Source organism: Armatimonadota bacterium (genome assembly GCA_016869025.1).
Taxonomy (GTDB): Bacteria; Sysuimicrobiota; Sysuimicrobiia; order Sysuimicrobiales; family Humicultoraceae; genus VGFA01.
In genome coordinates this window covers 56,336-96,843 of record VGFA01000006.1, presented here as the reverse complement: position 1 = coordinate 96,843, position 40,508 = coordinate 56,336, and the positions used below count along the sequence as shown (strand labels likewise).

Genomic DNA, 40,508 nt, shown 5'->3' with positions numbered 1-40,508 from the left:
GCGTGGCGATCCTCGTGGCGTTCATCGTTCCTCCTTTTGAGCTCGCGGGCACCGGAACGATCTTGATGATCGCCTACTTCATCCGGCGCCTGCCGTACACGTTCCGGTCCGCCTACGCCTCGCTCACCCAGACCGACATCGCGCTCGAAGAGGCGTCGCTTGTCTGCGGCGCCAACCAGGGGGTGACCTTCCGCCGGATCACGCTCCCGTTGATCACGCCCGCCATCGCCGCCGGGGCCACGATCACCTTCGCCACGCTGCTCGGGGAGCTGACCACCACGCTCCTGCTGTACTCGGCCCGGTGGAAGACGATCTCGGTCAAGATATTCGAGTTCATAAGCTACGACCAGACAGGGCCGGCCTCGGCGCTGGGCGCCCTGCTGGTCGCCGCAGTCCTCGTGACCGTCTACGCCGCCAACCGTCTCTCTGGAAGAAGTCTCACCTCGGCGTTGGGATAGCCCTCGTGCCCATGCGGGTCGAGTTCTACCTTTCCTCATCCGCGTTCCGGCAGGGGCCGGGTGAGGTCGCGGCGTATGCCCGCGCGCACAACTACGGCGGCGTCGAGTGGTACCTCGACCTGCTGCGCCTGCCGGTCGCCCCGTCGGCCCGGGCGAAGTTGTTCGACCGCATGCGGGGTGACGGCCTGGGCGCCCGCTTCCACGCGCCGGCCGCCGACGTGGAGCTGGGGCACCGTGACCCGGCCATCGCTGATACATCGCTGCGCTACCTCCTTATGTACATTGAGTTCGTGGCCGAGATGGCGCCGACGATCCTGACAGTCCACGTGGGCTCGCGCGCGATCCCCATGGAGATGCTGCACTGGGAGCGCGCGCTGGATCACCTGCGCCGGGCTGCGGAGGCCGGCCGGGAGCGCGGCGTGACGGTCTGTCTGGAGAACCTCAAGGGTGGATGGACCAGCGACCCCAACCGGCTGCTGGCCATGGCCGAAGCCGCCGGTTGCGCGATCACATTTGACCTGGGGCACGCCGCCGCCAGCCCGTACATCCAGGAGGGCGGCACACTTGAAGCCTTCCACGCCGTGATCCGGCCGCGGATCACAAACGCGCACATCTACAAGATCGAGACGCCCGACGGCCAGCACCTTCCCCTGGAGGACGCTGGCTGTCACGGCCCGACGCTCGACGCGCTGCTGGCGGGCGGGCATCACATCTGGGTGCTCGAACTCTCGGCCCGCGAGGATCTGGAGCAGACGCGACGGGCCCTGCGCGCCTACGAGCAGGGATAGGACCCCCGCTCCCCCGCCTCCCTGCCGGCAGGACCTCGCCGACCCGCAGAGAACCTAACCTTTCACACCGGAGCCATCGTAGCAGACCTTGTAGCGCAACCTCCTGGAGTGCCTTATGCGGGCGACCTGGCTCAGTTCGTTCATAACCGACACCGTCTACCTGGCAGTGGGAGCGTGGTCCTCGCGGCTGGTGGGCTCGCCGCTTCAACGGGCGATAGCCCGCAGCAGGTACGGCGCGCTGGCGGCCAGCTACGACGAAGATGTGATCCCACAGGACGGCTATCTCGCGCCGCTCGAGGCCGCCCTGGACCGGCTACCGGCGACCCCCGCGGACGTACTGGATGTCAGCACGGGCACCGGCGCGGTGGTGGGCGTCCTCATGCGCAGGTTTCCTGGGTGCTGCGGCGCAGCGGTAGATCTCTCGCCCGTGATGCTGGCCCACGCCGCCCGGCACGCGCGCGAGCACGGGTGGCCTGTGCATCTTGCCGCGGCCGACGCCGGGTGTCTTCCATTCCGGGAGGGGACGTTCGACCTGGTTACGGTGCAGAACGCGTTCCCGGTTCCCGGCGAACTGGTCCGGGTGGTGCGTCCGGGCGGCTGGGTGGTGATGAGTTACTCAGCCGGCGGATCGGTCCTGCCTTGGATCGTCCGCTCGCTGATCGGGCAGTTGCACGCGTTGGGCTGCCAGGAGGTAGAAACCCACCGAGTGGGCTCGGGACGGTGCTTCCTCGCGCGGCGCCCGGGCGGGATGGTTCATGCATGACCACGTCATGCGTCATCGCGGCCTACAACGAGGAACGCACGGTGGCCTGGGTGGTCGAGGCCGTTCGGCGCACGGGCGAGGTGGCCGAGATCATCGTGGTCTCGGATGGATCCACCGACGCGACCGCGGAGGAAGCGGCCGCGTCCGGTGCCGACGTCGTCATCCAACTTCCCAGGAACCTGGGCAAGGGTGGAGCGATCCTGGCAGGAGCGCGGCGGGCATCAGGGGAGATCCTTCTCCTGCTCGACGCAGATCTGGAGAACCTCAAGCCCGAGGAGATCCGCGCGCTGGTCCAGCCGGTGCAGCAGGGCCGCGCGGACATGGCGGTAGGTGTCCTGGCCGCGGACCTCGTCCAGACGGTGCTGCCGCATCTCTCCGGCATTCGCGCCGTCCGGAGGAACGCGCTGCTCGACCGACCCCATCTGGCCGGGACACGGTTCGGGTTCGAGCGCGCGCTGACGGAGCTGGCATGGCGGGAACGGTGGAAGGTCGAGAGGTTGCCGTTCACCGGCGTGACCCATCTTCGAAAGGAAGAGAAGTACGGCCTGATCCAGGGATGGCACGGGAAGGTGCGCATGACGGTCGAGGTGCTGGGTCTGCGGCGGCGGCGCAACGGCACACCACGGCAGAAGGCGCCCCTGCTGGCCCTGACCTGCCTGACCGTGGTGGCCGCGTACATTAGCATGGGGCTCTTCTCTGCTCCACGCGCGGTTGGCAGCGCGCTCGACGTGCTCCCCGAGCCCGAGCAGTCCGACCGGGTGCTTATCGTTGCCGCTCACGCCGACGACGAGCTGCTCGCAACGGGAGGGTTGATCCAGCGCGCGCTGGCCGCGCACGCCGGGGTGTGGCTGGTCTTCGCCACGAACGGCGACGCCAACCGCCTGGCGGCGTCGCTGGGTGGCAGGCGGCTGCTGGCGCGGCCGGCCGATTTCATTGCCGAGGGCGAGACGCGACAGAGGGAGGCCCGCCGCGTGATGGCTCGGCTCGGGGTCCCGCACGGCAATGTTATCTTCCTCGGATACCCCGACCGCGGATTGATGGCGTTGGCCACGCACCGTCGCGGGACCGCAAGGCCCTACGTCTCACCTTTTACCAAGGCATCGGCCTCCCCGTACAGGGATACGTTCCGTCCGCGCGCCAGGTACACGGGAACAGATCTGCTGAGCGATCTCGGGTCGGTCATCCAGCAGGTGCGGCCCACGGTGGTCCTAACACATCACGAGGCGGACAAACACGGCGACCACCGCGCGGTCAACGGGTTCGTGCGAGAAGCGCTCAGGTCGCTTGAGAAGAAGGGTGCGCTGCAGCACCCGCGCTTCTACACCTTCCTGGTACATGCCTGGGACTACCCGCGGCCGCTGCGGTACGCGCCCGACGCGGCCCTGCTGCCCCCGAAGTCACTCAGAGACGAATACCGCTGGTTGCGGCTCGACCTCCAGCCCGAGGAGCTGGCCCTCAAGCACGCCGCGCTTAGCGACTACCGCAGCCAGCTCGACAGCCCGTACCTGCGGCTGCTGCTGAGCAGTTTCCTGCGCCAGAACGAGCTCTTCGCCGAAACAGAGCCCTAGCCCGGCGCTCCGGTGCTCCCGTCCATCCACGGATACCTCAATGTGGCCGCCGCGGCCGTGCTTTGGGGAACGCTGGGCGTGGCGGTCCGCAGCCTGCTCGCCTCTGGCCTGAGCCCGCTTCAGGCCGCTGCCTGGCGGGCCGGCGGCGCGTTCGCCGTCCTGCTGCTCTACTGCCTGCTCGCAAACCGCGCGGCGCTGCGGGTGCGGCGCGGCGACCTGCCCCTCCTGGTCGCATACGGCGCTGTCAGCGTTGCCGGGTTCTTCACCGTCTACTTCACGGCAATCGGTCTCACCACAGTGGCGACCGCTGCGGTGTTGCTGTACACCGCGCCGGTGTGGGTCGTGATCCTGGCGCGCGCACTCTACGGCGAGGCGATGACGCCGATGAAGACCGCGGCGGTGGCGCTCACCTTCGCGGGCTGCGCGCTGGTCGTTGGCGCGCTCGGGCCTGGTGCCGTGCGGCTCACGCCATCCGGGCTGATGGCCGGCCTGGGGGCAGGGTTGACCTACGCGCTCTACAGCATCTTCGGCAAGGCGGCCCTGTGCCGGCACTCGCCGCTGACGACCGTGGTATACACACTGGGATTCGGGGCGATCCTCCTGGTGGCCGCATCCGGCGGGCTGCCCCCTGTGCGCACCGCTGCCCTCCCTGCGATCGCCTACTTGATCGCTGCCCCGACCTGCGCTGCCTATCTCCTCTACATCGCGGGACTGCGCCGGATAGAAGCCGGCCGCGCCAGCGTGGTAGCCACGCTGGAGCCGGTGGTGGCAGCGCTGGTAGGCACGCTGCTGCTGCACGAGCCCATGGCAGCCGCGCAGTGGGCAGGCGCGGCGCTGGTCGTGGGAGGCGTCGTCCTGGTGCAGGGCGAGCACATACTAAGGAAGCCGGCTGGGCGCTAGCGTCTCCGCGGTCTCATCGCCTTCCAGGCCTCAACGGCACCCGGGCTCATCGCCGCCGGATCCTCAAGGCCGCCACGGCGATGCCGGTCCCGGCGGTCATCACGATCGCGCTGGCCACGAACGGCGCCCGCGGACCCACCGCGTCCCACAGGATGCCTCCCAGCAGCGGACCCAGGACCAGGCCCAGGCCCTGCGCGGTCTCGGAGACGCCCACGGCCAGCCCGAGCCGGCCCGGTGGGGCCATTTCGCTTACCAGGGCCAGCCATGCCGGCGCCGAGAGCGCGTAGCTGGAGCCGAGCAGGATACCTGCCGCCACCATCTCGGCGAGGCGGCCGCTGAAGGACATCAGCCACATCCCCAGCGCCCCCAGGAGCATGCCCACGGCGACCAGGCGGCGCTTGCCGATGCGGTCGGCCAGCCGGCCGGCCGGGACCGTGGAAATCGCCACCGCGAGCACTATCGCCATGAACAGCCCGCCGATGGCGTGCTCGCTGAGCCCAACCACCTGTTTGGCGAAGATTGCGGCGATGGGCACCATCAGGCCTACCCCGAACATCTGCACGAACGCCACCAGGTAGAGTGCGAACAGAACCGGAGAGATTCGGTAGCTTCCGAACAGGGTTATCAGGCGTGCCGGGGATACCGTGGTGTGGTATCCGATGAAGGCATCGGCATGTTCTGAGCCATCGTTCCGGCCTGGGAAGAAGCGCACCGCCATCAGAGCCGCCAGGGCCATCAGGCCGCTGGACAGGTAGAAGCCGGCCCGCACCTGACCGGTGAACCCGGCGAAGAACAGCCCCAGCGAAGGCCCCATGGCCAGGCCTCCCAGGAAGGCCAGGTTGAGCATGCCCATGCCGGTGGCGCGGCGGTCCGGGGTGGTCGTATCGGCTACGGCCGCGGCGGCCGACGGCCACAGCGCCGCCGAGCCCAGGCCGTCCACCAGCCGCAGCGGCACAAACAACACCGGCACCCGCAGCACCGCCATGACAAGCGGCGCTATGGCGCTGAGCACAAGGCCTGTTATCAGTACCGGCTTACGGCCGATCCGGTCTGTCACGCCGCCCCAAGTGGTCTTGAAGAAGGTCTCCACCAGAGCGAAGGTGGCGATCACCACGCCCACAAGCTTCACGCTGGCGTCCAGTTGCTCGGTGAGATAGAGCGGCAGCAGAGGCAGCACCGTGGCAAATCCGAGTTGGGCCAGGCCGATGATGAAGGCGATGCGGCGCGGCGCGCGCTCGTCGTTCACGACGGATGCTCCGGCCTCTGCCCGCGGGCCTCGGGCCATGAGAGGCCTCGGGCACCGGCGCGAACGGCAGCCGCGGCAGCAGCGCGGTGCTCCTCGAGATCGGGCAACGGTTCGAGCGCCACCTCGCCGGCCGTGCTGCCGTACCGCCGGCGCAGCGCGGCCGCGGTCAACTCGTCGGCAAGCCACGGGTTCTTGGGAAGCAGCGGGCCGTGCAGGTAGGTCCCGTAGACCGACCGCCAGACCGCGCCCTCGCCGCGGTCCTGCCCGTTGTTGCCGGAACCAACGATTGCCGTTCCGATCGGACGCGCGCCGCTCCCGAGGTAGGTGCGCCCCCCGTGGTTCTCAAACCCCACCAGGATGCGGCCGGCACCGGCCTCCCGGACCACGATGTTGCCTATGATCCGGCGGCTCCCGGGCCCAGGATGCACGGTGTGCAGGTCGAGCAAGCCCAGGCCCACCAGGTCCGGGCCGCCCGCGGGCCTGTAGTAGTGGCCCAGCAACTGGTAACCGCCGCAGACCGCCAGGATCGCGGCGCCCGCCGCCGCGGCCTCGCGCAGCGCCGATCCCTTGACGCCACAGAGATCCGGCGCGGCCAGCCGCTGCTGGCGATCCTCGCCGCCGCCGATGAAGAAGAGGTCGCTGGCATCGGGATCCACCGGGTCGTCCAGGCGTGCCTCGATCACGCGCACCGAGAAGCCGCGCCACCGCGCGCGCATGACCAGCGTGGTAATGTTGCCCCGATCCCCGTAGAGGTTCAACAGATCCGGGTACAGGTGACAGATGCGAAGTTCCATCGCCGCTCCTGATGTTCTTGGGATCCTACTCCTTCCAGAACCCGCGCACGGCCCCGCGGCGCGCTAGTATCTCGCGGAGGTGCAGCATCGCCGTGTAGGTAGGCAGTATGTAGAGGCACTCGCCATCTCGCAGCAGGCCCCGCGCGCGGTCAAGCGCCGTCTCGCCGGTGTGCTCCACGCTGACCTGCTCGGCGCCGAAGCCCGCGTACTTCAGGCGCAGCGCCATGTCCTCTGCCCGCAACCCGGTGACCACCACCGCGCGCGCCCTGTCGCGCAGCACCTCGAAGTCCACGTCCCACAGCCACGAGATGTCCCGCCCGTCGGCAATCAGATCGTTGATGGCAATGAGCACCACCGGGGACGCCTCCGCCAGCAGAACCGTGCGCAACACCTCGTTGAACCCGGCGGGATTCTTGGCAAGCAGCATGAGCGCTTCGCGTCCACCGAGGTCAACGCGTTCGCCCCTGCCAAACGCCGGCACGGTTGTGGCTATACCGCGCCCCACATCCGCCGGGGCGATGCCCAGGGTCAGCGCCGCGGCCGCGGCCGCGGTTACGTCGTAGACGTTGTAGAGGCCCGGCAGCACGGTGCTCACGGGAATCATGGTGCCGTCTGCGACGATGGTGGCGCTGGCGCCGTCTGCGCCGTGGATGCTCACTCGGCGCGCGCGCACCTGTGGCGCCGGCCGCGCTGCCCCGCACCCCGGGCAGCGGTAGTGCCCCATGTGCCCAAGGGTGACCAGGGTGTACACGTAGGGGCGGCCGCACCGGTAGCAGTAGCGCGCGTCCGCGGCATGCTCCAGGGTGCGGTCCTCACCGTGCGGGGCCTCTTCCAGGCCGAATGCTTGGACCGGACCCGTGTGGTCACGGCAGAGGTCGGCTACCATTGGGTCGTCGGCGTTGTAGACGAGGGTGCTCTCGGATGGCAGCACGGCCAGCGCGCGTCGCCACCGTTCGGCGATCAGATCTATCTCGCCGTACCTGTCGAGCTGGTCGCGGAAGAGGTTGAGCAGGACGACCACGCGGGGCCGCGTTGCCTCGACCGCGGCCGGGAGGGTCGCCTCGTCCACCTCAAACAACCCCACCTCTCCGCGCATCCGGCCGCGCAGCGTCGCGTGAGCGGCCAGCGCGGTGGCGATACCCGAGAGCAGGTTGGCGCCGGCGCGGTTGTGCACGATCGCAAGCCCGGCCGACTCAAGGATCCCGGCCAGAGACCGCGCCGTGGTCGTCTTGCCGTTGGTACCCGAGATCAGCACCACGCCGCGCGCCATTCGCGACGACAGGCCGGCCACCAGACCGGGCGAGATCGCGGCGGCGATCCGGCCGGGCAGCGTGGTCCCGCCTCCCATGCGCGTCAGACGGCTCAGCGATGCCGCGAGCCGGGCGGCGGCGATCGCCGCGGCCTCACGCATGCGGCTCCGGGCCCGCACCGGCTCCATCGGTGCCGCCGGCTCCGGCTACGCACAACCGGCTAGAAGCGGCGGGCACCCAGGTAGCGCGGGCCGTAGTAGCGGTGTCCCATCGGCGTGATGGTGACGCGGCTGGAGCCCGAGGAAGAATGGACGAACCGGCCGTCGCCCAGGTAGATGCCGGCGTGCGACGGCCCGGGCCGCAGCGTCTGGAAAAAGACGACATCGCCGGTCTGAATCTGATCACGCGGCACCGGTACCCCGGCCTTGAACATCGCGAACGTGGTGCGCGGCAGCGCAACCCCGTTCCGTCCAAACACATAGTACAGGAACCCCGAGCAGTCGAAGCCCGAAGGGCTGGTGCCTCCCCACCGGTACCGGACGCCCACGTGGCGCGTGGCGAGCGCTGTCAGCGCCGTGGCCCACCGCTGCCCGCGCGAAGGGAGTACTGCCGCGCCGCGAACTGCCGGCACCTTGAGCCGCTGTCCTATCTGGAGGGTGGCCTCGAGCGCGATACCGTTCATCGCCGCCAGGCGCTCGGGCGTAGTCCGGTGGCGTCGGGCCAGGCCCCACAGCGTGTCGCCCTCCCGGACACGGTGGACCGCAACGGCGGACGGCTGGGCGGTGGCGGCCTGCGATGCCACGGCCGGGGCAGCGGCAGCCATGAAAACGATCACTGCAACGACCCAAGTCGCCGCCCGGATACCGCGCACACACGCCTCCCCCTGGGCAGTTGCGGCCCTCAAAGTGAAACCCTGCCTCTCTTCGCCCGGCAGGCGCGCCTTCCTTCCCGGGTCAGGTCTGCGCATCACATCGCGCGGAGCCGCTGGACGCGGTCTTCGACCGGGGGGTGCGTGTTGAACAGGCCGTTGGCCCACCCGCCCCACTCGCGCAGCGGGTTGATGATATAGAGGTGCGCGGTGGCCTTGTTGGCCACCTCCAGGGGCTCGGGGTCCGCGCTGATCTTCTCCAGCGCGGCGGCCAGGCCCTCGGGATAGCGCGTCAGCATCGCGCCCGAGGCATCTGCCAGATACTCGCGGCGGCGGGAGAGCGCCAGGCGCATCAACTGCGCAAACAGCGGCGCCAGGAGCGCCAGCAGGATACCCGCCAGGACGAGCGCTCCCTGCGCGCCTCCGCCACCGCGGCCGCCGCGGCGGCGGCCCAAACGCATGCTGCGGAGCAGCCAGTCGCTCATCAGGGCCACCAAGCCGACCAGAACCGCCGTGATCGTGGCCAGCCGGATATCGTAGTTCTGGACGTGCGCCATCTCGTGCGCCAGCACGCCTTCCAGCTCCAGCCGGTCGAGCTTGTCGAGCAGGCCGGTGGTGACAGCGACCGCCGCGTGCTGAGGGTCGCGGCCGGTGGCAAAGGCGTTGGGCGCGGAGTCCTCGATCAGGTACAGGCGCGGGACAGGGATGCCCGCGGCGATGGCCAGGCCTTCGACCGCGTTGTACAGGTACGGGTACCGCTCGCGCGGCGCCTCACGTGCCCCGCTGATGGAGAGCACTATCCGGTCGCTGTAGTAGTAGCTGCCCCAGGCGCCGGCGACGGCCAGGACCGCAGCCACCGCCACGCCCGCGTACCCGAATCCTGTCAGCTCTCCGAAGACAAACCCCAGCGCCGCCACGATGACGACGAACCCCGCGAAGAGCAGCCAGGTCCGGCGGACGTTGCTCTCGATGGCCTCGTACACTCCGGCCCCCCGATGACGCGGCCTGGCGCGGGCCGCCTAGAACGCCACCTTGACCGGCTCCCGCGCCACGTCCTCCATCTCGAAGTAATCGCGCGGGCCGAAGCCCAGCGGACCGGCCAGGAGCACCGCGGGAAACGCCTGGCGGGCGTTGCTGTAGCGCAGCACCGTGTCGTTATAGAACTGGCGGGAGAAGGCGATCTTGCTCTCCGTGCCGCTCAGCTCCTCTTGGAGGTGCATGAAGTTCTCGCTGGCGCGGAGCTGCGGGTAGTTCTCGGCAACCGCAAAGAGACTGCGCAGCGCCTGGGTCAGCATGTTCTCCGCCTGCCCCTGTTCCCCCACGCTCCCCGCGGCGATGGCACGGGAACGCGCCTCGGTCACGCGCTCGAACACCTCGCGCTCGTGGGTCGCGTAGCCCTTCACGGTCTCCACCAGGTTGGGGATAAGGTCGTACCGCCTGCGGAGCTGCACATCAATCTGAGACCAGGCGTTGTCAATCCTGTTGCGGAAGACCACCAACCGGTTGTAGAGCAACACGACATACAGGGCGAGCAGTATCAGAATCCCGACGACGTATATCACGCGCCCACCTCCATGCCGGCCGCTGCCTGGCCGTTGTGCGAAGGGGCTTCGGCGCCGGGGCACGAATCCCCTAGCGGGCGTAGCCCCGGAGAGGGCGGCGGCCAACCGCTTCCTGAAGGAGGAATCCCGATGCGAGTTCTCGTGATCGGAATCATCGCCGCCGCCGTGATCGCCACAGTGGCGCCGGCCTTCTCGCAGGTGTCGCTGCTGTTCCCCCACGGCGTGGCCTCCGGAGATGTACGCGAGACGTCCGCCTTGCTGTGGACGCGCCCCAGCCGCCTCGCTCCGGTCACCGTTGAGGTGTCGGCGGATCCGCAGTTCGGATCCATCGCCTTCCAGCGCACCGTGACGCCGAACCCGGAGCGGGACCTCACGGTGAAGGTCCTGGCATCAGGGCTGGCGCCGGCCACGCGGTACTACTACCGCTTCCGCGCCGGACGCGGGGCCTACTCCCAGCAAGGAGCTTTCGTAACCCCTCCGGCGGCGGACGCTTCTGCCGACCTGACCTTCGCGTACTCGGCGTGTTCCGACGGCGGGCACGTGGGCGGCGTCCCGGCGCTTTCGCTGGGCCTGCTGGACGCCGTGGTCGCCGACCGGCCCGACTTCTTCGCCCACCTGGGCGACAACATGTACCCGGACTCATCGCTCGTGCCGAATCCCGTCTTCACGCTGGAGGCCTACCGCGGGAAGTACAAGGAGATCCGTTCCATACCCACGTTCCGCAACTTCACGGCCAGTACGTCAATGATCGTCACCTGGGACGACCATGAGGTTGAGAACGACTACGACCGGGAGACGGTGGACGCCCGGAGATGGGCAGAGGGGCACCGGGCGTTTATGGAGTACTCGCCGATCGCCGAGCAGCCCGGCGGCCGGATCTACCGCAAGTTCCGCTGGGGTCGCGAGATCGAGCTGTTCGTGCTCGACGGGCGGTCCTACCGGAGCCGGCACGTGAGCAAGACGGCGGCCTGCGACAACCCGCCGGGCGGCCGGGTGCCTGACTTGGCGCCGACGCTGCCGCCTCCCATCCGGGCGGCCTTCGCCCCCCTGGTTCCCCAGATGCGCCTGCCCGTACCCCCTGGGTGCCTGGAGGCACTCGCCGACCCCAACCGCACCATGCTGGGGATCGGCCAGAAGCTCTGGTTGAAGCAAGAGCTGGCCCGCAGCACCGCCACCTGGAAGTTGATCTTGAACCAGACGCCGATCCAGGAGTTCTTCGCCCTCCCCTACGACCGATGGGAGGGCTACGCGGCCGAACGGGCGGAGATCCTCACGTTCATTCGCGACAGCGGTATCAAGAACGTGGTGTGGCTCACCGGCGACACCCACGCGACGTTGGTCAACGACGTGCGCCTGTCCACGTTCGCGCCCCCCTTCGCGACCGCGGGCATGAAGGAGGTCGTAACCGGCCCGATCGCGGCTACGCCCTATGCCGAATCAGTCGCCGGGGTAGGCGGGCGGGCCGTCGTTCCCGCGCTGCTCGCGTTCTTTACCGCCCCGGTCCCGCAGGGCGTCGGCATGAGCTGCGCTGTCATGGACCGCTACACCTACGCGAAGGTGGAGGTGAGCAGCCGGGCGCGCACGGTGACAATCACGCCCAAGGACGCGGCGGGCCGCCCGATCTGCCGGGCGCCGCTGGTGATCACGGCGACCCCCTGAGGCGCGACCTCCTGAGGCGCCGGGTTTGCTATAATTGCGGAGCAGGGGTGCCTTTCGGCGCCCCCTCCGGAAGGGGGAGCTTGGAGTGCGACTCATGAAGGTCCGGCGGGTCGCCCTCGACCAGCAAAACAACCCCCTGGTGCTGCTGGTTGACCAGGAGGAGACGATCGCGCTGCCCATCTGGATAGGCCAGGCGGAGGCGATGGCGATCGCGATGCGGCTCCAGAGCGTCCAGCCGCCCCGTCCGATGACGCACGACCTGTTCTCCACGTTGCTCGAGCAGCTCTCCGCAAAGGTTACCCGCGTCGTCGTGAGCGACGTCCGCGATGCCACCTACTTCGCCGAGATACACCTGGCACGCGATGGAGGAGCGCTGGTCCTAGACTCTCGGCCCAGCGACGCAATAGCGATCGCCCTGCGGGCCGACGCCCCGATCTTCGTAGAGGAGAAGGTGGCGCAGCAGGGCATTCCGCTGCGAAAGTCCACGGAGGCAGGGGAGCATCCGGAAGCGCTGAGCGACGAGCTGGACCCCCAGGAGTTCCGAAAGTTCCTCGAGCGGGTGAAGCCCGGAGACTTCAAGGGCCCGGTGCACTAGCTAGAGAGGGCCACCGAGCGCAACTCCGAACGCCTCGAATAGCTTTCTTACTTCCTCCGAGAATGTCGTCAGGTATTCCCTGGCTCCTCCGAAACCATCCTTGGAGAAAGCGAAGCCCAGTTCACTGCTACGCAGCATCACGTTGACTCTTCCGGCACATCGGCGGATTTCCGATTCCAGGATTGACCTCGTCGCCGTGCGACCCTTCAAGTTCTCAATACACTCCCAGACGTCGTGGAGAGCTTTGAATACCAGAGCCCAGTTGATCCATACCACTTCCTTTGACAGCCCAAAGAACATCTGCCATCTTGGCCTGTCGATCCGGTACTCAACCTCCCTGCCAAAGCGACTCGCGGAGACGAGGCCGGAGAGAGCCATCTGCTTGAGTGCGGCAGAAATCGAAGCGTAGGCGTAGTGCGTTTGCCTTGCCAAGAGCCTCGGGTAGCAGGATTCATGCGCTAGGAGATACAGGACTATCTCGGCCCGCGAGTTGACCCCGAAGAAAGCGCGGAGTCTCACCCGCAGGTTTCCATACCGATCTAGAGGCACGGTCTCGGACATCCGTCGGGGTTCCAGCTTCGGTCGCAGATACCCGAGACGCAGGAAGGTGGGATCCGGAACACCAACTTGAGGCAAGGGCTTCCCATCTCGAAGCAAAAAGAAGGTCTCCGGATCGGTTGGAGCTGGCTCTTCGTGTCCCTCCGCAACAAGTCTCTTCCATTTCCGCTTCCGCGGCCCTTCGTGTGGGAGAACGGCTTCCATGCCCGCGGCCAGAGCACGGCGCTCCGGTGGCATCAGGCCCCTTTGCAGCTTCTGTAGCCGTGTGCTGCTCAGCCACTCGCTGTTCTTCAACCACCATTCTGCGGCACCGTCGAAGAGCCGCGGTTCATAACGCCCAAACCAGATCGTCGCGATGATTAGTGCTTCGGGGTCGATTGGCCCGGGAGCTGAGTATCCTTCTTGCCCGAAAACCCCAAGAGTCGTCCATTGACGCCAGAGGAGTTCCAGGACCGCTTCTAGATAGGCCGATCTAAAGCTCTGCAGCCACATCTTCGAAACCCATTTGTGTCAGCAGCGAAAGGAGTTTCTCGCGGAAGCCCGGCGATGGATCATGCGTCATCGCCCATGTGGCCGCCTTCAGCAGATCACCGGACGAAGGCTGTAAGCTCAAGAGATCGGTCAGGTGCCGGCCTCCTCCTTGATCAACTGCCGCATACAGTTTCAGGTGGATCTGGTCAAACCTGTCGATGAAGCACACGACGAGGCGCGCGCCGTACCGCACACGCAACGACCGTTCCGGACATCCTGAGGGGAGACCAGAGTCCAGCAAAGAGGCTGGCCCCGGGTTGATCCAACCCCGCGGTAAGCCAAGATCCAATGCAACCTTGCTTGCGGCCTCTGTGAGATAGTCCGGAAACGGATCTGCCTTCTCCAGCGATCGGGGATCCCTGTCCTCTATTACAAGCGCGATGACATCCACGTCCTTCGTGGTCTGCTTTGCGAAACCCCTGATGGCGAGTGCTGAGCCTCCCCCCACGAGCAGCGTGACGGCCGGGGCTTGGGCAAACTCGAGATACTCGGCTAAGCGAACCAGCGCCCCTTCGATGTCTTCGCTTCGCCATGAGGTTGTCTTCGATGGCCCGGCTCAACTGCGCGAGGAGAGCGATCGGGTCGCATCGGGTCGCCGGGAAGTTCCTCAGGGGAGTGGTGGATGTGGCGGCCGCCCTGGCAGTCTCAGCCCCGAGGCCGCGGCCGCGTCGGTCCACCAGGTCGCCACTCCATTGATCGGGCGGACGCCCGCCGCCGGGCACCGCTGCGGCGCAGGCGACCCGACAAGCACCCTACGCAGGGCAGAGGCCTTCTCTGCTCCGGAGACCAGGAACCAGACCATTCGCGCGCGGTTGATCACGGGCAGGGTCAGCGTCAATCGCCGCGATGGTTTGACCGGAGCCCGAACGGATATGACCCAACGCTTCTTCTCCGCGACTGCCCGAGAACCGGGAAAAAGAGATGCGGTGTGCCCATCGCTCCCCAGGCCCAGCAGCACCAGATCGAAGCGCGGCCAGGGGCCGGAGAAGTGCGCCCGCAGGATCTGCGCATAGGCCTCCGCGGCATCTTCCGCGTCGGGGAGATCGGTGGGCATGGGGTGAACGTTCTGCTGCGGGACCGGCACGTGGTCCAGAAGCGCTTCCCGCGACAGACGGTAGTTGCTGCGAGGGTCGTCCGCGGGCACGTAGCGTTCGTCCGCCCAGAAGAGGTGCACCCGGTCCCAGGGGATCTCGTCCCGGAAGTCGGTCGCCAGCGCGCGGTAGAGTTCGCGCGGGGCCCTGCCCCCGGAGAGAACAACGTGGCACAGGGGGCGGATCGCGAGGGCAGACGCGACCACACCGCACAGCTCATGCGCCGCCGCCCTGGCGAGCGACGCCACGTCAGGGAATGGGCGCACAGCAGGGGTCAACTGGTCGGCCGCCGCATTCCCCCGGGCCGGTAGACGCTCGGTCATGCCGGTGCCGGCCTGCTCAGGAGATCCTTGATGCGGGCAAGCCCTCCGGCAACGTCCCTGTCCAGATCCACCCGCACGACCCGGCGGCCGCGCTGCCGCAGGGCCTGCAGGTCGCCCAGGGCCTGGGCCCTGATCAATCCACCGAACGTATGCCCTGTCTCCGGGATATCCAGGTCCTCGCCCACATCATCAACGAGCTGGATGAATGCCCCGGTATCCGGCCCGCCCTTGTGCAACTGCCCGGTCGAGTGCAGGAAGCGCGGGCCGTACCCCAGGGTCGTGGCCACACCCCACCGTGCGGAGACGGCGTGCCGCAATCCCGCCAGGGCCGCGTTGGTTGCCTCGTCCGGGGCCAGGTACGCCTGCAGCCCCACATAGTCGCCTGGACGCACCTGCTCGGCCCACGCGCCAAGATCACCGGCCGGCTCATCCGGACCGGCCGCCCGCGCCATGGCCTGCCCTGCCAGCTCCTTGGCCAGCTGTACGTCCGGCTGATTGAACGGGTGTATGCCCAGCACAGCCGCGGCCGCGGCCACCGCCACTTCCCACCTGAAGAACTCGGCCCCGAGATCCGCCGTCTCTGCCATGTGCAGGCGGGCAACCGGATGGCCGGCCGCATCGAGCGCATCGGCAAGATCATCCAGATCGCGAGAGTCGTCGCCGGCGAGGCGCAGGTAAACGAAGACGCGGTCGGGGCCGCATCTCTCCTGCACATCGAGCACGTCCAGCGGCTCGTCCACCACCGGAACGATGCCCTTCCCGTCCTTGCCGGTGCTCTCGGCGACGAGTTGCTCGATCCATGCCTGCAGAGCTGCCAGCGAGGGTGAAGCAAGGAAGGTCACCTTGTCGCGTCCTGCCAGCGCAAGGTCGCCCAGCGCGGCCCCCAGCACCAGACCCGGGTTGTCGGTCTCGGGCACGGCGGGCCCGCATGCGGCGGCCATCGCCTGGGCGCGGCTGAGCACCAGGCGCACGTCAACGCCTATCAGCGCCGCTGGCACCAGCCCGAACACGGAGAGCGCAGAGTACCGCCCTCCCACGTCAACCGGGCCCAGGAACGTGCGGCGGAACCCGCGCTCCTGGGCCAGGCGCTCCAGGGGCGTCCCAGGATCGGCAATTGCGACGAATCTGTCTCCGGGCCGTGCCTGGGCCTGGCTTGTGCGGTGCCAGAAGTACCTGAAGAGCGACAGCGTCTCGGTTGTGGTCCCGGATTTGCTGGATACCAGGAAGAGCGTCCGCCCCAGGTCAACCTGAGACTCGACCCGGCGAACGGCTGCCGGGTGCGTGCTGTCGAGGACGATCAGCCTGGGAGCGCCTGCTGCCGGCCCGAACGTGCGCTGGAACACCTCCGGGGCCATGCTCGATCCGCCCATCCCCAGCAGCACAACGTGGCGCGTGCCTGCCTCCGCCACGTCGCGGGCGAAGTCCACCGGGTCGCCGAGCCTGTCTCGCATCGCCTCTGGAAGCGCAAGCCAGCCCAGGCGGTCGGCCAGCTCGGGTACCGGACCGCCTGACGCCTCGGCCGACCACCCGGCCGACCACAGGGTCGGATCTCCGGCCCACAGTCGCCGCGAGAATCCCATCTCCTGCCAGTCGCGCAGCCGGTCCTCGACGTGGTCCCGATACCCAGCAAACCATGGACGTTGATCGCCCATCTGCTCTACCGCACCCCGCGTGAGAGCGCGTCCTGCGCCGGCTCCGCGCAGCGGGCGCAGGAGGCGTCGCACGGCTCCACGTGGATCGTCACGTCAACGCCGGGCAGCTCCTCCTGCAGGTGGTGCTCCAGGTCGTCGCAGATAAGGTGCGCCTGGCCGACCGAGAACGACCTGTGCAGCACCAGGTGCACATCGAGGAACCGGTCGGCGCCGGCCTCACGGGTGCGCAACGCGTGGTACTCAACGATCTCGCCCTGGTGTTCGTCGAGTACCGTCCGGATCTTGGCCTCTTCCTCGGGAGGAAACCGGGCGTCCATCAGGCCGCTGATCGAGCGCCGCAACAGCACCAGCCCCATCCAGCCGATGTTGGCGCCGACGACGATGGCCGCGATCGCGTCCAAAGGCGCCCAGCCGGTGACGGCCACGAGGCCCAGCCCGACGAAGACGCCCGCGGAGGTGATGACGTCCGAAAGAAGGTGCTTGGCCGACGCCTCGAGCGCGATTGACCGCCCGGCGCGCGACACGCGCAGCAGGTAGAGCGCGACGGCCAGGTTCAATGCCGTGCCGGCCACCAGCAGAAAGAGGCCAACAGGAATGTGAACCAGTGGTTGCGGGTTGAGCAGCCGGTTGGCCGCGGTCAGCACGATCCAACCGCCGGCCGCCGCAATCATCGCCCCTTCGGTGGCGCTGCTAACGTACTCGGCCTTCGCGTGGCCGTACTGATGGCCTTCGTCCGGGGGGCGAACCGCGACCAGCAGACTCACCAGCGCGACGTTCGCCGCCAGGATGTTGACCACCGACTCCGCGGCGTCGGAGAGCAGCGCCACCGAACCGGTGACCATGTAGGCGGCCACCTTGAGCCCGAGGATCGCCACGCCGGCTGCCAGCGAGATGCCGGCTGCGCGAAGCTTGCGGGAACCGGTTGGCCCGGCAGGTGTCTGCATCATTCACCCCACCATGACTTCGGCCCTATCTTAGTCTGCCACCACCCGCAGGCGCCAGAGGAGGATCGGCCCACAGGGCGAACACAGCGGCGACCACGCTTCACCCACGAGGTGCCTTATGCGCCGCCTGCTGCTCGTCCTGCTGGTAGTGATCCTGACCGTTGCCGCCGTCGCCGGTGGAGCCGGCGTCTATCTGGCGCGCCGCCCGTTCCCTCAGATCTCTGGGGCGGTACGCGTCTCCGGTTTGGGCGATCCCGTGGAGGTGGTGCGCGACCGGTGGGGAATCCCCCACCTTTTCGCGCGGTCCTCACGCGCGCTGTTTCTCGCGCAGGGCTTCGTCCACGCGCAGGATCGTCTCTGGCAGATGGAGCTCAACCGCCGTACCGCCTCCGGCCGTCTGGCCGAGATCTTCGGTGAGGCGGCGCTGCCGACCGACCGGTTCCTGCGCACGATCGGCCTGCGGCGCGTCGCCGAGGCGCACCTGGGCGCCGTCAGCCCGCAGACGAAACAGAACCTTGACGCCTACGCCGCCGGGGTGAACGCCTTCATCGCAGGCGCGCGCGGCCGGCTTCCCATCGAGTTCACGCTGCTGGGCTTCGCTCCTGAGCCCTGGACCCCGGCCGACAGCCTGGCTTACGGCAAGCTGATGGCGTGGGTGTTGGGCGGCGATTGGCGGGTGGAGATACTGCGCCAGCAACTCCTCGAACGGTTCGGCGACGGTGCGCTGGAGCGGCTGCTGCCTGGGTACCCGTCCGACGCGCCGGTCATCACCGGCGGGTGGTACCTTCCGGGCATGGGCCTGAGGAGCCTGCCCGGCATAGGCAGCAACAACTGGGTCGTCGCCGGAAACCGCGCGGAGACCGGCAGCCCGTTGCTGGCCAATGATCCGCACCTGGAATCCCAGATGCCGTCTATCTGGTACCTGATGCACCTGAACGGCGGGCCCTACGACGTCGTCGGGGCCACATTCCCAGGCGTGCCCGGCGTCATCGTCGGGCACAACCGGGACATCGCGTGGGGCGTGACCAACGCCAACCCCGACGTGCAGGACCTGTACATTGAGCGGTTCCATCCCGAGGATCCGGCGCGGTATCTGCACAAGGGGCAGTGGATCCCGGCGACCGTAGTCCGCGAGACGATCAAGGTCAAGGGCCGGAACGAGCCGGCCGTCGAGATCGTGCGCGTCACGCGCCACGGCCCGATCCTGAACAATGTGGTGCGTGGGCTGCACGCCCCTCTGGCGCTGCGGTGGACGGCGCTGGAGTCGAGCACCATCATCGAGTCGGTGGACGGGGTCAACCGCGCGTCCACCTGGGATGAGTTCCGGCAGGCGCTGAGGGCGTGGGACGCGCCGTCCCAGAACTTCGTCTTCGCCCACCGCAATGGCGAGATCGGCTACCAGATGCCGGGGCGCATCCCTGTACGGGCCAAGGGAACGGGCGCGGTGCCGGTGCCCGGGTGGACCGGCGAGCACGAGTGGACCGGATGGCTGCCGTTCGAGGCGCTCCCCAGCGCCCATGGGCGCGATGGGTTCCTGCTCACCGCCAACAACCGCATCGCGCCGCCGGGCTATCCGCACTTCCTGGGCCGCGACTGGGACGTGGGGTACCGCGCGCGGCGCATCAATGAGCTCCTCTCTGAGGGCACCCAGTCGGTCGAGACCTTCAAGCGCATCCACAGCGACGTGACCTCGCTCCCGGGCAGGGCCATGGTCGAGGCGCTGCGGCCGGTGAGGATCCTGGACCCGGCGCTCCAGCCGGTCTTTGCCGAACTGCTCCAGTGGGACGGCGTGCTCTCGGCTTCCAGCCGGCCTGCCGCCGTGTACGAGGCGCTCCTGGATGCCCTGGTCAAGGAGGTGTTCCGGACGCCACTCGACGAGGCGGTCTTCGGTCGCTACCTGCGCCAGTACGAGGGGGCGGTGCAGACGGTGCTCGCGCTGCTGCGCGACCCTTCCTCTGGTTGGTGGCGGGGCAGCCGCGATCGGCTGGTGGAGACCGCGCTGCGCGATGCGGTGCGGACCCTGGAAGGGCAGCTCGGACCCAAGCGGGAGGGGTGGCGGTGGGGAAGGCTGCACCAACCCACCTTCGTCCATCCCATCGGGCGCATCAGGTCCCTGGCCTGGATCTTCAACACGACGCCCCCAGAGGTAGGCGGCGACGCCTTCACTGTCAACAACAGCGCCTTCAACCCGGAAGAGCCGTTCCGGCAGGTTGTGGTGGCCTCGTACCGGCAGATCCTCGACCCGGCGGACTGGGATCGGTCGCTGGTGATCCACACAACGGGGCAGAGCGGCCTGCCCTTCCACCGGCACTACCGTGATTTCGCGGCGCTTTGGGCGAGGGGAGAGTACGTGCCGCTGCTGTTTTCGCGGCAGAAGATCGAAGACGCCGCGGTCGGAAGGCTGGTGCTGGCGCCGAGGTAGGGTTTGTATCAAGCGGAGGGGTAGGGCTTCGGCTCGAGGTCTGCGCCGATTTCCTCAAACTGCTCCAGGGCCGCGCGCAGATCCTCTACTATCTCTTCAGCCAGCACCTCGGGAGGGGGCAGGCTGGCGGAGTCCTCCACGCTCTCGTCCCGGAGCCAGAAGATGTCAAGATTCGCCTTGTCGCGCTTCACCAGTTCTTCGTACGGGAATGGGCGGAAACGCCCGGTCTCCTTCCGGGCGTGGCGGTTCTCGGGATTGCAGCAGGCCACGAAGTCGTCGAGATCAGCCCGTGTCAGTGGATTGGTCTTCAGGGTGAAGTGCTTGTTGGTACGAAGGTCATATATCCAGAGGGTCTTGGTCCAGGGGGTTTGGCTGGCCGGCTTGCGGTCGAAGAAGAGGACGTTGGCCTTGACGCCCTGAGCATAGAAGATGCCCGTGGGCAGGCGGAGCAGCGTGTGGACGTCGCACTCGTGGAGCAGCCGGCGGCGGATGGTCTCCCCGGCGCCGCCCTCGAAGAGCACATTGTCTGGGACGACCACGGCCGCCCGGCCGTGGATCTTGAGAATGCTTCTCACATGCTGGAGGAAGTTGAGCTGCTTGTTGCTCGTGGACGCCGAGAAGTCGTCCCGGATGACGACCAGGGTGTCTCTGGCCTGCTCGCCCTCCCCGTTCACGAAAGTCAGGCTGGACTTCTTCCCGAACGGCGGATTCGTCAGGACCATATCGAAGTCCGTGCCCGGATGAGCCCGGAGGCTGTCGTCCACCTTGATCAGCGTCTCATCGCCGCCGACGCCGTGGAGGTACAGGTTCATGACGCACAGACGCGCCACGCCCTCCACGATGTCCCAGCCATATAGCGCGCGGTATTTCAGTTCTTCACGCTGGCCGCGGTCCATGTGCGGGTAGTGCCTGACGATGTAATCATGGGCGGCCAAAAGGAACCCACCGGTGCCACAGGCAGGGTCGCAGATAGTCATGCTCGGCGCAGGACGTATGACGTCCACGATGGCCTGGATGAGCGGCCTGGGCGTGAAGTACTGTCCCGCGCCCGTCTTCACGTCCTGGGCGTTGCGCTCCAGTAGCGCCTCGTAGGCGTCGCCCTTCACGTCGGCGCTGAGCGCTGACCAGTTCTCCCGATCAATGAGGTCCACGATGAGCCGGCGCAACATCGCCGGATCTTGTATCTTGTTCTGGGCCTTGCGGAAGATGACCCCTAGGGTACCCTGCTCCCGTCCCAGCCGTTCCAGCAGATGCCGGTAGTGCGTCTCCAGCTCGTCGCCATCCCGGGCCAGGAGGCTCGGCCAGTCGTACCCTTCAGGGATGGGCGGGGGCTGGAAGTCCGGCAACAGCGAGTACGGCGGCTGCGCCCGCTCATGCATCATCTTGAGGAAGATCAGGTAGGTAAGTTGCTCCAGGTAGTCGCCGTATGAGAGGCCGGCGTCCCGGAGGACGTTGCAGTAGTTCCACAACTTCTGGCCGATAGCCGAGGCCGTGCTCATGCCCGCACCTCCGAACGGTCCGCGGTAACCTGCGGCCGCTCTAAGCGGCCTTCTGGTTCAGCGCCGAGTTGGACGGCCCGCCTGCGGCTCGAGACGTTGCACGATTCGTCGACAGTGTTCGTTACCAGGCTCTTTGTCGAGTCCGAGCTTTGCGTAGTAGAGAGCCTTTTCGCGATTGTCCTCGAGGAGAAAGAGCCAGGCAAGCCTGCTAAGGGCTGTCGCGTCAAGATCGCCGGCTGACCTCTCCATATGGTCTCGGACCCCTGCCAGGTACACCCCGCGTCGCGTCCTTGGGATCGCAGCCTTGCGGGCGTCGATGAACTGACATAGAGCGAGGGCCGCATCACGCAGGAGTGAGATGTCTCGCGGGTCAGCGTCAACCGCGCTCACGAGGGAGGAGATTTGGGTTTCTTGGTCGCTGACCTCCCGTGCGTACTCGGCGCGCTGGAGCCAGGCGGTCTTGTCGAACGGCTGTTCTTCGACCCAACGACGAAGGGCGTACTCGATGTCCTGGCCGGGCAGTCTGAAGTGCCTGCGGAACGCGGCGACTTGTCCCCATGCCGGTGGATACAACTCGGCAATCCTTTCGAGAATGCCGTTCAGGCGATCGATTTCCTGCGCGTCGGTGGAGCTGGTATCCTCCAGAGCCGATTCGAGGAAGCGGTTCACAACGTCTGAGTGTGAGGTAGTGGCGACCTGTCCCGGCTTCAGCACGCAGAAGCGCCGAAGGTCTGCGAGGGCCTGTTGGATGGCTAGGCGATCGGGGTCACTATCAAGCTTCTTCCGTCCGAATACGCGTGCAAGTTCAGGCGCCCAGTAGTAGTAACTCCCAGCCGGGGTCTGTTCGGCGGTGAGAAGCGAGAGACGCACGCATTCTTCGGCACCAGCCTCCGCGTCGACATCGCGCTCTGCGCAGATTACAACGAGAGCAAGCTCAGCGATGGCAGTTCTCCAATTTGCGGTCAGAAGGTACACCCACTTGCCATGCTGGGACAGCTTGTTGAATGACCTCTCGAACACTGCATTCACAATGTCGATTCTTCTGGGCAGGAGATCCTTGGGAGGTACATAGCGGCGTTCCTTGGCCATCTCTCCGAGGACGAGCCGCATGACATACGGATGTCCATCTGTGTACCTGTAGATGGACTCGACGGCATCATCATTCAGCAGACCCTCGATCCCCAACTCTCTCCCGACTGACGCGAGCAAACTCCTGGCCTCTGCCGGTTCCATCCCACGCACTTCAATCGGATAGTCGGCCTTGAACGCCCGCTCCCGGCTAGTCATCAGCACCTTGTTCGGCAGGTGGGTATGGGTGTCAAGAAACCTGTGGAGTTGACGGGAATCCGCGAAGGTCTCGAAGTTGTCGAAGATGAGCAGCCGTCCGGTCCCATCGGGCTGCGGCGCCTGAAGCATCCGAGCGAAAGCATCCTCAGAGGGTTTGGTAGCAAACATCGCTCCATAGACCCTTGAGACAGACTTGAGATCGACCACGGCCGTTCGCACAGGCGCTGGTCCGGTCGGGCGTAAGTCGACATCGCGTGCACTGAACCACACGATGAAACTGAAGGGTGGCTCAGCACGAGAAGCTAACTCGTGGGCGGCCCACAATGCGAGGCTCGTCTTCCCTATGCCTCCGCGCCCATGGAGGGTGATGATCGGATGATTCCTGTCGAGCAGGCGTGTGAGAAGATCGCCCTGCAACTGCGGCCGCTCCACATACCCATGCGGTCGCGGTGGCAGATTCCCGAACACATTGCTCTGGATATCTAGGTCTGGGAGACCCTCTGTCTCGCTTGGGGGTAGCGGCGCAGGCGGTAACGCGTAGGCAGGCAGGTCAAGCCTTTCCGTCTCCCCATTTGCGAAGTCGATGAACTCGGCGCCATTTGCAGTAGTGAAACCGCCGTTCGGGAGCAGGAACGCCTTGCACTCCACCGTTGTTCTGAGGAATTCGCCTACATAGAAGGGCTGAATGCCTCTTGCCAGCGCTACGTGGACGCCTGGGACCGTGGGCGAAAACTCCTCGCATTCAGCGTCTCGAATGTGCCTGGGTTCTGGCCCGACCAAATCAACCCCGCGGACTGTGTTCTTCGACACCCGGATAGACAGGTGCATCCAGCGGGCCCTAAACAGGGGGCAGCGTACTGCGATAGCAGAAACCGCGGTAAGGTAGTGCGGGTTCGCCATCTGGAAGAACTCAGGGCCAACCGCTCCGTGGGCCTTGGTCTTGTTCCGAATCAGTACCAATGACTTCAAGAGGTGGCGTATGGTGCGATACCGGCTGACGTCGCTATCCGGTTCCAACCCCAAGAAGGAGATGATCCGGTCCGAGGCACCAATCGCGGCAAGAAACCAATCGTCCGCTGGTGGTTTGCGTTTCTGTGTTAGCCAGTTGATCGTTGGTTGGAAGACCGGGGACAGGTAGCCCGCAAGTGGCTGCGAACTCATTTGGTAGATCGAGTCTTCCCACTCGCCAAGACCGTCTGCCCGCACGAGCCTGTATGCGACGGCGTACGCGTTCTCGGCAGAACTCCCGCGCAGGCCAGACCAGAGGGCAATCGCGATGGTCTTCAGCGACGCTTCGAAAAGGTACGACGTCAGGAGGAATGTGTCCCCAGAGGCATCTGGACCGACCAGTCGAAGGCGCGCGGCTACGCGAGTAAGGTGCGTTGGGAGATCCTGCGTGTTGAGTTCGAGCTCAGGCATGAGTCACGACCCCTCTTTGTCCCTCCAACGGCTGCGGCTAACCCGCGTCTTAGAGGACCCTCTCCTCGAGCGTCGTGGCGACTGCATTGATGATCTCCTGAGTGACAGCGAGGGCCTCCATTGCGAACTCGCGAACTTCCGTGAACGTTCGCGCCTTGCGGCCGCGGTCTGTTAGATCAAGCTGATGAACGATGTCGTTTCTCGCCCTAAACATCTGGTCGAGCGTGGCGCCGGGCTTCAGACGCTCCCGGATCGTGCGGGTGTCAATGCCCAGGGCTCCACAGACGACGTTGACCTGATCGACTGACTGAAGGCTGTCGCCGGTGAGCTCCCGCTCGTAGCTTTCCAACAGGGCTGCTTGGCTGCCACGGCCATCCACAAGGATCTCTGCTAGCCGGCGCCGATCAACGGGTTGGTCGGATGCGGCGAGGTGCCGATCGATGAAGTCCAGGAACTTCCGCCGTGCCGAGGGAATGCGGAGAGCGATGTCCCGAACTGTATCCTTGATCAGCTTCTTCAGGGCGGCGTCCAGGCCCGCACCAGCAAACGCGATGGCTGCCCGCAGAATGTCGAGCTGAGTCTCGGACAGGCGCCCGCGAAGATCCTTCTTCTGCACAGCTCGGTTGGCAGCCCGCGAGAGGCTCATGGTCAGCAGGGCGTTATTGACGCTCTCCAGGGCTGCAGTTAGGCGCTCCTGGGCCCCCTGCGTCCCAGCGTGACCGTGAGCGGCGGGCAGCACGAGTGGGTCGAATTGCTGCTCGACCTTCGCCACGAGTACCTCGACGGCATTTGGTCGGCCGCGACTGCGCTTTGTCGCTCGATGGGTCATGCCCCCGCTGGGCCTTCTAACTCAGCCTTCTGTCGGCGGCTGACTTTTCGTCTCGCCTTTTCGGTGTTCCTCCCCGCATGTTCCTCTTCCGCGCGGATGCGCTCCAGCAGCACGGAGGCCGGCACGTCGGTGGGGTCTTGGGGAACGAGCTTCCCCTCAAGGGCGCGTCGGAGGACGACCTGACGCAGCCGCTCCGCGCGCTGCAGGTTAGCCCCCAGCATCTCTGCCGCCGCCTGGATCACGGCCAGGAGGCGCTCCACCTCGGCGACTATTCGGCGCTGCTCCGAGAGCGGCGGAAGTGGCACTAGCAACGGTGCAATGTCGTCATGGTTGATCTGAGGCACATTTGAACCATCATGCAGTGCTACAAGAGGCACTGTCTGAAACCACCACCAGACGTAGGCTGCGACGAGAGGGCTAGGCACAATTCCCATCGTGTTCAAATCAAGGGCGCTAGGAAGTGCGAGTTGGCGCTTCTTGTTAGTCACGATTGCACCGCCTCGCTTCGGGAAGACGATAGTCCCTGGTGGAAATGCCCGAAGCCCCAGCAACCCGGCATCTGTTGAAGAGACGAAAGCGGTACCATTCCTCATGAACCGCTCATTGCCGGGCAAGTTCATGTCTCCAACCCTGAACCAGGGTATCTCTCCAGAGGGTGTTATGTATCCGGCAACACCCTTTGGCGTGTGCCCGCTACCCACAGAGCCAATCTGTTCCACCGTGGCCCACACCCAGCCCTCAGGAAGCGCTGGTAGATTGGAAGTGTCCAGCGGTTGGGATTCCCGGTACTTGCCACGGCGCTTCCCATGAGCCACCCACCGGGCGCGGCGCTCCTCTAGGATGCGCTCCAGCAGCACCGAGGCAGGCTCGTAGCCCCGACCCTCGTGACGGGCTAACTCGGCCTCGGTGGGCACCAGGTGTCCCTCACACGCCGCCTTGAGCACGCTGGCGCGGTAGCGCTTCAGGTTGGCCCGGGCTCGCTGGAGAGAGGCGACGGCGGCATCCAGGCGGGTGAGGTGCTTGTCGATCTCCGCGACGATGCGGTGCTGCTCCTGGAGAGGTGGGAGTGGAAAGGGCGCTTCGCTAACAAACCAAGCCGGCACCCGCAGTTGCCCTGCCGTCCCGGCCATGTGCCTGCGCGCTTCCTTTCGGAAGTTGTCTTGGAGCAGGTAGTACATGACCAGTTCGCTGGAAACGTGGCCCAACGGTCGGAGCACATGGAACTCTGTTGATCCGCAACCTGCGCCGTTCGTCAGACCCCGGGCCACCGCAATCTTGCCATTTTCCATGCAAGGAGTGATCTTGGCGAACAGAACATCCCCTTCGGAGAAACGTGTGTAGCCCCTCGCGACCTCGCTGTAGGGTCGCACCCGGCTTGCATCTACTCGCCCAGTGGCGGTCTCAACGGCGGCCATCGGAACGAAGGAGACTGGCACGTCGTCTCCCAGAGGCCCGGCGATGGTACTTGGGTTGACCAGGCAAACCTCTCCCAAAGTAGTCCACACCCACCCTGGAGGCAGGAGTTGTGCCCTGGGGACAGGTTCGGTGCGCTCGCTTGCTTCAGTTACCTGTTTCACCGTTCGCCTCACTGAGCGGTTGCAGGGGAGTCACAGTGGCGATGAACTTCCGGCGCTCGAAGAACGTCAGCAGCCATGCGGAGTTGATCTCCGGCTCATCGAGGACCGCATACCGATACTCGAAGACATCCTTTTCCAAGTGGTGGTAGCTCATCTCGTCCAGGAGCTCTGGGGGTGCTAGGTATTCCAGAACGCGTGCCCGCACCTGCTGGTCCTGGACAGGGGACACTACGCAATGATGATGACAAAGGCCCCGCACGATCTTCCGGATGATTCGCATGACTCGCTCATCGCTGGCCGGATAGACCATGTGCCTCAGCCCGTCTGCAGTCTCAACGGGTTTCAGCTGGAAGAGAAGGTCCCGCATCCGCCGTGGCCCGTCGACTTCCCGGAAACTCCGCCGTGTCTTGGTTTGCCAGAGCTCCTGTACCGACGAGTTCGGTTCGCCTGCGATCAGCATCATATTGCGGAAATGCGCTTCGTCGTCAGACCAACTGGTGTTGCAGGATCTGCAGGCAGGGACGGTCAGCCGCTGAACCTTCGAACTCCTCTTGGAGTCGGGATAGAGGCACCGGGGGACAACATGCTCTCTGTCGGCTCTCGACACGCTGCTTCCGCAGTAAGCGCACGACAGCCTATTCATGCCACCAACTCCCGGTTCAACTCGTCCAGCAGCGCCTCCAACTCCTTCCCGAAGAGGGCGTAGGCCCGGCCCAGGCCTCCCCGCTGGTCAAAGGGTGACAACTGAAAGTCCTCCAGCCCCATGCTCACGCTGCCCGCGATGTGGTCGCGGATGGCTTCCAGCCAGCGGCGCTGCTCGGCCGTGGAGGCGCGACCCATCAGTTGTTGGACCGCCAGCCAGGTATCGAACCGCTCCCGCACATGGTCGGCAAATGGGACCAACTCCGCGTCCTGGCCGATCGCGAAGCGCACCAGAGAAACAATGTCAGCCAGCATCCGATGGCCGGATCCGCGCACGCGGGATCGGTCGAGTTGCTGGTACGCAGCCCACAGCCGGTCAGGCGTCAGCGCCCTGGGAGGCATCTGCAAGGCGTCGGCAAGGCCCCTGATATCCCGGTAGGTCAGGCGCTGCCGATAGGGCCGGCTGTAGAGGACCTGCAGGGCAGTGATCTCATCGCGGTGCTGTGCGATGAACTCCTGGAAGGACCGCACCAGGGCCCGGGCGCGGTCGGTGGCGTCAGCGGAGTAACCGGCTTCCACGAGACGATCCTGGCTGACGGTGTCGATCATCTGCTCGTACGACCGTCGAATGTCGATGAGACGCTGGCGCAGTTCTGGGTTGGCGGCGAGTGGGCGGGCAGCCGCCTCCGCGAGGTCCCTCCGCGCCCGTGCAACGGCTTCTTCCGGCGGTTCGTCCTGGCCCGTCGCCTGGCGGGCGGCGTCAAGCACGGCGTCCGGGTCCGCAGCCTTGAGCAGGGCGGAAGTCATCTCCTTGAGAGCCAGACCCTGAGCCACGTCCTGGAGAGCGCGCCGATCCGAAACCGTGAGCTGGCGGTCCAGGCGTGCCAGCCGGCTGGCCAGGGAGGAGAGGACCTCCGGCTCCCGGTTGCCCATGGCCACCGCGTCCAGCAGCTTCTCGAAGGGGATGGTAGGCTGCTTCTCCAGGGAGTAGGAGTCGGAGAGGTTCTGCTCTGTCACACCCACCGCGTCTACGATGACGAAGTGGGTCTTGTGGGCGGCGTCGGGGGTGACGGACTGGAACTCGGTGGAGGAGATGATCCGCACACCGCGGCCCTTCATCTGCTCGAAGAAGTTGCGGCTGCGGACGTTCCGCATGAAGAGGACGACCTCCAGGGGGCGGATGTCCGTGCCGGTGGCGATCATGTCCACGGTGACGGCGATGCGTGGGAAGTAGGAAGTGCGAAAGGCCTGCAGCAGGTCCTCGGGTTTCGCGCCGGTCGTCTTGTAGGTTATCTTCTGGGCGAACTCGTTGCCGCGCCCAAACTCTTGCCGCACGATCTGCACGATGTCATCGGCGTGGCTGTCGTCCTTCGCGAAGATGAGCGTCTTGGGTACTTCGGAACGTCCGGGAAAGATCTCAGTAGAAAGTCGATCACGGAAGGCGCGGATGACCGTGCGAATCTGGTCGGGAGCCACCACGTCCCGGTCCAGTTGATTGGGGGCGTACACGAGGTCCTCGTCGAGCTGCTCCCACCTCACGGCGCGCGTCTGGCGGTTGCGGCGGTCTACGTAGTACCCGGCCTCAACCTTGGAGCCGCGTTCGGTGATCTCCGTGCGTATGCGGTAGACGTCGAAGTCCACGTTCACGCCGTCGGCGACGGCCTGCTCGTGACTGTACTCCATGACCAGGTTCTGGTTGAAGAAGCCCAGGGTCTGCTTCGATGGCGTGGCCGTCATGCCGATGAGGAAAGCGTCGAAGTACTCCAGCACCTGCCGCCAGAGGTTGTAGATGGAACGATGGCACTCGTCGGTGATGATGACGTTGAAGGTCTCGATGGGGATATCTAAATTGTACTCGACGGGGGCAGGTTCCTTTCGGAGCGGCAGCATCTCGAAGGCGGACTGCTCTTCCAGTTCCGGATCCAGTTCCTCCCCCTTCAGCATCGAATAGATGCGCTGGATGGTGGCGATGCAGACGCGGTTCACCTGGTCGATGCGGTTGGACTGGAGGTGCTGCACGTTGTAGAGTTCGGTGAACTTCCTGCCGTCGTCGGGGCTGACGAAGCCCTGGAACTCGCGCAGAGTCTGGCGGCCGAGGTTGCTGCGGTCCACGAGGAAGAGGACGCGCCCGGCGCCGGCGTGCCTGACGAGCCGGTAGACCAGGTGAGCGGCCATGACCGTCTTCCCGCTGCCCGTGGCCATCTGAACCAGGGAACGGGGGTGGTCCCGTGCCAAAGACGCTTCCAGGTTCTGGATTGCCTGAGCCTGTACCGACCACAGCCCTCGCGGGTTCAGCGGAGGCATCATCCTGAGACCGTGGCGCAGTGTGGGAAGCGCGACGTAGATCTCGCGTTCCTCTGCCGCCTTCAACTCCTCGCGGAGCCGCGCTTCGGCCACCGTCCCAGGGATGGCCAGCCACTCGGCCAGGGTCTCCGGCCGGTGGAACGCGAACACCTGGCGGCTGCGCGGGTCGGGATCAAGGCCGCTGGTGAACCGGGTCTCGACCCCAGTGCTCTCATAGAGGAAGGGGAGAGGTCGCCGCCAGGCAGGCAGGTCGTCTGGGAGCCCTTCGCTGTATCTTTTGGACTGTGGCTCAACACCTGTGAGAGTAGAACCCGTTCGTTTGGCCTCGACTACGCCGGCAGCCCTGCCGTCCACGTACAGCAGGTAGTCGGCCTCGCCGTGGCCGGTCTTGAGGGCGACCTCGCGCACGGCGACTCCGCGGCGCTCGTACAGGTTGACGGCGCCGGCATCCTGCACGGCCCAGCCGGCCCGGGTCAACAGGTCGTCAATTCGCTGGCGCGCTTCCTGTTCGGGGTTCATGCCCACCTGGCCGGATAAAGCCCGGCATGCCTCAGTAGGTCATTGCACCATTCTCCCTGCCTCAGAGCCATCCCTGGGGCCTTGGCCCCGGACGCTCAGAACTCGACAAGGTACCGGGGCTGGAACGGCGCCTCCGTGACGCGCGCGCCAGCGATCCTGTCGACCCGGTAGCCCCTGAGCTGGCCCCGGTCGTTGACAACAAAGAGCACGAGGTTGCCGTCCTTCGTCATCCGGAGCGAGTACGGCTCGACAACGCGAGGGCCTTGCCGGCCCGCTTCGGCACGGTAGTCGATCTCGACTTTCAGGCGGTTCGCGCCGGCGAACCGGATCAGTTCGAGTGGCGCACCGCGCCGCCACGAGGCCATCGCACGCGGGGGCATCCAGCTGGCATGCAGATCGCCGATCTCGGCTCGGCGGTGAGTGGGGACCGCCCACTCACCTCGCACCCATGCGAAGACCTCGTCCAGGGCGGCCCAGAACTCTGCGAACGGTGGCAGGTGAGGCAGTTGGTGGGCCAGCATGTTGTGCCACTCTATCTCGACCTCTTCTCGGTACGGCGATGACCGGATCGTCTCAGCGGTGGGCACCGGGATCCCGACATGTGTGCACTTTCGGCTGAGCGCGGCCGACACAGCAGCCGCGCGCTCCCTGAGGTCGGGATACCTGTACAGGTGGACGACATCGTAGAGGTCCCGCGGCCTGCACCGCTCAGCGAGAGCCCTAATCTTCTCGGCCATGAGATCCACGATCGAGTAGCAGAGGACGCCGTCTACCACCGGGAGCGCGCCGTCGCTGTAGGGGTGTGATATGGGGCGACGAACCGGTGCTTCCACGACGACCTCGTCGCTCGTGAGATCAAGCTTGACCTTCGGGGGCATGGGTGATCGGATTGGCCCCCGGAAGGCGATCCGGCCTTGGGTTGTCGGGTTCCCTCGGAGGTTTCTCTGCCTGGTGAAGGACTGCTCGTCAGGCACGAGCTCAATGCCCGATCGGTCTAAGAGCCACTCGCCGATCCGCCTGAACGCCAGGAGGAGCTCGTTCGGCTCTTCCGGGCCACCTCCGACAATTGTGAAGTCGAGATCCTCGGAGAACCGGAATGTCTCGTAGTAACACTTCCGGAGGCAGGTGCCGCCCTTGAACACCCAGGTGGCCGAGAGCGCTGGATCCGTTGCGATGCCGGCGAGCAGCCAGCCCAGGACGTAGTCCTTCTCGATGATGTCGTCCCGGAGCCGCCACTCGGCCCGCAGCGCGCGGATCTCACCTGGGGGAATCATGAAGCCCCGTGCCGAGGGACCTGGACGTTAGCCCGGATGCCCCACTCTGCCACTCGCTTGCCGCCCGCTGGGCCGTTCGGATCGAGCAGAGATACACCCGTAGAGATCCGGTCCCGGCACATCGCCACTAACCCGGGCTTCCCGAGGCCTGCCGTCTCCACCAGGTGGCCGAGCCGCTTGAATACGGCGCGGTTCCCAAGACGATCCCCGTACTCGACCAAGGTCTTCCAGTCGTGCTCGTTCAGGTACGCGGCAACGATCTCGGCGACCTGACGAATGCCGCCTCCAAGCAGGGGGGCGTCGAGGATCTCTGTGACTGTGCGAGCAGGGTCGGCAATCCACACCCGTCGCTCCTCTCGCCAGATGGGCCGGAGGCCCCAGTCCATCAGGCGCTCGGGGATGTGCGCGACGAGGTACTCGTGATCGAGGAAACGCTCGCGGGAGGAGCGCACCCGGCGGACTGTCTTGAGCACGGTGGTTCGGAAGATCTGCTCCGTAAGCCCCCAGTGGTTCGCGGCTGTCAAGCCAGTGAAATAGCAGGGACTCCAGACGGCATCTGCCAAGACGAACGGGTCTTCGGACCAGGAACGGGGATCCTGAGCCTCCACAGGAACAGGGATGTAGAGACCGCGCCTCACACGTCGGAGCCAACCTTCCTCAGCCCATAGCGCCAACTTCCGGGCTGCCGCCTGCCTGTCCACCCTGAGAGCGCTGGCGGCCTCCGAAACGGACACCAATCTCCTCCCCCGACCCGCCACCAGCGCGAGTTCGTCCCGGCCCTTCCTCGAGATACCAGCGACCTTGTGCAACATGCCCTATCCCACGGTTCACTCATCAGGCTCATTTCTGGATTGAGCGTATCACGGTTCAGTGATAAAAGAAAGCCAGAAATTCCGCCCAGGAAGAAACAACTGGACTTCAAATATCAACGGCGGGCGTCAGTCCTGCTGATGTTGCCCAGGGTTCCCTAAACAAGCGCCCGCGCATCGGTCCGCGTTCGCCCTGGCCATGGACCAAGGGCGAACAAGGTGAAGAACCTGATAATCGCTGGTCGTAGCCGCAAGGAGCGCACGCCCCCTGCGACGAAGTCAACATAGCAAGTCACCTAAGAGCAGGAAGGTGACCCCCTCAATGATCTCCTCTACTGCTACTGCGCCCACCGCCAGTCGCAAGATGCGTCTTACCCGCGCCGCCGTCCTGGGCGCGGGTGTCATGGGCAGCACGATCGCCGCGCACCTGGCCAACGTCGGCATACCCACGGTGCTCCTGGACATCGTCCCAAAGGAGCCGAACGACGACGAGCGCAAGCGCGGGCTGGGGCTTGATGCCCCCGAGGTGCGCAACCGGTTCGCCCGCACCGGGCTGGAGCGCGCGGTCAAGGCCCAGCCGGCCGCGTTCTACTCTCCGGATCGGGCCGCCCTGGTCACCACGGGCAACTTCGAGGACCACCTGGACCTGATCCGCGACGCGGACTGGGTCATCGAGGCGGTGGTGGAGGACCTGGCCATCAAGCGCGACCTGCTGGCTCGGGTCGAGGCCAGATGGCGGCCCGGCATGATCGTCAGCACCAACACGAGCGGCCTGCCCGTCGCCGCGGTGGCCGAGCAGTCGGGCCAGGAGTTCCGCGCTCACTTCCTGGGAACTCACTTCTTCAACCCACCGCGGTACATGAAACTGCTGGAACTCATCCCCACGCCGCACACGCACGCGTGGGTAACCGAAGCGGTCGCCGGCTGGGGCGAGCGGCTGCTGGGCAAGGGGATCGTCTACGCGAAGGACACGCCCAACTTCATAGCCAACCGCATCGGAACCTACGGGATGCTGAAGGCGATCCACCTGATGGTTGACCTCGGCCTCGAGATTGACGAGGTGGACGAGCTGACCGGGCCGATCCTGGGCCGCCCCAGGAGCGCGACCTTCCGGACCGGCGACCTGGTCGGCCTGGACACGCTCCTGCACGTGGCCTCCAACTCGCACCGCAACCTGCCCGATGACGAAGAGCGCGGCATCTACGTTCCCCCGGCGATCCTCACCGAGATGGCCAAGCGCGGGTGGCTGGGCGAGAAGACCGGCGGCGGGTTCTACAAGCGGCAGGACGGGGACATCCTCACCCTCGACTACCGGACCTTCGAGTACCGCCCGCGCAAGCGGCTGTCTACCGGGGCGCTGGAGGCGGCAAAGTCGATCGCCGAACCGGAGAAGCGGGTGGCGGCGCTGCTGGCCATGGAAGACAAGTACGGCGAGTTCCTGCGCCGGCTCACGGGAGCGGTGCTCGTCTACGCCGCCCGCCGCATTCCTGAGATCAGCGACGACGTGGTCAACGTGGATCGCGCCCTGCGCTGGGGGTTCGGTTGGGATCATGGACCGTTCGAGCAGTGGGACGCCCTTGCCGCCATCGGGGCGGCCGACCGCTTGCTGCCGCCCGGCGAGGAGATGCCGGAAGTCCTGCGCCAGGTCCGCGAGCGTGGGGCCGGGGCCTGGTACCGCGACGGGGCAGATGGGCGGACCTACTTTGATCTGGAATCGGCGACGTACCTGCCGGAACCCGGACTGGAAGGCCGCATCCTGCTCCCGCACCTCAAGTCGCGCGGCCGCACCGTGGAGGGGAACGCGGGAGCCAGCCTGGTAGACCTGGGCGATGGGGTCGCCTGTCTGGAGTTCCACTCCAAGATGAACGCCATCGGCGAGGACATCATCGTCATGACCCGCCGGGCGCTGGAGCGGGTCAGGTCCGACTTCGACGCCCTGGTCATCGGCAACCAGGGGTCCGACTTCTGCGTGGGCGCAAACCTCATGCTCATCCTCATGGAGGCCCAGGAGGGCAACTGGGAGGATCTGGACTTCGTGGTCCGGCAGTTCCAGGGCGCCACGATGGAGCTGCGGCGCTCGGTCGCGCCGGTTGTCGCAGCGCCGTTCGGACGCACGCTGGGCGGCGGCGTGGAGTTCTGCCTGGGCTGCGCGCACATACAGGCCGCCGCGGAGACCTACATGGGGCTTGTCGAAGCCGGGGTCGGCCTCATCCCGGCCGGCGGCGGCACGATGGAGATGACCAAGCGGGTGGCGGCCGCGGCGCCGGAGGATTCCTCCGCCGACCTGCTCCCGCTCCTTCGCAAGGCGTTCGAGAACATTGCCATGGCCAAGGTGTCCATCTCGGGCGAGGACGCCCGGCGATTGGGCTTCCTGCGCCCCTCCGACGGGGTCACGGTCAACGGCGACCTGCTGCTCTCCGACGCCAAGGCCGCGGCGCTGGCGCTTGTGAGGGGTAACTACCGGCCGCCTCAGCCCGGTTTGATCCGGGTGATCGGATCGCGTGGTTTCGCGGCGATCGAGTCGTTGCTCTACATCATGCGCACCGGCGGATACATTACCGATCACGACATCGTGGTGTCCAGGAAACTCGGATTCATCATGTGTGGAGGGGACGTGCCCGAGGGCACCCGTGTGTCCGAGGAGTACCTGCTGGACCTTGAGCGCGAGGCGTTCTTGAGTTTGCTCGGGATGCCGGCAACCCTGGATCGCATCCGGCACATGCTTCAGACCGGAAAGCCGCTGCGCAACTAGCGGGGGATTTTCTGCCGGCCCCACAGGGCGCCGGATCAAGAAAGGGGCCTTGCGATGAGAGAAGCAGTCATCGTCTCGTCCGTACGTACCGCGGTGGGCAAGGCGCCGCGCGGAGCGCTGAAGGACACCCGGCCAGACGAGCTGGCCGCCATTGCCGTCCGGGAGGCGGTGCGGCGGGTTGCGGGGCTTGATCCCCAGGAGGTCGAGGATTGCATCCTTGGCTGCGCCTTCCCCGAAGCAGAGCAGGGGATGAACGTGGCCAGGGTGGTGGCGCTGCGCGCCGGCCTGCCCATCACCACCTCCGGGATGACCATCAACCGGTACTGCTCCTCGGGCCTGCAGGCGATCGCCGTAGCCGTCCACCAGGTCATGACCGGGCAGCACGAGATCGTTGTGGCCGGCGGAACCGAAAGTATGAGCATGGTCCCGATGACCGGGAACAAGTACGCTCCAAATCCTTACTTCGCGGAGCACTGGCCGGAAGTCTACCTTTCCATGGGCCTGACAGCGGAGATCGTGGCCGAGCGGTACGGCGTCTCTCGCGAAGACCAGGACCAGCTCGCCCTGCGCAGCCACATGAACGCGGCCGCCGCCCAGCAGGCGGGCAGGTTCGACGAGGAGATCGTGCCGGTCTCCACCACGCGGTGGACCGCGGACAACGGCCGGCCTCGGCGTGAGGAGATCACCCTGTCGGCGGACGAGGGCGTGCGCGCCGACACTTCAATGGCCGCGCTTGCCAAGCTCAGGCCGGCCTTCTCCACAAAGGGGACGATCACAGCGGGCAACTCCTCGCAGACCAGCGACGGCGCGGCCGCGGCTGTGATCATGTCCGCCGGACGTGCCAGGCGGCTGCGGGCAAAGCCGCTGGGCATGCTCCGCTCCTTTGCGGTGGCCGGGGTGGCCCCGGAGGAGATGGGCATCGGCCCGGTCAAGGCCATCCCAAAGGCCCTGTCCCTGGCCGGGCTGAAGCTCGACGACATCGGGGTGATCGAACTGAACGAGGCCTTCGCGGCGCAGGGTGTGGCCGTGATCCGGCTGGCAGGGCTGGATCCGGATCGGGTCAACGTCAACGGCGGAGCCATCGCGCTTGGCCACCCGCTGGGCTGTACCGGCGCGAAGCTCACGGCGACCGCGCTGCACGAGATGCGCCGGCGGAAGGCGCGCTATGGAATGGTGACGATGTGCATCGGCGGTGGTATGGGCGCAGCGGGTATCTTCGAGGCGGCATAGGAGGAGCGAACCCATGGATGCTAAGTCGGCGCAGGTCGCGATCCCCGGTGGCGGATTCGTCGTCGGGCCCACGCCCCCGGAGGCGGTCTTCACCCCGGAGGATCTGACGGACGACCACCGCATGGTCCAGCGCACGGTCGAGCAGTTCGTAGAACAGGAAGTCCAGCCGCATATCAAAGAGACCGACGAGCACAACTGGGACCTGGTAGTCAAGCAGTTCCGCGGGTTTGGGGAGCTGGGCTTCCTGGGAGCCGACGTGCCCGAGGCCTACGGTGGGGGCGGCCTGGACAAGATCTCCGCGCTGGTCATCAAGGACGCGATGAGCTCGGCGGCCTCGTTCGCGACCATGGTAAGCGCGCACACCGGCATCGGGACGCTGCCCATCGTGTTCTTCGGCAACGAGGAACAGAAGCAGAAGTACCTGCCCAAACTGGCATCGGGCGAGTGGGTCAGCAGCTACGCCCTGACCGAGCCCACCGCCGGCTCAGACGCGATGGCCATACGCGCACGCGCTACGCGCAGCCCGGATGGCTCGCACTACGTGATCACCGGCGTCAAGCAGTTCATCACGAACGCGAAGATGGCCGACCTCTACCTGGTCTACGCCAAGGTGGACGGCGAGCACCACACCTGCTTCATCGTGGAAAGGGGCACCGAGGGGGTCACGATCGGCGAGGAAGAGCACAAGCTGGGGATCAAGGGCACCTCGACCGCCTCGATCTTCCTCGAGAACGCGCGTGTGCCGGCCGCCAACCTGCTGGGCGAGGTCGGCCAGGGACACAAGATTGCCTTCAACATCCTCAACGTCGGCCGCTTCTACCTGGCGGCGGGGTGCGTGGGTGGGGCGCGCTTCGCGCTGCGCGAGGCCGTCGTCTACGCGAAGGAGCGCAAGCAGTTCGGCAAGGCCATCGCCGAGTTCGGCCTGATCCAGCAGAAGCTTGGACGGATGGCCGCGGCGACCTTTGCCGCCGAGAGCATGCTCTACCGGACCGGAGGCCTCATCAGCGAGGCGCTGGGCGGCGAGGCCCACGACAGCAGCCAGGTGGTCGCGGCGCTGGAGGAGTACGCGGTCGAGTGCTCGGTCAACAAGGTCTTCTGCTCCGAGGTGCTCGACGCGGTCGTGGACGAGGCGCTGCAGATCCACGGCGGCTACGGCTTCGTGGAGGAGTACCCGGTGGCGCGGGCCTACCGGGACGCGCGCATCAACAGGATCTTCGAGGGCACGAACGAGATCAACCGGCTGCTCATCCCGGCAATGCTGCTGCGCCGGGCGCAGAAGGGCCGCTTGGGGCTGTTCGCGGCCGCGCAGAAGGTGGCCGGCGAGATGCTTTCCCCAAATGTCGGGGGAGAGGGCGTGGTTGCCGGGCCTCTCGCCGAAGAGCGCCGCCTGGTGGATGCTGCGCGCCGGGCATTCCTGTTTGCCGCAGGAGCCGCGACCCAGAAGTACCTTACCGAACTGGAGAACCAGCAGGAGATCCTGGGCGGCATAGCCGACATGGCGATCGATCTGTTCGCCATCGAGAGCGCGGTGCTGCGGGCCGCCAGGACCGCTGCCCGCGGCGGGGCTTCCGCGGGGTTGCAGGCCGCGATGGCCGCCTACTTCCTCGACGACGCGCTGCCGCGCATCGAGACCAACGCGCGCAGGGTGCTGGCCGCCACCGAGGACGGCGACACCCTGCGTACCATGCTGTCCGGTCTGCGCCGGTTCCTCAAGATCCCTTCGGTGAACACGGTGAGACTCGGGCGCCAGATCGCCGGGGCGGTGATCAACGCGGGGAAGTACGTCGCGTAGGAGTACGGGTGCGGCAGCGGGCGGGCAGGGCTCCGGCGGCCCCGGGCTGATCATGGAGGACCAGGCCCTTCTGGAATCTCGGCCCTGGCTTCGGCACTACGAGCCAGGGGTGCCCAGGACCATCGCCTACCCGGCCCGGCCGCTGCAACACCTGCTGGACGATGCCGCCGAGCGGTATCCCGACCGCCCGGCGGTCACGTTCTTTCGCCGCGACCTGACCTACAAGGCGCTGCGCGACCTGGCCGACCGGTTTGCCGGAGGCCTCCAGGCGCTCGGCCTGCAGCGCGGCGAACGGGTGTCGCTCCACCTGCCCAACTGTCCTCAGTTCGTGATCGCCTACTATGGGACCCTGAAGGCCGGCGGCGTGGTCGTGCCCTTCAACCCGCTCTACGTGGAACGGGAGATCGCCGGGCAGCTCGCCGACAGCGGGGCCTCAATCGCCGTGACGCTCGACCTGTTCGCATGGCGCGTCATGGCCGCGAAGGCCGGCAGCCGCCTCGCGCACGTCATCGTTACGCGCATCAACGAGTTCTTCCCGGCGCCGCTGCGATTGCTGTATCCCCTGCGAGCCAGACGTCGCGGTGAGTGGCCCAGGATCACCCCTGATGCCACAACGCGTCCTTTCAATGCCGTGGCCGCCGGGGCTCCGCTGGCGGTGCAGGCAGATCAAAGGAGCACCGACACAGCGGTGCTGCTCTACACCGGAGGCACGACCGGCACACCCAAGGCCGCCATGCTCACCCACGGCAATCTGGTGGCCAACGCCTACCAGAGCGCGCACTGGTACGTAACGCCGCCGGACGCGACCGGCACGACCGTGGGCGTGCTGCCGCTCTTCCACTCCTACGCGATGACAGTCGTGATGAACGGCACCCTGCTGAAGGGCGGCCGCATGGTGCTCCTCCCGCGGTTCGAGGCGGAGGCCGTCCTCAAGATCATCTCCCGCTACAAGCCGGACCAGCTGCCAGGCGTCCCAACTCTCTACAACGCGCTGGCCAGCCATCCCTCGGTCGGCCGCCATGACCTCACCTCGGTTCGCGCGTGCATAAGCGGGGCCGCGGGGTTGCCCTCCGAGGTGCAGTCGCGCTTCGAGCGCGTCACCGGAGGAAGTCTCGTTGAGGGATACGGGCTCACCGAGGCCTCGCCGGTGACCCATGTCAATCCGCTGGTAGGGCTGCGCAAGCCCGGCAGCATCGGCATCCCGGTGCCGGACACCGACGCGCGGATCGTGGACCTCGATGGGGGGACCATCACGCTGCCGATCGGCGAGGCCGGCGAGCTGGTCGTGCGGGGACCGCAGGTGATGGCCGGCTACTGGAACAAGTTGGCCGAGACGGCGGCGGCGCTGCGCGACGAGTGGCTGTTCACCGGCGACGTCGCCAGGATGGACGAGGACGGGTTCTTCTACATAGTGGACCGCAAGAAGGAGATGCTGATCACCGGCGGCCTCAACGTCTACCCGCGGGAGGTTGAGGAGGTGCTCTTCGCGCACCCCGCGGTGATGGAGGCGGCGCTGGTGGGAGTGCCCGACCCTCACAAGGGTGAGGTAGGAAAGGCCTTCGTGGTGCTGCGGCCAGGGGCCCAGGCCACGGCCGAGGAGATCCTCGCCCACTGCAGGGAGCGTCTGGCCCGATACAAGGTCCCGAAAGAGATCGAGTTCCGGGAGAGCCTGCCCAAGTCCCTGATCGGAAAGGTGTTGCGCCGGGTGCTGGCCGAAGAAGCCCGCGCCGGGCAGCCCTAGCCCGGCAACCCCAGCCGGGCAACTCTGGCGGCAGCCCTAGCGGAACACGCTGAACATCGGCTCGGGGTCTATCCCGGCAAGCTCTTCCTCCCAGATCGGAAGCCGCGCGTGGGCCTTCTTGCGCCTGGGCGCGCGGTAGATGATGCCCAGCGGCAGCTTCCCCCTCCGGTCGAAATCGTCTAGCAGCGCCCACGCGGCGGCCTTGTCCGATACGTCGTGTCCCTCGGGGACGTGCTCGGAGTGTTCCCTGTACCATCCGGCGGTGTTGAACTTGTTGTATGTGACGCACGGCGAGAAGTCGTTGACCATGGCGAAACCGGGGTGCCGGAAGGCCTGGGCGTAGATGTCGGCACAGTGCCTTGGGTCCCCGGAGAACGATTGCGCCACGAAGGTCGCGCCCGCGGTGATCGCCAGGCGCGCCGGATCAACGAACGGTGGATGCTCTTCGGTGTGCTCCTCCATGATCTTGCCGAGGCCCGTGGTAGGGGAATCCTGACCGCGGGTCAATCCGTAGACGCCGTTGTTCATGAGAATCAGCGTCACCGCCGGGTCGCGGCGGCAGACATGGATGAAGCTCTCCATGCCTATGGCCAGCGTGTCGCCGTCCCCGGCCAGCGCGATCACGGTGAGGTCGGGGGCGACCATCTTGGCGCCCAGAGCATATCCCAATGGACCGCCGTGAGTGCCGTGGAATCCGTTGCCGTTGAGGTAGTTGCGGGTCTGGCCCGAGCAGCCTATCCCTCCAACCAGGAGGACCTCGTGCGGCATTACGCCTATCCTCATCAGGGCCATCTTCAGCGCGGCCAGGACCCCGAAGTCACCGCATCCCGGACACCACTGGATACGGTGCCTGGGAAACGCG

Annotated in this window: 32 protein-coding genes (1 of these 32 cut by a window edge); 12 read left to right on the top strand and 20 right to left on the bottom strand. The window is 66.4% G+C overall.

The features are described 5' to 3' along the window. Nucleotides 1–2 precede the first annotated feature (2 nt). The 5 genes from FJX73_05605 (at nt 3) to FJX73_05585 (ending at nt 4,477) form a co-directional block, all read left to right on the top strand. On the top strand, nt 3–458 hold the full coding sequence (locus FJX73_05605; protein ID MBM3470252.1) for an ABC transporter permease subunit: 456 nt from the start codon (nt 3–5) through the stop codon (nt 456–458). A gap of 5 nt (nt 459–463) precedes the next feature. Next, nucleotides 464–1,246: a sugar phosphate isomerase/epimerase gene (locus tag FJX73_05600; protein MBM3470251.1), complete on the top strand. Its 783-nt coding sequence runs from the start codon at nt 464–466 to the stop codon at nt 1,244–1,246. A gap of 115 nt (nt 1,247–1,361) precedes the next feature. After that, nucleotides 1,362–2,009 carry a methyltransferase domain-containing protein gene (locus FJX73_05595; protein ID MBM3470250.1) on the top strand — a complete coding sequence of 216 codons (648 nt, stop codon included), beginning with the start codon at nt 1,362–1,364 and terminating at the stop codon, nt 2,007–2,009. Beyond that, nucleotides 2,006–3,577 (top strand): glycosyltransferase, encoded by a 1,572-nt coding sequence (locus FJX73_05590; protein ID MBM3470249.1) that lies wholly within the window; start codon nt 2,006–2,008, stop codon nt 3,575–3,577. Before FJX73_05595 ends, FJX73_05590 begins: the two co-directional genes overlap by 4 nt. A gap of 12 nt (nt 3,578–3,589) precedes the next feature. Continuing rightward, on the top strand, nt 3,590–4,477 hold the full coding sequence (locus FJX73_05585; protein MBM3470248.1) for an EamA family transporter: 888 nt from the start codon (nt 3,590–3,592) through the stop codon (nt 4,475–4,477). Nucleotides 4,478–4,523: 46 nt separating this feature from the next. Here FJX73_05585 and FJX73_05580 read toward each other — a convergent pair whose 3' ends face one another. From FJX73_05580 to FJX73_05555, 6 genes are read right to left on the bottom strand one after another with little or no spacing between them, the layout of a single operon-like run. Continuing rightward, complete coding sequence (locus tag FJX73_05580; protein MBM3470247.1) at nt 4,524–5,762, bottom strand: MFS transporter; 1,239 nt, start codon at nt 5,760–5,762, stop codon at nt 4,524–4,526. Further along, nucleotides 5,720–6,517 carry a glutamine amidotransferase gene (locus FJX73_05575; protein MBM3470246.1) on the bottom strand — a complete coding sequence of 266 codons (798 nt, stop codon included), beginning with the start codon at nt 6,515–6,517 and terminating at the stop codon, nt 5,720–5,722. Before FJX73_05575 ends, FJX73_05580 begins: the two co-directional genes overlap by 43 nt. A gap of 25 nt (nt 6,518–6,542) precedes the next feature. Next, nucleotides 6,543–7,928 carry a Mur ligase family protein gene (locus FJX73_05570; GenBank protein MBM3470245.1) on the bottom strand — a complete coding sequence of 462 codons (1,386 nt, stop codon included), beginning with the start codon at nt 7,926–7,928 and terminating at the stop codon, nt 6,543–6,545. A 59-nt stretch (nt 7,929–7,987) separates the two neighbouring features. After that, the gene (locus FJX73_05565; protein ID MBM3470244.1) at nt 7,988–8,734 is read right to left on the bottom strand and encodes a peptidoglycan endopeptidase; all 747 of its coding nucleotides are present in this window, start codon (nt 8,732–8,734) and stop codon (nt 7,988–7,990) included. After that, nucleotides 8,734–9,618, bottom strand: a complete 885-nt coding sequence (locus tag FJX73_05560; protein ID MBM3470243.1) for a M48 family metallopeptidase — start codon at nt 9,616–9,618, stop codon at nt 8,734–8,736. Before FJX73_05560 ends, FJX73_05565 begins: the two co-directional genes overlap by 1 nt. A gap of 36 nt (nt 9,619–9,654) precedes the next feature. Further along, a complete protein-coding gene (locus FJX73_05555) occupies nt 9,655–10,197 on the bottom strand; it encodes a LemA family protein (protein ID MBM3470242.1) in 543 nt (180 codons plus the stop codon). A 12-nt stretch (nt 10,198–10,209) separates the two neighbouring features. Between FJX73_05555 and FJX73_05550 the strand changes: the two genes are divergently transcribed. Then, the gene (locus tag FJX73_05550; GenBank protein MBM3470241.1) at nt 10,210–11,856 is read left to right on the top strand and encodes a hypothetical protein; all 1,647 of its coding nucleotides are present in this window, start codon (nt 10,210–10,212) and stop codon (nt 11,854–11,856) included. A gap of 85 nt (nt 11,857–11,941) precedes the next feature. Beyond that, entirely contained in the window at nt 11,942–12,451 is a 510-nt protein-coding gene (locus FJX73_05545) for a bifunctional nuclease family protein (GenBank protein ID MBM3470240.1), read from the top strand. On the opposite strand, the gene FJX73_05540 is transcribed toward FJX73_05545, so the two are convergent. The 5 genes from FJX73_05540 to FJX73_05520 all read right to left on the bottom strand — a co-directional run bounded on the left by FJX73_05540 (nt 12,452) and on the right by FJX73_05520 (nt 17,550). After that, nucleotides 12,452–13,501, bottom strand: coding sequence for a helix-turn-helix transcriptional regulator (locus tag FJX73_05540; GenBank protein MBM3470239.1), 1,050 nt, complete (start codon nt 13,499–13,501; stop codon nt 12,452–12,454). It lies immediately after the preceding gene. Further along, nucleotides 13,482–13,931 (bottom strand): hypothetical protein, encoded by a 450-nt coding sequence (locus FJX73_05535; GenBank protein ID MBM3470238.1) that lies wholly within the window; start codon nt 13,929–13,931, stop codon nt 13,482–13,484. The genes FJX73_05540 and FJX73_05535 overlap by 20 nt, the downstream gene beginning before the upstream one ends. A 216-nt stretch (nt 13,932–14,147) precedes the next feature. After that, nucleotides 14,148–14,954 (bottom strand): 6-phosphogluconolactonase, encoded by an 807-nt coding sequence (pgl, locus tag FJX73_05530; GenBank protein MBM3470237.1) that lies wholly within the window; start codon nt 14,952–14,954, stop codon nt 14,148–14,150. Then, nucleotides 14,951–16,606, bottom strand: a complete 1,656-nt coding sequence (locus FJX73_05525; GenBank protein MBM3470236.1) for a hypothetical protein — start codon at nt 16,604–16,606, stop codon at nt 14,951–14,953. The genes pgl and FJX73_05525 overlap by 4 nt, the downstream gene beginning before the upstream one ends. 5 nt (nt 16,607–16,611) lie before the next feature. Then, a complete protein-coding gene (locus FJX73_05520) occupies nt 16,612–17,550 on the bottom strand; it encodes a cation transporter (GenBank protein MBM3470235.1) in 939 nt (312 codons plus the stop codon). A 118-nt stretch (nt 17,551–17,668) separates the two neighbouring features. Between FJX73_05520 and FJX73_05515 the strand changes: the two genes are divergently transcribed. Next, nucleotides 17,669–19,972, top strand: coding sequence for a penicillin acylase family protein (locus FJX73_05515; protein ID MBM3470234.1), 2,304 nt, complete (start codon nt 17,669–17,671; stop codon nt 19,970–19,972). 8 nt (nt 19,973–19,980) lie between these two features. On the opposite strand, the gene FJX73_05510 is transcribed toward FJX73_05515, so the two are convergent. From FJX73_05510 to FJX73_05475, 8 genes are all read right to left on the bottom strand, one after another. Next, entirely contained in the window at nt 19,981–21,471 is a 1,491-nt protein-coding gene (locus FJX73_05510) for an SAM-dependent DNA methyltransferase (GenBank protein MBM3470233.1), read from the bottom strand. A 57-nt stretch (nt 21,472–21,528) separates the two neighbouring features. Further along, entirely contained in the window at nt 21,529–24,177 is a 2,649-nt protein-coding gene (locus tag FJX73_05505; GenBank protein ID MBM3470232.1) for a hypothetical protein, read from the bottom strand. A gap of 49 nt (nt 24,178–24,226) precedes the next feature. Further along, nucleotides 24,227–24,949 carry a hypothetical protein gene (locus FJX73_05500; GenBank protein ID MBM3470231.1) on the bottom strand — a complete coding sequence of 241 codons (723 nt, stop codon included), beginning with the start codon at nt 24,947–24,949 and terminating at the stop codon, nt 24,227–24,229. A 53-nt stretch (nt 24,950–25,002) separates the two neighbouring features. Continuing rightward, nucleotides 25,003–26,442, bottom strand: coding sequence for a hypothetical protein (locus tag FJX73_05495; GenBank protein MBM3470230.1), 1,440 nt, complete (start codon nt 26,440–26,442; stop codon nt 25,003–25,005). A 124-nt stretch (nt 26,443–26,566) separates the two neighbouring features. Continuing rightward, the gene (locus FJX73_05490) at nt 26,567–27,226 is read right to left on the bottom strand and encodes a hypothetical protein (protein MBM3470229.1); all 660 of its coding nucleotides are present in this window, start codon (nt 27,224–27,226) and stop codon (nt 26,567–26,569) included. Then, nucleotides 27,223–30,048, bottom strand: coding sequence for a DEAD/DEAH box helicase (locus FJX73_05485; protein MBM3470228.1), 2,826 nt, complete (start codon nt 30,046–30,048; stop codon nt 27,223–27,225). The genes FJX73_05490 and FJX73_05485 overlap by 4 nt, the downstream gene beginning before the upstream one ends. Nucleotides 30,049–30,143: 95 nt before the next feature. Next, on the bottom strand, nt 30,144–31,322 hold the full coding sequence (locus FJX73_05480; protein MBM3470227.1) for a WYL domain-containing protein: 1,179 nt from the start codon (nt 31,320–31,322) through the stop codon (nt 30,144–30,146). Next, nucleotides 31,319–32,134: a hypothetical protein gene (locus tag FJX73_05475; protein ID MBM3470226.1), complete on the bottom strand. Its 816-nt coding sequence runs from the start codon at nt 32,132–32,134 to the stop codon at nt 31,319–31,321. Before FJX73_05475 ends, FJX73_05480 begins: the two co-directional genes overlap by 4 nt. Before the next feature lie 319 nt (nt 32,135–32,453). On the opposite strand from FJX73_05475, the gene FJX73_05470 reads away from it, so the two are divergent. From FJX73_05470 to FJX73_05455, 4 genes are read left to right on the top strand one after another with little or no spacing between them, the layout of a single operon-like run. Further along, complete coding sequence (locus FJX73_05470) at nt 32,454–34,883, top strand: 3-hydroxyacyl-CoA dehydrogenase/enoyl-CoA hydratase family protein (GenBank protein ID MBM3470225.1); 2,430 nt, start codon at nt 32,454–32,456, stop codon at nt 34,881–34,883. A 54-nt stretch (nt 34,884–34,937) separates the two neighbouring features. Further along, nucleotides 34,938–36,113 carry an acetyl-CoA C-acyltransferase gene (locus FJX73_05465; GenBank protein MBM3470224.1) on the top strand — a complete coding sequence of 392 codons (1,176 nt, stop codon included), beginning with the start codon at nt 34,938–34,940 and terminating at the stop codon, nt 36,111–36,113. Between the two features lie 13 nt (nt 36,114–36,126). Next, nucleotides 36,127–37,905 carry an acyl-CoA dehydrogenase gene (locus FJX73_05460; GenBank protein ID MBM3470223.1) on the top strand — a complete coding sequence of 593 codons (1,779 nt, stop codon included), beginning with the start codon at nt 36,127–36,129 and terminating at the stop codon, nt 37,903–37,905. Nucleotides 37,906–37,957: 52 nt separating this feature from the next. Continuing rightward, complete coding sequence (locus FJX73_05455; GenBank protein ID MBM3470222.1) at nt 37,958–39,646, top strand: long-chain fatty acid--CoA ligase; 1,689 nt, start codon at nt 37,958–37,960, stop codon at nt 39,644–39,646. 36 nt (nt 39,647–39,682) lie between these two features. Here FJX73_05455 and FJX73_05450 read toward each other — a convergent pair whose 3' ends face one another. Beyond that, nucleotides 39,683–40,508, bottom strand: the 3' portion of a protein-coding gene (locus FJX73_05450; GenBank protein MBM3470221.1) for a 2-oxoacid:ferredoxin oxidoreductase subunit beta. It continues 44 nt past the right edge of the window; only the last 826 of its 870 coding nucleotides appear in the window; the start codon falls outside the window, past its right edge; its stop codon occupies nt 39,683–39,685.

What these genes read in the sequence shown, in the direction of transcription:
- FJX73_05510 (MBM3470233.1), bottom strand. Translation starts at nt 21,471, where the DNA reads ATGAGCACGGCCTCGGCTATCGGCCAGAAGTTGTGGAACTACTGCAAC.
- FJX73_05455 (MBM3470222.1), top strand. Translation starts at nt 37,958, where the DNA reads ATGGAGGACCAGGCCCTTCTGGAATCTCGGCCCTGGCTTCGGCACTAC.
- FJX73_05540 (MBM3470239.1), bottom strand. Translation starts at nt 13,501, where the DNA reads ATGTGGCTGCAGAGCTTTAGATCGGCCTATCTAGAAGCGGTCCTGGAA.
- FJX73_05515 (MBM3470234.1), top strand. Translation starts at nt 17,669, where the DNA reads ATGCGCCGCCTGCTGCTCGTCCTGCTGGTAGTGATCCTGACCGTTGCC.
- FJX73_05475 (MBM3470226.1), bottom strand. Translation starts at nt 32,134, where the DNA reads ATGTTGCACAAGGTCGCTGGTATCTCGAGGAAGGGCCGGGACGAACTC.
- FJX73_05460 (MBM3470223.1), top strand. Translation starts at nt 36,127, where the DNA reads ATGGATGCTAAGTCGGCGCAGGTCGCGATCCCCGGTGGCGGATTCGTC.
- FJX73_05565 (MBM3470244.1), bottom strand. Translation starts at nt 8,734, where the DNA reads ATGCGCAGACCTGACCCGGGAAGGAAGGCGCGCCTGCCGGGCGAAGAG.
- FJX73_05480 (MBM3470227.1), bottom strand. Translation starts at nt 31,322, where the DNA reads ATGATTCCCCCAGGTGAGATCCGCGCGCTGCGGGCCGAGTGGCGGCTC.
- FJX73_05550 (MBM3470241.1), top strand. Translation starts at nt 10,210, where the DNA reads ATGCCGGCCGCTGCCTGGCCGTTGTGCGAAGGGGCTTCGGCGCCGGGG.
- FJX73_05505 (MBM3470232.1), bottom strand. Translation starts at nt 24,177, where the DNA reads ATGCCTGAGCTCGAACTCAACACGCAGGATCTCCCAACGCACCTTACT.
- FJX73_05485 (MBM3470228.1), bottom strand. Translation starts at nt 30,048, where the DNA reads ATGAACCCCGAACAGGAAGCGCGCCAGCGAATTGACGACCTGTTGACC.
- FJX73_05580 (MBM3470247.1), bottom strand. Translation starts at nt 5,762, where the DNA reads ATGGCCCGAGGCCCGCGGGCAGAGGCCGGAGCATCCGTCGTGAACGAC.
- FJX73_05570 (MBM3470245.1), bottom strand. Translation starts at nt 7,928, where the DNA reads ATGCGTGAGGCCGCGGCGATCGCCGCCGCCCGGCTCGCGGCATCGCTG.
- FJX73_05490 (MBM3470229.1), bottom strand. Translation starts at nt 27,226, where the DNA reads ATGAATAGGCTGTCGTGCGCTTACTGCGGAAGCAGCGTGTCGAGAGCC.
- FJX73_05470 (MBM3470225.1), top strand. Translation starts at nt 32,454, where the DNA reads ATGATCTCCTCTACTGCTACTGCGCCCACCGCCAGTCGCAAGATGCGT.
- FJX73_05525 (MBM3470236.1), bottom strand. Translation starts at nt 16,606, where the DNA reads ATGGGCGATCAACGTCCATGGTTTGCTGGGTATCGGGACCACGTCGAG.
- FJX73_05595 (MBM3470250.1), top strand. Translation starts at nt 1,362, where the DNA reads ATGCGGGCGACCTGGCTCAGTTCGTTCATAACCGACACCGTCTACCTG.
- FJX73_05590 (MBM3470249.1), top strand. Translation starts at nt 2,006, where the DNA reads ATGACCACGTCATGCGTCATCGCGGCCTACAACGAGGAACGCACGGTG.
- FJX73_05520 (MBM3470235.1), bottom strand. Translation starts at nt 17,550, where the DNA reads ATGCAGACACCTGCCGGGCCAACCGGTTCCCGCAAGCTTCGCGCAGCC.
- FJX73_05465 (MBM3470224.1), top strand. Translation starts at nt 34,938, where the DNA reads ATGAGAGAAGCAGTCATCGTCTCGTCCGTACGTACCGCGGTGGGCAAG.
- pgl (MBM3470237.1), bottom strand. Translation starts at nt 14,954, where the DNA reads ATGACCGAGCGTCTACCGGCCCGGGGGAATGCGGCGGCCGACCAGTTG.
- FJX73_05575 (MBM3470246.1), bottom strand. Translation starts at nt 6,517, where the DNA reads ATGGAACTTCGCATCTGTCACCTGTACCCGGATCTGTTGAACCTCTAC.